This is a genomic window from Caballeronia sp. GAWG2-1 (assembly GCF_023631405.1).
Lineage (GTDB): Bacteria > Pseudomonadota > Gammaproteobacteria > Burkholderiales > Burkholderiaceae > Caballeronia.
Genome location: NZ_JALQDD010000029.1, coordinates 112957 through 168966, shown reverse-complemented (window position 1 = coordinate 168966; position 56010 = coordinate 112957). Strand labels below are relative to the sequence as shown.

Genomic DNA, 56010 nt, shown 5'->3' with positions numbered 1-56010 from the left:
GTCGCGCATGCCACCGAAGTCCTCGCGCGTCGCGACGGACACATCGGGCGTCGGCCAGGTGCGGCTCGTCACGAGCAGCTTGCCGTCGGCGCCGAACACAGAAACGGCAGCGACTTGCTGATAGTTGTTGCTCATCATCTTGAGACGGTCGTGGATGAGACGACTGTCGCGGCGGATCGGTTCGTCGTCGAGTCCATCGAGCAGATCGACGATACGTTCGTTCAGCGTGACGTTGAGATCGAAGACCTTGAGCGCGTGCTCTTCGGCGACGCGTGCATTGCGGGCGACGGTTTCGGCGGCGAGCGCCTCGCGGTCGTGATAGTCGGTGTATGCGGTGACTGCCACGTAAATGCAGGGCAGCAGAATGGCGGCGACGAGCAACGCATAAAGCGTCAGGCGCTGTGCGGCGAAGTTGCGCTCGGGAACCACGGGGAATGGCGGTTCATCCTGCCTCTGTTCGGCGGCAGGATCGGCGTCGGACTCCTCACGTTGCAGCGTCATATTTGGCAGCGAAGTGGAAAACTTTACGCGCGCGCGTGTCGTTCGAAGCGTTGAACGCTTCGTTCACAGTGTTCCAAAGCACTTGAACGGATAGGGCTGTGGAGTAACCGGTTCGGGCAAGCACGAAGAATGCCGATTTGGGTTTAGAACGTGCGTGCGCGCAGGACTAGCGACATTACCAGAGAGGAGGGTATGCAGGTAAATACGATGCCGCCGCATGCAAGCGCTCGCGTCACACGTGCAAGTAACGCCGCTGAAAGCCACGCCGCTGAAAGCCACGCCGGTCAAGGCGCAGGCTCGATCGCCAAAGAATTGTTATACTCTTTGCCGCTTCCGGCGTACTTGCCACCGGCCCGCCGGCACTCATCGACTCGATCCACTCAGCGCCAAGCCGTTCCGCGCGCACCCGGAATCGTCGAGGCTGGCGTCATCCAACAATTCGCCCTCGGGGCGCGATAGCGAAAGAACTCGCGGAGTCCGTCTTGGCCGTTTCCCACACCATCGCTGACGAATCTGCTCCCGATGCCGCGAAGGCGTCATCCGGCAGCTCGTTTTATCTCGCGATGCGCATCCTGCCCGCCGACCAGCGGGACGCGATGTATCAGATCTACGCTTTTTGCCGCGCGGTCGACGATATCGCCGACGAAGGCAACTTGCCGCGCCGCGAACGCGCAATCGCGCTCGACCGCTGGCGCGAAGACATCGACGCGTGCTATGCCGGCGCGCCGCGAAAAACGCTCGAACCGCTCACGCGTCACATCCAGGCTTTCCAGCTTTCCCGCGACGACTTCCACGCTGTCATCGACGGCATGGCCATGGACGCCGCATGCGACATCGTCGCGCCCGACGAAGCCACGCTCGACCTCTATTGCGACCGCGTGGCAAGCGCGGTGGGCCGGCTATCGGTGAGAATCTTCGGGATGCATGAGGACGCCGGGCGACGGCTTGCACACCATCTTGGCCGCGCGCTGCAGCTGACGAACATCCTGCGCGATATCGACGAAGACGCGGGCATCGGCCGCGTCTACCTGCCGCGCGAACTGCTCGCGCGCGAAGGCATCTCGACGAGCGACGCGGCGAGTATCGTCGCCGATGCGCGCCTGCCGCGCGTGTGCGCCGTCATCGCCGAGCGCGCCAAAGGGCATTACGCGCAGTCGGACACGATCATGGCCGCTTCGCCGCGCCACGAAGTGCGCGCGCCGCGCATCATGTCGGCGGCGTATCACGCCGTGCTCGACGCCAATCTGAAACGCGGCTTCGACCTGCCGCGCGCGCGCGGGCGCACGCCGCGTGCGCGGCTGCTGTGGATCGTCGCGCGCCATCTTCTCTGATGTCACGGCTGGTACACGTCGTCGGCGCGGGCCTAGCGGGCCTTGCCGCAGCAGTTCAGGCGCAACGGCGCGGCGCGCGCGTCGTGCTTCACGAGGCGGCGGCGCATGCGGGCGGACGCTGCCGTTCCTATTTCGACGTGAGACTCGGCGCGACCATCGACAACGGCAATCATCTGCTGCTGTCCGGCAACCATGCGGCGTTGGGCTTTTTGCGTGCGATCGGTTCCGCCGATACGCTCATCGGCCCGAGCCAGCCCGACTACCCTTTCTTCGATTTTGCCAATGGCGCGGCGTGGACCATTCGCATGTCACCGGGACGCCTGCCGCGCTGGATTTTCGACGCCAACGCCCGCACGCCAGACACGCAGCCCGCCGACTACTTCGCGCTGCTGCCGCTCTTCTTTGCGAAGCCGGGCCGCACCGTCGGGGAATCGATGCGCGCCAAGGGCCCCGTGTGGGACGCGCTCGTGCGCCCGCTCTTGCACGCCATGCTCAACACCGAGCCCGCCGAAGCCAGCGCGGCGCTTGCCGCCAATCTGTTGCGCGAGACGGTCGCGGCGGGCGGACAGGCATGCCGGCCGCTCATCGCGCGTAACGGGCTTGCGCATGCTTTCGTCGAACCCGCGCTGCGGCTTTTGCAGTACGGCGGCGCGGACATCCGGCTGGGCGCGCGCGCGGCAGGTATCGCCTTTTCGGGCACGGATTCGCAGGAACGGGTAAGCTCCATCGCTTTCGAAGATCGCGCCGAGCCGGTCGTGCTCGCACCGGGCGATGGTCTCGTGCTTGCCACGCCGTCCGAAACCGCGCGCCGCCTCGTGCCGGATCTCGTCGCGCCGGACGAGTTTCGCGCCATCGTCACCGTGCATTTCGCGGTCGATGCGCCGTCCGATCTCGGGCCGATCACCTGTCTCGTCAACGGCACGGCTAATTGGCTATTCGCCAACGACGGCAGACTGAGCGCGACAATCGCTGCTGCGGATCACTTGCTCGCGACGCCGCACGACGAACTCGCGCACACGGTCTGGCAGGAAGTGGCGCGTGCGGTGCGGATGTCCGCCGTGCCCATGCCGCCCTGGCAGGTCGTGGCCGACCCGCACGCAACATTTGCCGCCGTGCCGTCGCAGGAAGGTTTGCGGGCCGCGACGCGCACGCGCTGGAACAACTTCACGCTCGCGGGCGACTGGACGGCGACCGGTCTGCCCGCGACGATCGAGGGCGCGATCCGCTCCGGCCAGAAGGCGGCGGACGTGCTGATGAACCCATCGATGGAACGCTGATGAACGATTTATCCCTGTCGGCCGTGGGCGCGCCGGTATCGAAAGCCGCGCTGGACCATGCCGTCACCGAAGCCACCGATGCGCTACTCGCGGCGCAACATCCCGAAGGCTACTGGCTGTACGAACTCGAAGCCGACGCAACCATCCCGGCTGAATACGTGCTGCTCGTCCACTATCTCGGCGAGGAAGCGAGTCCGACGCTCGAAGCGAAGATCGGCCGCTATCTGCGCCGTATCCAGCGCGCGGACGGCGGCTGGCCGCTCTTCACCGACGGCGCGATGGACGTCAGCGCCACCGTCAAGGCGTATTTCGCGCTGAAGATGATCGGCGATTCGCCCGACGCGGAGCATATGCAGCGCGCCCGGAGCGCGATTCTCGCCGCGGGCGGCGCGGAAAAGGTCAACGTGTTCACGCGCATTTTGCTGGCGCTTTTCGGCGTCGTGTCGTGGCGCGCGGTGCCGATGATGCCCGTCGAAATAATGCGTCTGCCGATGTGGTTCCCGTTCCATCTGTCGAAGGTCTCGTATTGGGCGCGCACGGTCATCGTGCCGCTGCTCGTGTTGAATGCGAAGCGGCCGGTGGCGAAGAATCCGCGTGGCGTGCGTATCGACGAGCTGTTCTTGGATGCGCCGGTCAATACCGGCATGCCGAGCCGCGCACCGCATCAGAGCCGCGGCTGGTTCGGCTTTTTCCGCGTGGTCGATACCGTTTTGCGCGCAACCGACAACGCGTTCCCGAAAGCGGGCCGTCAGCGCGCAATCGAGGAAGCCGTGCGTTTCGTCGATGAACGCCTGAACGGCGAAGACGGCCTGGGCGCCATTTTCCCGGCGATGGCCAATTCCGTGATGATGTACGACGTGCTCGGGTATCCGCCGGAGCATCCGCATCGCGCGATCGCACGCAAGTCGCTCGACAAGTTGCTCGTCATCGAAGAAGCCGAGGACGGCGAGGCGTACTGCCAACCGTGTTTATCGCCCGTCTGGGATACGTCGCTCGTGGCGCATGCGCTGCTCGAAACCGGCATGCCGAAGGCGCGCGCGGCGGTCGGGCGCGGTCTCGAATGGCTCTTGCCGCTGCAGATTCTCGACACGCGCGGCGACTGGGTTTCACGCCGGCCGAACGTGCGGCCCGGCGGCTGGGCGTTCCAGTTCGCCAACCCGCATTACCCCGATGTCGACGACACCGCCGTCGTCGCCATGGCCATGGAACGCGCCGACCGCGAAAACGGCTCGGCCATCTACGCCGAAGCGATCTCGCGCGGACGCGAATGGGTCGTCGGCATGCAAAGCAGCGACGGCGGCTGGGGCGCGTTCGAACCGGAAAACACGCAGTTCTATCTGAATAACATCCCGTTTTCGGACCACGGCGCGTTGCTCGATCCACCTACCGTCGATGTCTCCGCGCGCTGCCTTTCCATGCTCGCGCAACTCGGCGAAACGCCCGCCAACAGCGAACCGGCGCGGCGCGCGTACGACTACATCATGAGGGACCAGGAGCGCGACGGAAGCTGGTACGGCCGCTGGGGCATGAACTACATCTACGGCACCTGGTCGGCGTTGTGCGCGCTGAACGCGGCCGGCGCGGCGCCTACCGACTCGCGCGTTAAGCGCGGCGCGGAATGGCTCATTCGCATTCAGAACGCGGACGGCGGCTGGGGCGAGGGCGGCGAAAGCTACAAGCTCGACTATCGCGGATACGAACAGGCGCCGAGTACGGCATCGCAAACGGCGTGGGCCGTGCTCGGGCTGATGGCCGCGGGCCAGATCGAGCACCCGGCGGTGGCGCGCGGTATCGACTATCTCGTTCGCACGCAGCAAAGCCACGGTTTGTGGGACGAGACGCGCTTCACCGCGACGGGTTTTCCGCGCGTGTTTTATCTGCGCTACCACGGCTATCGCAAGTTCTTTCCGCTGTGGGCGCTCGCGCGATATCGCAACATGACGCGTGAAGGCCTGACGCGCGTGACGGCGGCCGTGTGAACGCGCCCGACGCGCGCTCGCTCCACGCATTGCGCCACGCGGCGGGCGGCTTGCCTGTCATTGCCGTGACCGGCATGGCGTTCGAGGCGAAGATCGTGCGCGGACGCGGCGTGGAAGTCGTGTCCGCGGCGCGCTCGGACTGGCTGGAGCGCGCGTTGTCGGACGCCATTTCGCGCGGCTGCACGGGTGTCATCAGCTTCGGAACAGCGGGCGGACTCGCGCCCGATCTGGAGCCGGGCGCGCTCATCGTGGCCAGCAGCGTGTGCGGACCTTTCGGCGAATTGCGTACCGACGACGCCTGGTCCGCGCGTATCGTCGATGCCTTCGCGGGCACGCCGCTACAGCGCCTCACGCGGCGCGGCGTCATGGCCGGCGTCGCCGCGCCGGTCAAGAGCGAAGCGGAGAAACGCTCGTTGCATTCGTCGACGGGCGCGCTCGCGGTGGATATGGAATCGCATATCGCCGGGGCGATTGCCCTCGCGCGCGGTCTGCCGTTCGCCGTGTGCCGCGCGATTGTCGATCCGGCATGGCGCACGCTGCCGCCCGCGGCCACGGCTGGTTTGCGCGATGACGGCACCACGGCCATCGGTCCGATACTGCGAGAACTCGCGCGTCAGCCCGCGCAACTTGGCGCCATGCTGCGTCTCGCCGCCGATGCCCGCGCCGCGCGAACATCGCTCGTACAAGCGCGTCACGCGCTTGAAACCGCGCATGCACTAACGTTCGATTGACCGCGTAACGTGCCGCTTGCTTTCTGCGGGTTAACCCGCATCTGCGTATAATCCGGGAAAACCCTAACAAAACTGCGTGCGGTCAGTCACGCGCGCGGGGTCAGCAGAAAAGGAAGCGCAAATGAATTTTCACACTCGCAAATGGGTCAAGCCCGAAGACCTGAATCCGAACGGCACCTTGTTCGGCGGCAGCCTGCTGCGCTGGATCGACGAGGAAGCTGCGATCTATGCCATCTCGCAACTGGGCAATCAGCGCGTCGTGACCAAGTTCATGTCGGAGATCAATTTTCTGGCGTCGGCGCGGCAGGGCGACATCATCGAACTGGGAATCACCGCGACGCATTTCGGCCGCACCTCGATCACGCTGCGCGCCGAAGTGCGCAACAAGATCACGCGCAAGAGCATTCTCACGGTCGAGAAAATGGTGTTCGTGAACCTCGACGCGCAAGGCGACCCGGCGCCGCATGGCCGCACGGCGATTCGCTATGCGGACGAGTTGTTCGAAGCCTATCGACGCGACCAGCGCGTGGTGGAAGCGCCGAAGGCATCGAGCGATGACTACATGCAGGAAGCCGCGGAAGAAACGCACTGAGGCAATTGAAACGGGCGCTGCAAAGCGCCCGTTTCATTTTGAAGCTGAGAAAAGCCTTGGCAACACAGGCTTACTTTGCGCCCGGATCTTCGTACTGCGGCACGTCTTGATCCTTGCTCGAACTCGACGGCGTGGTTTCCGCCGGCGCTGGCGACTTGCCGCCCATTCCGCCCGCTGGCGCGGCGGCCGCGCCCGGATCGGCGTAATTCGGCAGACCTTGCGCCGCGCTGCCGCCGCCCGTCGCGCCAGGAACGCCCGGCGCGCTCGCGGCATCGGGAGCGGATGCGCCTTCATCGCCATAATCGGGCAACGTCGCCGTCCCGCCGCCCGTCAACAAGTACTGCCGGCGCTGCGTGTAGGCATCGCGCACGAAGGCGTATTTGTCGAGCGCGGCCTGCGAGAGAAGATCCGTCGCGCCGATCAGATCGGCCCGCGCGCTCACGAAATTGATGCCGTACAGCGGCCAGCGGATTTCGTTATCCGCGTAGCTGATCGGGTTCACGCGCCAGTCGACGAGCCACGTCGTCGAGTCCCGGAACGAGCTCGGGCCGAGCAGCGGAATCACGAGATACGGGCCGGACGGCACGCCGTAGTGTCCGAGTGTCAAACCGAAGTCCTGATGATGCTTGGGCAAACCGGCCGGCGATGCAATGTCGATCAAACCGCCAAGACCGAACACCGAGTTGATGGCGATCCGCATCAAATCCTGCGTGGCGTCCGTGATCTTCAGTTGCAGCAGGTTGTTGGCGAAGTTGCTGAAGTCGCCGATATTTGAAAAGAAGTTGCTGACAGCCGTGCGGAACGGGCTCGGCGTGTAGTCCACGTAGAACTGCGCGACCGGCTTCGCGACGTAGGTATCGAGCGTGTCGTTGAATTTGAAGATCGTGCGGTTCATCGGTTCGAGCGGATCGCGCGGATTGCGGTCCGGTCCGGTCGCGCATCCCGCGACCAAAAGCGCGCTCGCAATCACCACACTCGTGGCCAGCTTGCGATGCGCACCAGCGGCTAAAGCCGTTCTCATTCTTCGATTCCTCTTAGGTTGTCGTGCCGCTGGCTCGCGCGCAGCTTCGCCCGATCGGCTGCGCGTACACGGCGGGGCTTGCCCATCAATACCGGCTGAAATACCACGGCGCCGATCAGCGTGCACAAAAGCGACAGCGCGAGCAGCCGCCCCATGCTGGATGTGCCGGGGTGATGCGAAAACCACAGACTGCCGAACGCGGTTGCGGTCGTTGCCGCGCTGAACATCACGGCATGCGTGAGACTCGATTGCAGCAAGCGCGTCTGGCCGGAGCGCCACGCCATCACGAAATAGATCTTGAACGCCACGCCGACGCCCAGCATGAGCGGCAACGCGATGATGTTCGCAAAGTTGAGCGGCATCCTGAAGACGACGCACAGTTCCAGCGTGACGATCGCGGAGACGAGCAACGGTACCAAAGTTCGTAAAACATCGCCCAAACGGCGCAAGGCGATCCACAACAACACGGTGATAGCGATCAGCGAGTAGATCGCCGCCTGCTGGAACGCCTTGATGATCGTCTCGGCCGAATGGCGCACGGAGATCGGACCGCCTATGGCGTTCGGCTCGGCGTGGCGCACGGCATCGGCGAAACGGGCGAGCAGGGTGTCGTCGTTCGGATCGGCGCCCGGCGGCACTTTCGGCGAGACATCGACGAGCGCCTGACCACTCGGCGTAACCCACGTCTCGACCATTTGCGGCGGCAAGGTGGCGCGCGTGATCTCGACCGGCTGCAACAGCGCGCGCAACTGTCCGAGCGCGAGGCGCAATGGCTCGGCCATCGCGTGGTCGGCGCGATCGCGCGTGGCGGCATCGGCGGCGGCGAGCTTCTTGAGCGTGGCGGAGAGATGCTGCGCTTCGGCCGCGCCCGCGCCGGGGTGATCGTCGGCCGCGAGCGACAGCGCACCCGCGACACGCTTGAGCGTGGCGACGCGCACTTCATCCGTCACGGGCGATGCCACCGGCTGGTTCAGCGCCGGCAGCAACTGATCGGCGGCAGCCTTGATGAGCGCGAGCTTTGCCGGCTGATCGGCCGGAATCAGCGACGACAACGTGGTCGCGCGATCCACTTCCGGCAGCTTCTGGAGCTTCGCCGCGATGCGATCCGCTTCCGCTAGCGATGGCGCGAGCACCGCGACATCGTTGACCGCGCCCTCGGGTGAATCCTTGAGCGAGGCGAGCGTCGCCATCGACTCCGTATGCGGATCTTTCAGATGCAGCGGGTTGAAGTCGAAGTGCAGATGGAACAGGAGCGGCAACGCGCCGACCACGACGACGAGCGTGCCGATCAGCACCGGCTTGCGATGCCGGTCGAGAAATTCATCGACGGGGGCGAGCACCGGAAAGCCCGGCGCGCTTGCTTCGCCCGGCGGCGCAAACACCTTGATGAGCGCGGGCAGCAAGGTCATGTTGGTGATATACGCGACGAACATGCCGACGCCCGCGATCAACCCGAGTTCCGACACGCCGCGATACGCGGTCGGCAGAAAGGAGAAGAAGCTCGCGGCAGTCGCGGTGGCGGCGAGCGTCAGCGGCACGGCCACATGCCGCGCGGTTTCGGCGAGCGCCACGTCGAGCCGCTTGTGCTTGTGCCGTTCCTCGCGGTATTTCACGCCGAACTGAATGCCGAAGTCCACGCCCAGACCCACGAACAGCACCATGAACGCGACCGAGATCATGTTGAGCGCGTGGACCATCATGAGGCCGAGCGCGGCCGTGATCGCGAGCCCGACGAAGAGCGTGATGAACACCGCGAGAATCATGCGCTTGGAGCGCAACGCAACCCACAGAATGACCAGTACGACCAGGAACGTGAGGATGCCGTTGAGCTCGGCGCCATCGGCCACGGAGGCGAATTCTTCGTCGGCGAGGGGTTGCGCGCCGGTCAGATGCAGCGTCGCGCCGTACTTCTTGTCGAGGTTCAGCCTGGCCGCCACGGCGCGAATTTCGTCCGATGAACCCGCCGCCGCCTTGAGCGCGTTGAAATCGAGTTCCGGCAACACGGTGACGAACGCGCGCGCCGGTCCGGTGCTCTTTGCGGAATCCGCCACGTCGCGCCAAGAGAAGGCAACCGGCTGATTGGCCAGCACGCCGTCGAGCACGGTCGCGCTCTTGCCGAGCAAGCTGGCCATCTGGCCGAGATTGATCTGGCCTGTCAGCAGCGGCACATTGAGCGTGGTATTCAGCGTCTGCGCGAGGCCGGTGAGTGTCGGGTCGTGCGCGAGCGTGTTGATGAGCGGACGCGCCTGCACGAGCTGCTTCGTGACTTCATCGACCTTGGCGGCGGGTAAGTACAAAAGGCCGTTGTGCTCGAAGAAATCGCCGCCTGAAGGTTGCGACACCGACTTGAAGCGCGCCGGCTCCTGCTTGAGCGCGGCGGCGAGTGCGTTCGCGGCGGCATCGGCGAATTCGGGGGCCGCGGCTTCGACGACGATCAGTAGCGTGGCGCCGCGCTGCGGAAACGCGGCGTCGATTGCCTTGCTGCGCGCGGCCCACTCCGGCTCGTTCTCGATGAGTTGGCTGACATCGGTGCTGATCTTGAAGTGATGGACGACATAAATCGTGCTCAGCACGCCGAGCAGCAGCGAAATGGCGATAATCCACGCCGGACGGCGTATGGCGATGGTGACGAAGCGAGTAATGTTGGACGTCAGCATGAAGACGCTACCTGGTGTGTCCTGTTATTTTTGCGGGCCGCGTGCTGCCGGCGAGATGATGCGCGCCGGCGTCCGGCGATGCCGCGCAGTATACCGGTCGATGCCGGGCACGAACGCGCCATGCGTCTTGAACTGTCGATGCCCCCGCGTGTCGATATACTGGCTCGACGCGTGCCGGCTGCATCGGCGTTACCGGGTATTGCGCCGTCCCCATACCAATTCCAACCTCAGAACTCATTCAGAGAACGGGTGCCATGAAACGCTATCTGTCCATTTGCTTCGCATTTCTCCTTGCCCTCGGCCTGTCCGGCGAGGCTTTCGCGCAAACTAGCCCCGACGCCGTCGTCAAGGCCGCTGTCGAAGGCACCGTCGACGCGATGAAGGCCGACCCGCAAGCGCGCGGCGGCGACATGGCGAAGATCACACAACTCGTGCAAACGCGCTTTTTGCCCGCCACCGACTTCCAGCGCACGACGCGCATAGCGGTGGGCAAGGCATGGGCCAGCGCCACGCCCGAGCAGCAGAAACAGCTTTACGACCAGTTCCAGACGTTGCTTGTGCGGACCTACGCGGCTTCGTTGTCGCAATTACGCGATCAGGACGTCAAGTTTAGCTTCGAGTCGCCCAAGGCCGATGCGAACGCGCGCGACGTCGTGGTCGAATCGCACGTCGTTTCGACTGGCGGCGACAATCCGGTGCGTTACAGATTGGGTAAGACGGCGCAAGGCTGGAAAATCTACGACATCGACATGATGGGCGCGTGGCTCATCCAGGTCTATCAGCAACAATTCGCGGGGCAACTCCAGAAAGACGGTGTCGATGGGCTGATCAAGTATCTGTCGGAGCACAATTCGCGCTCGGCGGGGTGACATGGAGGCGCAATGGCGCCTGCGACGCCATTTGCACCAGCCAGATTCATGTAACAAGAAACGCGACGGTGATGAGCCGTCGCGTTTTTTTTGTTTATGACGCGCCTGTCCTGTTTTCCTATACCATTTGGCCGAGTCTAAAATGACTATCGTTACGTGACCAGGGGCATTGTCATGGCTGTCAAGCGAGTTTCGAAATCCGAGTTCAAGGCGAAAGCGTTGGAGTACTTTCGTCTCGTGGAATCGACAGGAGAACATATGATCGTGACAGACCATGGCAAGCCCGTGCTCGAAGTGCGGCGCTACGACAACTCATCCCTCACGCCGCTGGAGGAATTGCGCGGAAGCGTGTTGCGCTATGACGACCCCATGGAGCCCGTTGGCGAGGACGACTGGGAGGCGCTGGAATGATCGTGCTGGACACGCACACGTTGCTTTGGTGGGTGAGCGGAGCGGCGCTCGGCAAGCTAGCTCGGGCAGCGATCGAGCAAGAATTGGAGGAAGGCGGGGAGATTGTGATCTCGACCATGACCGCATGGGAAATCGCGATGTTGGTGAAGCGAGGCCGGGTTGTCCTCTCCGCGGACGTTGGCGACTGGCTCGACAAAGTGAGTCGAATAGAAGGCGTGCGCTTCGTCCCCGTGGACCGAAACATCGCAGTCAAATCCGCCGATTTGCCGGGCGAGTTCCACAAAGATCCGGCAGACCGCATGATCGTGGCGACGGCGCGTTCGCTTTCTGCACCTCTGGTCACGAAGGACCGGAGAATTCGCGACTATCAACACGTCAAGACCATTTGGTAACCCGAAAACAAGAAGGGCGGACAACCAGAGTCATCCGCCCTTCCATCAACCACCCTCGGCCATTAATGCGCCGCGGCGGGTGCCTTCGATCCCTTGCCCTTCGACATCCGCCCGATCTCTTCCAGCTTGATCTCGACGTGCTTCGAGAACACGTACTCGGCCGGACGCTGCTTGTCGATTGGCAGATCCTTCGCGTACGCGCCTTCCGTACGCGGGCCGCGCATCGACACACCGAGCGCCTTAAGCGGATGCGCCACGGTATCCATCACGGCGGTGGCTTCGAAGCCGCTATGCACCATGCAGTCCGCGCACTTCTCGTAGTTGCCCGTGCCGTACTTTTCCCACTCGGTGGTTTCCATCAGTTCCTTGAAGGTCTTCGCGTAACCTTCACCGAGCAGATAGCACGGACGCTGCCAGCCAAACACCGTGCGCGCCGGGTTGCCCCACGGCGTGCACTGATACGTCTGGTTGCCCGCGAGGAAGTCCAGGAACATGGCCGACTGGCTGAAGGACCAACTCTTGCCGTTGTTGCCGCGCTTGAAAATCTCGCGGAACAACGTCTTGGTCTTGTCGCGGTTCAGGAAGTGCTGCTGATCCGGCGCGCGTTCATAAGCATAGCCGGGCGACACCGTGATGCCGTCCACGCCCATCGGACCGAGCGTATCGAAGAACTTGGCGACGCGATCGGGATCGGCGTCGTTGAACAGCGTGCAATTGATGTTCACGCGGAAACCGCGCCGCTTCGCTTCCTTGATCGCCTTCACGGCCTTGTCGTAGACGCCGTCTTGCGATACCGAGTGATCGTGCGCCTGCTGGTCGCCATCGAGGTGAACGGACCAGACGAAGTACGGGCTCGGCTCGTAATCGTCCATCTTCTTTTCCATCAACAGCGCGTTCGTGCAGAGATACACGAACTTCTTGCGCGCGATGATGCCCTTCACGACCTGCGGCATCTCCTTGTGCAAGAGCGGCTCGCCGCCCGCGATGGAAACGACCGGCGCGTTGCACTCGTCGACCGCGCCCAGGCACTCTTCCAGCGACAGACGCTGGTTGAGAATGGGATCCGGATAGTCGATCTTGCCGCAGCCGTTACACGCCAGATTGCAGCGGAACAGCGGTTCGAGCATCAGTGCAAGCGGGTAGCGCTTGTTGCGCGAAAAATGCTGGCGAAAGATATAGGCGCCAACGCGGACTTTCTGAAGCAGCGGAATAGACAATTGCTTGCTCTCCTTATTCTTCGCGGGTGGCCGTCGCTGCCGTGGTCGCCAGGGCGGCGAGCGGTTGCAACAGCTTCGCGGGGAGTTTGAATTCGACCTTTTCCTCGCGGCCTTCCATCGTCGTGACTTCAACGTGGCCGAACGCGCGCAGGGCATCGATCACATGTTTGACCATTTCCTCGGGCGCCGAAGCACCCGCGGTGATGCCGACAGTCTGCGCCTTTGCAAACCATTCGGCCTTGACTTCCGAACCATCGGCGACGAGATAACTCGGCACGCCGGTTTCCGCGCCGATCTCGCGCAGCCGGTTCGAATTGGAACTGTTCGTGGCACCTACTACGAGCAAGACATCGACCTGAGTGCTCAACTCGCGCACGGCGGCCTGGCGATTCTGCGTGGCATAACAAATGTCGCGCGTGTCCGGACCCACGATATCGGTGAAACGGCGCTGCAAGGCGTCGATGATGCCGCGCGTGTCGTCCACCGAAAGCGTGGTCTGCGTGACATAGGCGACCGGGGCATTGACAGGCAAAGCTAGCGTTTCCACTTCCGCCTCGCTTTGCACCAGCACGACCTTGCCCGGAATCTGCCCGATGGTGCCTTCCACTTCCGGATGCCCCGCGTGGCCGATCAGAATGAGTGTACGGCCTTGCGAGACATACTGCCGGCCCTGCACGTGAACTTTGGTGACGAGCGGGCAAGTGGCGTCCAGCACGTCGAGCCCGCGTGACAGCGCGTCTTTCTCCACCTTCTTCGCGACGCCGTGCGCGCTGAAAATGGCGACCGCGCCGTGTGGCACCTCGTCGAGCTCCTCGACGAAACGTGCGCCCTTGCCGCGCAGATTGTCTACAACATGACGGTTGTGAACGATCTCGTGACGCACATACACCGGTGCGCCATGCCGTTCCAGCGCCCGATCGACGATTTCGATCGCGCGAACCACGCCCGCACAAAAGCCGCGGGGTTGAGCAAGGATGATACGCATATTCGAACGAACTCCGACTGGCGCGGGTTTCGGATCAGGCGGCGCGATGCTCGCGCGTTCCATGGGACCACATTATCGTGCCGGCCATGCCGCAAACGGGCGGCTTGGCAAGCCCGGAATGCAGACCGGAAAAAACGACGTGCCGGGTTCGGTCTGCATGCCGAAGATGACCGCGTATTCTAACTCGTTCCCTTTATGGGTGCTTGTCGCATACGTTCCGGCTGAGCCTTGCGGCACGCGGCAATACGGCGACCGGCATATCCCATTAAACTGTCGGGTGCTCCGGGCGGGGCGCTCGCTCGCCACGGTGCGATTGCGTCGTTTGCGCCTTGTTTGCGTGCCTCGCGCGTTATTCCTTCGTGTATTTTTGGCGCAACGCCCCGGCCCGCTGCAATCCCTGATCCGACCTGATTCAACGCAAGCGCACTCGGTCGTCCGAGCTGCCGCCCTCGACTTTCATCTCATGCTACTGATCGCCTGGCTGTCATTTCTGATCTGGATCGTGTTGCTGTTCGCCCGTGGCGGCTTCTGGCGCGCCCAGCCCGCACCCGCGCTTTCCGCGACGACCGTGCACGCGGTCGGCAAAGCCGAAATTGCCCGTCGCGGCGCGTGGCCGGCGCTCGTGGCCGTGGTGCCCGCGCGTAACGAGGCCGACGTGATCGGCCGCGCGGTCGGCTCGCTGCTCAGGCAAGACTACGCGGGCGCGTTCCACGTGATCGTCGTGGACGATCACAGCACCGACGGCACCGCCGCCGCCGCACTCGCCGCCGCCCGCGATCTCGGGCTCGATGACCGCCTGACCGTGCTCACCGCGCAACCGTTGCCGCCTGGCTGGTCGGGCAAGGTATGGGCGCAGTCGCAGGGCATCGGTGCCATCGATTCGCTCGGTCTGCCCGCCGAATTCCTTCTGCTTACCGATGCCGACATCTACCATCCGGCCGATGCCGCCACGCAACTCGTCGCGCGCACGATTTTAGAAGACCGCGATCTCGTCTCGCTGATGGTGCGACTGCGCTGCGACTCGCCGTGGGAGAAGGCGCTGATTCCAGCGTTCGTGTTCTTCTTCGCGAAGCTGTATCCGTTCGCGTGGGTCAACGACGTGCGGAAAACGACCTCGGGTGCGGCCGGCGGCTGCATGCTGGTGCGCCGTTCGGCGCTGGTGGAGGCGGGCGGTATCGAGTCGATCCGGCAGGAACTCATCGACGATTGCAGTCTTGCCGCGCGCATCAAGCATCGCGCGGGGCGCAACGGCGCGCGGCCCATTCGGCTCGATCTGGCCGAATCGAGCGAGTCGCTGCGTCCGTACGATCACTGGCGCGAAATCTGGAACATGATCGCGCGCACCGCGTTCACGCAGTTGCGCTACTCGCCGCTTCTGCTCGCGGGTACGGTGCTGGGCATGGTGGTGATCTATCTCGCGCCGCCGTTGTTGGCGCTCACGATGGGCGCGCGTGCCTGGCCCGCCTGCGCGGCGTGGGCGCTCATGTGCATTGCGTATGGGCCGATGCTGCGCTACTACCGGCGTTCGCTGCTGTGGGCGCCGTTCCTGCCGCTGGTGGCGCTGTTCTACGTGAGCGCGACGATCGGCTCGGCCGTGCGTTACTGGAGCGGCAAGGGCGGTCAGTGGAAGGCGCGCGTGCAGGCGCCGACGCAGGAAGGCTCCTGACCGACTTGAACGCGCGTTACTTCTTCGTCAGAAGGGCATACATCTCGACGACGGCGTGCGGCGAAAACGTGAACGGCACCCAGCCGTGTCCGCCGTGACGCATGATGAGCAGTCGATCCCCGTTTGCGTGCTTCTGCACGGCCATCAGCGGGTTTTTCGTTGCCGCGAAACGCCAGCCGGGCGCGATGCCGCCAGGCTGATCCGGCGTCATCGATGCACGCACGTTCGCCAATTCCTCGATCAGCTCCGACACGCCTTCGGGACTCAGCAGCACCGATTGGCCGGCGATCGTCATTTCGATTGCATCGCGGTCGGGGCGCGAGACGGTCAGCGTAGGCTTTTCCGCGGGTCTTGCGGCTTGCTCGCGCTCGGCTTCCGCGCCGAGCGGCGCAGGTTCCGCAGCGGGCGCGACGGGCTCCGCGCTCGTCACGCGCATGGGCAGCGGAGCGGGTTGGTCGTCTGGAGAAGTAGCGGACTGGAGGAGCGTGTCGAGGCTCGACTCCAGCGCGCCGAGCTGGTCATGTAGATTCATGCGAAGGTATCTGTGTCTTTCGATGCTGGCAGCGAGACCGTGATTTTACCTTCTCCGTCAGGAGCCACCGGGCACACGTTGTAACGAAATGCTTGGAAACGGCTGCCGATGAAGCGCTTCGCCGTTCCCCGCCGCAAAGAAAAAGGCGTCTTCCGGATTGCACCGGAAGACGCCTTTCGAGACGGCGCCGACTACTTTACTTCGCGCGTGCCTGTGCTTCGGTCAGTGCTGCGTTGAGCGTCTTGCTCGGACGCATCACCGTTTCGAGCTTGGCCGGGTCCGGCTGATAGTACCCGCCGATATCCGCCGCATTGCCCTGCACGGCGTTGAGTTCGTCGATGATCTTCTGCTCGTTGTCGCCTAGTTGCTTCGCGAGCGGCGCGAACAGTTCGGCGAGTGCGCGGTCTTCCGACTGGTTCGCGAGTTCCTGCGCCCAGTACATGGCCAGATAGAACTGGCTGCCGCGATTGTCAAGCTGACCGGTCTTCGGCGACGGGCTCTTGTTGTTGTCGAGCAGCTTGCCGGTGGCGGCATCCAGCGCCTTCGCGACGAGTTTCGCGCGCGCGTTGTCGTTCTTGATGCCGAGTTCTTCCAGCGATACCGCCAGCGCCAGAAACTCGCCGAGCGAATCCCAGCGCAAATGGTTTTCTTCGACCAGTTGCTTGACATGCTTCGGCGCCGAGCCGCCCGCGCCGGTTTCGTACAGGCCGCCGCCCGCCATCAGCGGAACGATGGAGAGCATCTTCGCGCTGGTGCCGAGTTCCATGATCGGGAACAGGTCGGTCAGGTAGTCGCGCAGGATGTTGCCCGTCACCGAGATCGTGTCCATGCCGCGGATCACGCGTTCGAGCGTGTAACGCATGGCGCGCACCTGCGACATGATCTGGATGTCGAGGCCCGTGGTGTCATGGTCCTTGAGATACGTCTCGACCTTCTTGATGAGCTCGTTTTCGTGCGGACGGTACGGGTCGAGCCAGAACACGGCCGGTGTGCCCGAGTTCTTCACGCGCGTGACGGCGAGCTTGACCCAGTCGCGGATGGGCGCGTCTTTCACGAGACACATGCGCCAGATGTCGCCTTGCTCGACTTCCTGCGTGAGCGAATCGAGCACTTCGTTGGTCGCGTTATCGACGATACGCGCCGTGCCGGCTTCGCTGATCTCGAAAGTCTTGTCGTGCGAGCCGTATTCTTCGGCCTTCTGCGCCATCAGGCCGACGTTCGGCACCGTGCCCATGGTGCGCGGATCGAACGCGCCATTGGTCTTGCAGAAGTTGATGATTTCCTGATAGATGCGCGCGAACGTGCTTTCCGGGATCAGACACTTGGTGTCTTGCGGACGGCCGTCGGCGCCCCACATCTTGCCGCCCGCGCGGATCATGGCGGGCATGGACGCGTCGACGATCACGTCGTTCGGTGCGTGCAGGTTCGAGATGCCTTTAGCGGAATCGACCATGGCGAGCGCCGGGCGATGTTCATGACAGGCGTGCAGGTCGCGGATGACTTCATCGCGCTGCGATTCCGGCAGCGTGTCGATTTTCGAGTAGAGATCGACCAAGCCGTTGTTCACGTTGACGCCGAGTTCCTCGAAGAGCTTCGCGTGCTTGGCGAACGCGTCTTTATAGAACACCTTGACCGCATGACCGAACACGATGGGGTGCGAAACCTTCATCATGGTCGCCTTCACGTGCAGCGAAAGCATGACGCCCGTCTTGTGCGCGTCTTCCATCTGGTCTTCGTAGAACGCCACGAGCGCGTTCTTGCTCATGAACATGCTGTCGACGATCTCGCCTTCCTGCAGCTTGACCTTCGGCTTCAACACGATGGTTTCGCCGCGCTTCGTGACGAGTTCCATGCGCACTTCACGAGCCTGGTCGTTGGTGATGGACTTTTCGCCGTGATAGAAGTCGCCATGCTTCATGTGCGCGACGTGCGTACGCGACGCCATGCTCCATTCGCCCATGCTGTGCGGATGCTTCTTCGCAAAGTTCTTGACCGCGAGCGGCGCGCGGCGGTCCGAGTTGCCTTCGCGCAGCACCGGGTTCACGGCCGAGCCGAGGCACTTGGAGTAGCGCTGACGAATGGCCTTCTCTTCGTCGTTCTTCGGCTCTTCGGGATAGTCGGGCAGCTTGTAGCCCTTCGACTGCAATTCCTTGATCGCGCTGATCAGCTGATGCAGCGACGCGCTGATGTTCGGCAGCTTGATGATGTTGGTGTCTTCGAACTGCGTGAGCTTGCCGAGTTCGGCGAGGTTGTCCGGCACGCGCTGTTCTTCGCTCAGGAACTCGGGAAACTCGCCGAGGATACGCGCGGCGACCGAGATGTCGCTCGTTTCGACATTGACGCCGGCCGGCGCGATGAAAGTGCGGACGATCGGCAGAAAGGCGCTGGTTGCGAGCAGCGGAGCTTCGTCGGTCAGGGTGTAGATGATAGTGGGTTGCTGATTACTCATCGCTTGTCTCGACTTCGCAGAACAGGTTGGAAAAAAGCGCCGGCTGCATTCACCCTTCCGGCCGTGAATCCGCTATTTTGCATGATTTTGAGGGGCGCGCGTGTGAAAGCTGGTCGCCGCGCGAGCGTAAAACAAAGTATTTTTATTTCAAATCAATAACTTGTAAATTTTTAGGTCTTATAGAAGAGTTGAGCCAGTCTCGCAATGCGGAACGTTGCGCCGTCAACTGCCCAGATAGCCGTTCGTACGGAACCAGTCGAGCGCGTCTTTGAGCCCTTCGCGATACGGCCGCGCGCTGTAGCCTAGTTCCCGATCCGCCTTTGCCGATGTGAAATACATCTTGTTCTTCGACATGCGCAGCGCGTCCACCGTCACGAACGGCTCCTTGCCGCTGAACTTGGCGAACATCTCCGCGCCCACGGCGAGCGGATAAAGCGGCCCGCGCGGCAGCTTGATGGTCGGTGGCTTCCTCCCGACGAATCCGGCGATGTCCGCGAGCATCTGCTGCAATGGCAGATTCTCGCCCCCCAAAATATAACGTTCACCGATCTTGCCGCGTTCGAGCGCAAGAAAGTGGCCGTTGGCGACATCATCGACATGGACGAGATTCAGGCCCGTATCGACGAAAGCGGGAATCTTCCCTGTCGCCGCTTCGACGATGATGCGCCCGGTAGGCGTCGGCCGCACGTCGCGCGGACCGATGGGCGTCGAAGGATTCACGATCACCGCCGGTAACGCGTCATTCGCGACCATGCGCTCGACGGCGCGCTCCGCCATCACCTTGCTGCGCTTGTACGCGCCAATGGTGCTCGCCGTGTCCGACGGCTTCGTCTCATCCGAGATTGCGCCCGAACTCGTGACCTTGAGCGTCGCCACGCTGCTCGTGTAGACGATGCGCTCCACGCCTTCGGCCAGCGCCGCGCGCATTGTCGCCTCGGTGCCCTGCAGGTTCGCGCGCTCGATTTCGCCCGGGTCCGGCGCCCAGATCCGGTAGTCGGCGGCCACATGGAACAGATAGCGCACGCCCTTCATTGCGGCGCGCATTGAGGCTTCGTCGCGCATGTCTCCGACGACGATCTCGGCATCGAGCGCTTCGACGTTCTTGCGCGGACTCGTGGCGCGGACCAGCACGCGCACCTTGAAACCGCGCTCGATCGCGAACCGCGCAACCGCCGAACCCACGAAACCGGAGGCTCCCGTGACAAGCACGCGTGAGCCGGAAAATTCAGTCATTCTTACCTCGCCCTTACATTTGCGCGGCGGTTTTTTCGTAACAAGTGCCGCGCGACAATGGATGCGTCAAGAACCCCCAAAGCCAGATATGACAAGGGCTTGCGGGTCGTGCTATGGTCCGGACCTGCCTGCTTTGTAGGCGCTTTTGCAAAACATGAACATCCTGGTCAACGATGCCCCAAGACACTCGAAGCCACGCCTCGTGGATTTACCTTGCCATTGCGATCGCGCTTGCCGTCGTGTTCGCCATCGACTTGCTCACGCCCACGCGTCTCGCGATCTGGGTGTTTTACGTGCTGCCGGTCGTGCTGTGCATGTGGCTCGACAAGCCGCCTGCGCCGATTATCGTCGCGGGTGCGTCTTCGGTGCTGATGATCGGCGGCTACGTCTTCTCCAACGCTGAACCCACCGCAAACCACGAAGTCCTGCAACTCAATCGCGCGATGGGCATTTTCGTGTTGCTCGTGGTGTCGGCGGTGGCGCACCTGTATATCAAATCGCGGCTCGCGGTACAACGGACCACGTGGCTGCAGCAGGGCATCATGCAGATGAGCCTGCAATTGCGCGGCGAACAGTCTCCGGCTTCGATCGGCGTCAGCATGCTTCGTTCGCTCGTTCCGTATGTCAACGCAAAAGTCGGCGTGGTTTATACGTTCGAAGCCGATACGCTCACGCGCATCGCCGGCTGGGCGCTTCCCGACGAAGACAGCGCGCCGCGCCGCATTGCGCGCGGCGTCGGGCTTGCGGGTCAGGCGGTCGAGGACAAGCGCATCCTGCAAATGCGCGATGCGTCCGCGCACTATCTGAAAGCCGGCTCCGCGCTGGGCACGGTTGCGGCGTCGAGCGTAGTGGTCGCGCCCGTCATGGCCGATGGCGAAGTGATGGGCGTGGTCGAGCTCGGCTTTGTCGGCGACGAAGGACGCTTCAACGACAGCCGCGAGCTGCTCGAAATGGCATCGGAAGCGATGGGCATGGCGTTGCGCTCGGCGCGGTATCGCGTGAGGCTCGTCGAACTGCTCGAAGAGACACAGCGTCAGAGCGAGGAATTGCAGGTGCAGCAGGAAGAACTGCGCGTCTCGAACGAAGAACTCGAAGAACGCGGCCGCGCCTTGCAGGACTCGCAGGCGCGGCTAGAACAGCAGCAGGCCGAACTCGAACAGACCAATGTGCAGCTCGAAGAGCATTCGCAAAACCTAGAACGGCAGAAGGCCGAACTGCTTCAGGCGCAGCAGGAACTGACCGCGAACGCGTTGCAGATGGAGCGCGCGAGCCAGTACAAGTCGGAGTTCCTGGCGAACATGTCGCATGAATTGCGCACGCCGCTCAATAGTTCGCTGATCCTCGCCAAGCTCCTGCAGGACAACAAGCAAGGCAATCTCTCCGACGAGCAGGTGCGCTACGCGGCGACCATCCACTCGTCGAACAGCGATCTGCTTTCGCTCATCAACGACATTCTCGATCTCTCGAAAGTCGAAGCGGGCCAGATGGATGTGCAGTTCGCGCCCGCTTCCGTCGATTCGATTCTGCAAGCGCTCAAGCAATCCTTCGCGCCGGTCGCGGCCAGCAAGGGGCTCGAGTTCTTCACCGTGCATGGCGAGAACGTGCCGGAGTATTTCGTCACCGACAACCAGCGGCTCTTGCAGGTGCTGCGCAATCTGCTGTCCAACGCGTTCAAGTTCACCGAGCGCGGCAGCGTGACGATCGCGGTGGAACGCGCGAACGAACAGGCACTGCGGTTCGAGGTTCGCGACACGGGCATCGGCATTGCGCGCGACAAGCAAGACCTGATCTTCCAGGCGTTCCAGCAGGCGGACGGCACCACGAGCCGTCGATACGGCGGCAGCGGACTCGGCCTTTCGATCTCGCGCGAATTCTCGCGTTTGCTCGGCGGCTCGGTCGGCGTATCGAGCGAAGTCGGCAAAGGCAGCGTGTTCTCGGTGACGCTGCCGATCGCCACGCGCGAAGGCACCGTCACCGCGAAGCTCGACACCATCGGACATATGCGCGAGCCCGAGCCCGCCGCCGTGCGCGATCCTGCCTTGGTGCCGGTCGCGCCTTCGCCGGCTCCGCAAGAACGCCCGGCGCCGCAACCTCCGCAGGCGTCGATGCCCGAGCCAAAAGGTATCGCCGACGACCGCGCGGACCGCAAGCGGCCGGGGCGCGTGATCCTCGTCATCGAGGACGATCAGCCTTTCGCGCATATCCTCTACGATCTCGCGCACGAACTCGATTTCGATTGCGTGCATGCGGCAAGCGCCACGCAAGGCGTGGAACTGGCGCGTTCGCTGCAACCCAACGGCATCCTGCTCGACATCGGCTTGCCGGACCAGTCGGGCCTCACCGTGCTCGAATGGCTGAAACACGATCCGCTCACGCGTCATATCCCGATCCACATCGTCTCCGCGACGGATCACGCCGATGTCGCGCTGCATCTCGGCGCAATCGGCTACACGCTCAAACCGAGCGCACGCGACGATCTCGCGCAGGCCATCCTCAAGCTCGAAGCGCGCTCGTCGCAAGGCATGCGGCGCGTGCTCGTGGTCGAGGACGATCCGGCCTTACGTCAGAGCATTCATGCGTTGCTCGCGAGCGAAACCGTGGGAATCGTGGAAGCGGGCTCCATCGCCGAAGCACTCGACGAGATGAAAAGCGCCGCGTTCGATTGCGTCGTGATGGACCTGGCGCTGCCCGACGGTTCCGGCTATGAACTGCTCGAACGCGTTTCGACGAGCAGCGGACACGGCTCGCCGCCAGTGATCGTCTACACGGGCCGCATGCTCTCGCAAGAGGAAGAGCAGCGCCTGCGCCGTTATTCGAAATCGATCATCATCAAGGGTGCGAAGTCGCCGGAGCGTCTGCTCGATGAAGTGACGCTCTTCTTGCATAGCGTGGAAAGCGCGTTGCCGCCCGAGCAGCAACGCATGCTGCGCGCGGCGCGTCAGCGCGACGACGTGTTCGAAGGCCGCACGATCCTGCTCGCCGAAGACGACGTGCGCAATATCTTCGCGCTGTCGCGCGTGATCGAGCCGCTCGGCGCCACGCTGGAGATCGCGCGCAACGGCCGCGAGGCGCTCGAAGCGCTCGCGCGTCCCAACGAGATCGACCTCGTTCTGATGGACGTGATGATGCCCGAGATGGACGGCCTCACCGCCATGACCGAGATTCGCAAGCAGCATGAGCACGCGCGCCTGCCGATCATCGCGCTGACGGCGAAGGCCATGCAGAGCGATCGCCAGAAATGTCTCGAGGCGGGTGCGGACGACTACATATCCAAACCCATCGATGTCGATAAGCTCGTATCGCTGTGCCGCGTCTGGTTGCGGCAGCGTTGACGTGAGATGTCAGATCAGACGGCCCACTTGATGAACGAAAGCATGCACGACGAAGAAGCCACGTTCGATATCGAACTGAAGCTGATTCTGGAGGCCATCTACCTCAAGTATCAGCACGACTTCCGGCACTATTCGGTGAGTTCGCTGCGGCGCAGGCTCGGCCAGGCAGTGCGCGATCTCGAATGCGCGACGCTCTCGCAATTGCAGGAGCGCATTCTGCGCGACCCGTCGCTCTTCGGCAGGCTATTCCAGTACCTCACCGTGCAGGTGAGCGAGATGTTCCGCGACCCGCAGTATTTTCGTGCGATTCGCGAGACGATCGTGCCGATTCTGCAGACTTATCCTTCGATCAAGGTATGGGTCGCGGGATGCAGCAGCGGCGAGGAACTGTGGTCGCTCGCGGTGCTGTTCGCCGAGGAACGGCTCGCCGAGCGCACCGTGTTCTACGCGACCGACATCAACGCGGAAGCCTTGCGTATCGCGGAAAACGGCATCTATTCGCTGGATCGCATGGCGGGGTTCAGCCAGAACTACCTCGCGGCGGGTGGCAAGCGTTCGCTCTCCGACTACTATCACGCGGCCTATGGCGCGGCGAAATTCTCGCAGACGCTCAAGTCGCGTGTGGTGTTCGCGGATCACAGCCTCGCCACGGACAGCGTGTTTCTAGAAGCGCATCTCGTCTCGTGCCGCAACGTGCTGATCTATTTCGACCGCGCGTTGCAGGACCGCGCGCTCGGCCTTTTCAGCGATTCGCTCGTGCGGCGCGGCTTTCTCGGACTCGGCAGCAAGGAGAGCCTGCGTTTTTCGAAACATGCGGACCAGTTCGCCGACTTCAATCCGCGCGAGCGGCTTTATCAGAAGGTATAGCGATGAGCACACAGATGCAGCGCCCGCTCGTCTTCGACGCTGTCGTGATCGGCGCGTCGGCGGGCGGCGTCGAGGCGCTGAATCTGCTGTTGCCGGCGCTGCCGAAAGCGTTCGCGCCGTCGGTTCTCGTCGTGGTGCATGTGCGGCAGGGTCAGCCGAGCCTGTTGCCCGACCTGTTCGCGCAACGCTGTGCAATCGCTGTGCGCGAACCCTTCGACAAGGACGAGATCGCGCCGGGCACGGTGTATTTCGCGCCGCCGGGGTATCACATGCTGGTCGAGGCGGAAGATGGCGCGGCGCCTTCCATCGCGCTGTCGGTCGATCCGCCCGTGCGCTTTTCGCGGCCATCGGTGGATGTGTTGTTCGAATCGGCGGCGCACGCGTATCGCGAGCGGCTGCTCGGCATCGTGCTGTCGGGCGCCAACGACGATGGCGCGCGCGGCGCGCTGGCGATTCGCGATGCGGGCGGCGCGTGTTGGGCGCAGGACCCGCGCACGGCTTCCTCGTCCGCGATGCCGCTTGCGGCTATCGAAAACGGCGCGGTCCGAGAGGTCCTGACGCTGGAGCAAATGGTGACGCGTCTTTCCACGCGCATCGGGTACTTATCAGAGAATAAGTTAGGCAATGAGGCAGGCAATGAAGCTGGAAGCGACGCAGGAAGCAAAACAGGCAATGCAGGCAAGGGGAGCCGCTAAATGACGCAACCCATTTATGTGCTGATCGTCGATGACATCCGCAACAACATCACCGCACTCGAGGCGTCGCTGGCCCGGCCGGATCTCTCGGTGCTGAAGGCGGAATCGGGACCGGCCGCGCTCGAACTGCTGCTCAAGCACGACGTCGCGCTCGCCATTCTCGATGTCAACATGCCCGGCATGGACGGCTTCGAACTTGCCGAACTCATGCGCGGCAGTCCGCGTACGGCGCATGTGCCGATCATCTTTCTGACCGCGACCGCGCAGGACGGCAACCGCACGTTTCGCGGCTACGAAGCGGGCGCGGTGGACTTTCTCTACAAGCCGTTCGATTCGCGCATCCTTAATTCGAAGGTAGATGTCTTCATTCAGATGGAGCGTCAAAAGCAGCAACTCGCGACGCAACTCGCAACCGTGCAGCAACTGCTCGATGCAAACGAGATGCTGATGGCCGTGCTCGGTCACGACCTGCGCACGCCGCTGTCGGCCGTGATCGCTTCGGCGGAATATCTCGCGCGCTTCGTGCCGGACGAGAATGTCGCGAATATCGGCAACCGCATCAAGTCGAGCGGCATGCGCATGGTTCGCATGGTCGATCAGTTGCTGAACCTCGCGCGTCTGCGCGGCGGCCGCGTGACCTTGCAGCCGCGTTCCGTGGAACTCGCGACGCTCGCGAAGAATATCGTCGAGGAATACGAGGCGCGTGTCGGCAAGGGGCGCATCTTCGTGCTGCGCCACGGCGATACGCTTTTGCAAGGCGACGGCGATCTGCTTTCGCAAGTGTTTTCGAATCTCATCGGCAACGCGTTGCAGCACGGGCTCGAAGGCTCGGCCATTCAAGTGCGTCTCGAAGGCGGCAAGGACGACGTGACCATCGTCGTGCAGAACGCGGGCGAGATTCCGCCTGAAGTGGTGCCGACCATCTTTGCGCCGTATCGCTCGGGGCGGCGTCAGAGCGAGTCCAGCGGCCTCGGGCTCGGCCTCTACATCACGCGCGAAATCACCGAAATGCATGGCGGCGACGTGACGGTGCAATCGTCCGCGCAGGCGGGCACGGTGTTCGAAGTGCATCTGCCGCGCACGCCGCGTCCGCGTCCTGGCGAACGCACGGATTCCGCGCAGCCGTTCCGTCTCAGCTGAAGCGCGAAATCGAGCTGATCCTGAAGCGTTTCGATACGCCGTCTACAATGCGGCCTATCAACGCTTACGAGGGGAATGCGCGATGCCTGGCCCGGATCTGGATACGAGAATCGAAACCTATTACGTGCACGTGAAAGGTGTCGTGCAGGGCGTGGGCTTTCGACATCACACCGTGAGGCGCGCGCATGCGCTCGGCGTGCGCGGCTGGGTCGCGAATCTCGAAGACGGCTCGGTGGAGGCGATCGTACAAGGCGCGGCCAATCAAGTCGACTTGATGCTCGAATGGCTGCGACGCGGGCCGCCGCATGCCCGCGTCACCGAGTTCTTCAGCGAAGAACGCTACGTCGAAAAGCGCTACGAGCGCTTCGAGCAGCACTGAATCAACGCGCCACCAACAAACTCTCCGCGAACTGCCATTCCTCGTCGCGCCACTGATGCGAGCATTCGAAGCCCGCGTCGGCGGCCATTGGCGCGACTTCATCGGCGGCGTACTTGTGGCTGCTTTCCGTCCAGATCGTCTCGCCTTCGCGGAACTCGACACGCAGATCCGCACTTGGCACATGCGCCGTCAGCGCACGCTTGGCTCGCAGATGCATTTCGATACTGCGTGCTTCGGAATTGAAGCGCGCGACGTGCTCGAAGGCATCGAGCGGAAAATCGCCACCCAGTTCGCGGTTGATGCGCGCCAGCAAGTTCAGGTTGAATGCAGCCGTCACGCCGATGGGATCGTCGTACGCGGCAATCAACGTCGGCAGCGGTTTGAGAAGGTCGGTGCCGAGCAAAAGGGCATCGCCGGGAGCGAGCATGCTGCGTATCGACTGTAGAAACTTGGTTGCCGCGAGCCGCGAAAAATTACCGATGGTGCTGCCGAGAAACAGCACGAGCAGCCTTTCGCCTTCCTTCCGTTTGGCGCTGACTTCCGACAAGCCGGCCAGATAATCGCGCTCATAACCGACGATCGAAATGCGCTCGATATCGCCCAGTTCCCGGCGGCACAACTGCAAAGCGGTGCGCGATATTTCAATCGGGTAATAGGCGGTGGGCTGCTTTTTACAAAGCGCCTCCAGAATGCGGCGCGTCTTGCGGCCGCTGCCGCTGCCGAGTTCGGCGACCTTCACGTTGCCCGGCATTGCCGCGACGATATCGGCGGCATGTTCCGTGAGCACGCGCTCTTCGGCGCGCGTCACGCCGTATTCGGGCAGGGCAGTGATGACTTCGAAAAGGGCCGAGCCCACTTCGTCATACAGATACATCGACGGCAATTCTTTTTGCGGCTCTTTCGACAACCCGGCGCGGACGGCCTCGGCAAAGGCACTGTCGACGCGGGTGGATAGGGCGGGTTGAATCATGACGTCTCCATCTATGCGGCGTTTTATTCGCGTGCCGTCCTTCGTTGCAACGGCGCGGCGCTTGGATGCTGCTGATGCAATGACGTGAGCGGCTTCGCTCGAATCAGGCAGGTGAAACCGTTGGGTTAGATATGAAGAGTCGCCCATCGGCATGACGGGTTGAAGACAACGTCGTGCTCGGTGAAGTTCATCCGGCGCGAAAAGCGAACTAGCGAAGCAAAAAACGCGCACGACCCAAGGCGAAGTTTGAAGCACGCTCTGAATAGCGTCGATGCACAGCGTTTAGAATGCGCAGTTCCCGCTTCGCTCGAGCTTTCACTCATTGATGAATCAGCACGTTCTCGGGCGCGGCATCGCGCTTTCCGTTGTCGCATCGGCGCTCTTCGCGCTCATGTCGGGCTACACCAAATGGCTCGCGCCGCTCGATGGCCTCGACATCTTCGCCTGGCGCATCGTGTGGACCATGCCCGGCGCGCTGCTGCTCGTCGCCTTGCGTAATCGCTGGCCGCAATTGTGCGCGCTCATTGGAAAGCTTGCTCGAACCCCGAGTCTGCTTTTGGCGTTCGCCACGGTCGCCGCCTTGCTTGGCCTGCAATTATGGATTTTTCTTTGGGCGCCGTTGCATGGACGCGCGCTCGAAGTGTCGCTTGGCTACTTTTTGTTGCCCCTCGGGATGGTCCTGCTGGGTCGCTTTTACTATCACGAAGCGCTCGATCGTCTGCAATGGGCGGGCGTCATTGCGGCGGCGCTTGGCGTGGCGCATGAGCTCGTCATGTCGCATGCGTTCGCTTGGCCGACGCTCGTCGTCGTGCTCGGCTATCCACCGTATTTCATCTTGCGGCGACGCCTGAACGCGGACCCGCTCGTTTCCTTCGCGATAGAGATGATGTTGCTCGCGCCGGTCGCAATCGTCATGTTGTTCGCACGGAATTCGTTTTCTATGGCTGCAAGCGACGCGCGCTTGTGGATGCTGTTGCTTCCCGGACTCGGCGCGTTGAGCACGGTTGCGCTCGCGTCTTATCTGCGCGCGAGCCGTTATTTGCCGCTCGCGCTCTTCGGCATTCTGGGCTATGTCGAACCGGTCTTGCTGGTCGGCGTGGCAGTGCTCGTACTCGGCGAGCCGTTCTCAGCGACGCAACTCGGAACCTATGTGCCCATCTGGATTGCCGTGGCGCTGACCGCCGTGCACAGCGCGCGGCTGCTACGGCGTGAACGCATGTCGGCGGCGAGTTTGCCGGTCAGCGAACATCACGCGAGTATCGAGCATGAGATTGGCGCGGAACACAGCGAGCGCGTGGAGCCGATGCAATAAAAAAGGCGAGCCCGTGAGCTCGCCTTGCCTGAACGCATCGATGCAACCGATGCGCGATGCGCCTACGCGCAGCCTCCCTGACTGCCTGCTGCGTCTACTGTTTGCATCGGCGGCCGTTTTTTGCGTCGCTGGATTTCGCGACTTGTTACTTGTCGGCCTTCGTTTTGGCTCCCCACCGGCACCTTCGCTGCGCCCCGTTAAACCTTGATGCGCTGTTTTTTTCGTCGCGATGCAGATGAAACGCCGCGCTTCAGTGGCGCGTTGACGTCCGTCTGGTGACAAAGGGTAACGAGTCGCGAGCAAATGAAACGGCGCGTTAAAACGCCGAGCGTCGTGGAAAGTCTTTACCGATTCAACATGCCAAGTGTTACGGCCAAACACATATGTCGGCATTTATAGCAGCGCCGTGGAAATACTTCGACATCCGAACGAATGCCTGCCGCAGGACCAACTTGTAAGCGTTGAAATGTACGGTTACCAACTGCATCAGTTATTTCTTCATCGCCTGCTTAAGATGACTCTACGAACCCGGCTCACGGGAATTGGAGAGTCTCATGAAACGCGCAGCACTTGTCTTGTTGATGATCGGAAGTCTGTCGGTGGCAGGACAGGCGTCGGCCCACGGGCGCGGCGGCGGCTACGGCGGCCACGGTGGTGGCGGCAATGGCGGCGCGATTGTCGGCGCGTTGATCGGCGGCGCTGTGCTGGGTGCCATCGTAAGCTCGGTGGCGAATGCGCAGCCTGTCTACGCACAGCCGGCTTATGCGCAACCGGCCTATGCGCAGCCCGTGTATGCACAACCTGCGGTTCCTCCTGGCTATTGCTACGACGGCTATCGCCGCGCCTACGTGCCCTGCGCGCCCGCTGGCTACGGATATTGATTGCCCGACCATCGCCGCCACGCGGCACGACGTTTGCGCTAACAAGTCCACGTGCGTTGCAGCGTCTCTGCGGCCTGGACGGACGATGGATGGACACGTGAAACGCAAACTTTTGGAGACTTGCTATGAGCGCGACTAAGAAGCTGGTGATCTCGGCACTGGTGTTGGGTCTTTCGGGCGGTGTCTACGCGCAAGCCGGAGGCGGAGGCGGCGCAGGTGGTGGTGCGGGCGGCGGCGGTGGCGGCGGCGCGGGGATGGGGTCGGCAGGTGCGGGCGGCAATGGCGCCGCGGGCGCTGGCGCTGGCATGGGCGCGTCGGGCAAGGGTGGTGGCGTCGGCATGAGCGGCGCGACAGGCACGGGTGTCGGCGGCTCGTCGGATGGCACGAGCGGAACCGGCACAGGCGCGAAGAGTGGCATGAACAACGGGGTCAACAACAACATGAACCCGGGAACCATGCAGCGCAGCACGCCGGACAGTACCGGCAACGCTAACGGTGCACAAAAGAGCTACTGATGTCGTGGTACGTGTACGCTAGCGCGCATGCAGGTGCGATCGCCGGGGCAGGTTGCGGCATCCGCTATGCAGCGGCGCGCGAACAACGAAAGATTGAATCGGGAATAACGTTTTACTGCTCGGTCGCGGACGCTGCACTTGCCGCCGCTGCCGGCTCGAATGTCTTGACGCGCAAACTGACCTTTTCGGCATAAGCGCGTGAACCGCCGTAGCTTTTCAGCGCGGCGTCGATATCGCCCTGTGCGGACTTCAGATAGCCGTGCAGGATAGCCGAACCCACTTCGATATTGGTTTCCGGCTCTGTCAAATCCACATCGCGAACCAACTTCTTGTGAGCGGAAGGCACGACCTGCATGAGACCGGTTGCGTCGTTCGGGCCGTGGGCCGTTTCCTTGAAGCGCGATTCTATGGAAATGATCGCAAGCAACAATGCCGGCGGAAGCGAGTATTTCGATGAAGACGCCATTACCGCCGATGCGATGGTCTGCGCCTTCTCGCGTGCGACGCCGAACTTGCGAACGATCAATTCCGAAATCTTGTGACTGACTTGCTTTGTTTTTACGTCGTTGCCCGAGGGCGCCTGCGTGTCGTTTTGGCCGCCGGGCTGCACGGCTTCTTGCGCGCTTGCAGCTTGTGCGAGGCTGATCAGTAGAAGGATTGAGAGAATATTTCGACGCATCGGACTGGGTAATCTTGAGGAAAGCGCATTATAGCTTCATAAAAAAGTCTTGCGGATCATGGGCTTGTCTTAAATATGATGAATATTTTTGCAATTCGGTATTGCTTACTCGGTAAATCAGGTGCGCTCTGCGCGCTTCGCCGTGGGCGCTGAGATGCCAGCGCCGGCTTCATCGGAGAGACGTGCGAACATTGGAAGAGACATCAGGACGACTGCCGCCGTCGCCAAAAAGGCGCTCGCTAGTTGCCAGCGTTCGGTCTGAACGCTGCCAGAAATCAGCATCGTGGCTTGAATCGTCCCGGCCGCGACGGTTACACCAAGCGCCTTCATCAACTGCTGCGCGGTGCCCTGAAACGAAGTCGCGGCGGCGAGGCGCGGCTTCGGAACATCGGCGAAAGCGAGCGCGCCCATCGTCGCGAAACTGAGCGAGCGGCCTAATCCGCCGACGAGGAGCAGCACGAAGATGGCGGCTGCGGGCCAAGCCTGCGACATCGTCGAGCACACGACCAGAACCAGCGCAAAGATCACGCTGCCTGCGCACAGAACCGCGCGCACGGAGAATCGCCGGAGTGCGAGCGCGGTCATCGGACGCATGCAAAAAGAGCCGAGCGCGCTTGCAAAAGTCAGCAGTCCGCTAGCGGACGCGCTGTAACCGAAGCCGGTCTGCAAGGTGAGCGGCACGAGAAAAGGCAGCGCACCGGCGCCCGCGCGGAAGAGGCTGCCCGCGACCGTGGCCGCGTGAAATGTCGGAATGGCAAGCAGCGAGAAGTCGATGGCAGGATTCTCCACGCGCCGGCAGTGAACGACGGTTGCCCAGAACAGTAGGAGGCCGACCGCGACGCATGCCCAGGGCAGCCCTTCGGGCATCACGCCGCGTCCCGCGCTTTCGATTCCGATCATGAACAGACTCAGCGATGTCCCTGAAAGCAGCATGCCGCGCAAATCCGGTGGCGTGCGGCTTTCAGGCGGCGAGGGCGGCAAGAGCTTCCACGTGAGGACGAGACCGATCGCGCCCACCGGGACGTTGACCCAGAAGATGCTGCGCCAGGAGAGCGCATCGGTGAGAAAGCCGCCGAGCGGCGGCCCAAGCAAGGGGCCGACAAGCGCGGGCATGGTGAGCCACGTGGTCGCTTGCAGCAGCTCTTCGCGCTTCACGCCGCGAAAGAGGATCAGGCGGCCGACGGGCACCATCATCGCGCCACCCAGACCTTGCACGATGCGCGCGCCGATGAGTTGCGGAAGATTCGCCGCCGCCGCGCAAGCGATCGACGCGAGCGTGAACGTGGCGATTGCCCACATGAAAACGCGCCGCGCGCCGAAGCGGTCGGCCACCCAGCCGCTCGCCGGAATGAAGACCGTGAGCGCAACTAGATAAGCGGTAATGGCGCTGCTCAGATGGACGGGATCGATATGCAGGTCGCGCGCCATCGTGGGAATGGCGGTCGCGACGATGGTGCCGTCCATGTTCTGCATGAAGAGCGCCGAGGCCACGACGGCAGCGGTGATGCGAAAGTTGCCGTCGTTCACGATGCAGTGTGTGCTCGCACGCTGCATGGGCGCTGCAAGGCATTTCGAGTGGATGACGAGTGCATGCCCGCCAGTCTACGCGAAGCCCGCGGAGGCGCGCGGGTCGCCTCTCAATTCCGCAGTGCGATGTCTTCGGCGTATTCCAGATAGTGAGCAAGCGGCGGCGTGCCGCGTGCGGCGTCCTTCGCTTCGTCATCCCAGCGGCGCAACGCCAAGGCATCTTCGGCGAACGGGCGCGCCAGAAAATCGCGCGCTTCGTCGGCATCGAATACGCCGCCTTGCAGCTGCAAACTGCGCACCGAATCGGGCGAAAGAAGCGCGTGATATGAGGCATCGACCGCGCAGAGGCAGCGCTTGGCATCCACGTGAAGGCGGATCGGTTCGAGCACGGCATCCGCGAACAGCGGGCGTAAGAACGGCAGCGCGTAATACTGGTGGAGATCGTCGATACCGCGTGTAGTCGGCGTATCGCCCTGCAAATTCAACAGATGCCCGAGGTCGTGCAGCAATGCCGCGACGATCAACTCGCGTTGCGCGCCCGCCTGCTCCGCGAGATACGCTGTCTGCAGCGCGTGTTCGAGTTGCGTGACGGGCTCGCCGCTATAGGCAAGCGCCCCGTAGGTGTCGAAGAGATGCCGGATGTCGTTGAGGGAGAGCGCCATCTTCCTGTGCAGTGCGAGGAGAAACGGTGATTGTCGCGAGTCTTCATGACGTGCCGATGGCATCGCGCACCTGCATAAAACCACTGTTTTTAGCGTGTTACGATGCCCTTCGACCCGTCAATCATTCAATGCAGATGGCAACGTTATACGAAACGCTTGGAGTAGGCGAGCACGCAACCGAGGAAGAGATCAAGCGCGCTTATCGCAAGGCCGCGATGCGCTCGCATCCGGATCGCAACGCGGGTAACGAAGACGCCGCACGCGCGACGTTTCAAGAGATCAAGGAAGCCTACGCCATACTTTCCGATCCCGCGCAACGCGAAGTCTACGATCGCATTTTCGCGGAGGAGGTCGCGCGTCTGCATAAGGCGCAAACGGAGCGCGAAGCGAAGGAGCGTGAAGTACGCGAGGCGCTCTATGCGGAATATGTATCGCTCGCCATGCGGTTCGCATCACAAGGGCATAACCGCGATGTCGTCTTCGGCGCGCTGCTTGGACAGCAATGCGAGGAAGTGCAAGCGCGGCAAATCGCGGATAGCGCGATAGCGCTGCATGATTCGCGACAGACGGCTGACGCCGAGCCAGCCGAAGAACCCGTCGTTGAAAAGAAACTGGCGGGTCCCACGATCAATCCGCTTGGTTCCATGTGGTTCCAGTTTCTCAACAACCTGAAGCTTTAAATCGATGCCGTGCTACGCGGCCAGTCTTTCGCCACGCATGTTACGGTGACGCGGCGCGGGCGGATACACACACCAGTGGCCGTCGTCGTGACGGAAGAAAAACAGCGCGCGCGATGCAGCGCCCTGCAGCGTTTCCACACAAACGAAGCGGCGCCGGTCTGTGCGCGTGCGGCTGAATTGCCTGACATGGACCGGCGTGCTTCCGGGCGCCAGCCATTTTTCGACCTGATAGCGAAGGGATTGCTCTTTCGTGCATTTCATTCCGAGTCTCCAACACGCGGCATTCATGTTCGGGCTAACGGCCAGATGCGCTCAAGGCTTTACGCCCCGCCACTGAAATAACTATGCCGCAATGCATCACGTACCTGACAAAGCACTTTAACTCTACGCCTGAAAACCAGGCGCCTGCTCCAAGTTTGCGAAATAGCAACACGCTCACTTTGAACTGGCGGAGTACGGCTTCGAGTCGATTGAATGGTCATTCAACGCGATGGACGGGTATGTACGCGAACGGTCATATCAATGATCCGATGCGTGCGCTATCCGTCATTTGTGTAAGAGCCAGTTCCGTGCCGCGGCGCGGCATTTTTTTAGAGCGGCCGTGCGAAACTCAGTTCGTGGCCGTCGGGATCGGTCAGATGGAAGTAGCGCTCGTTCCAGGGCGCATCGCGCGGCGCGAAGTGCGGTTTCGTTCCGCAGGCAAGCGCACGGCGATAAAAAGCATCCACGTCGGAGACATGAATGATGAAGCGGCCCCACCATTGAACGGGACCATGTGTTTCGGTCGTGATGTTGAGAAAGGACGCACCTAGCGCAAAAGAAGTGAATGCCTCGTTCGCGCCGCCATGCACGATACGAAAACCGAGCGCTTCGTAAAAGGCGACGGCACGGGGCATATCGTGCGTGGCGAGCGTAACGGCGCTGAGACTTTCAATGCGCGGGTCGTCTTGATTCGAATCGGTCATGTCATCCAGTGTGATGATGATGCGACACGAGCGGCAGCACGTTCAAATCCGGATGCGTACCATCGACGATACTTCGGCCGACATGCCGCGCGTCGTCGGCTGCGTCGTCGGGAGTCTTGAACGCGTCGTCGCCATCGGAATGAAAATGCACGGCGTCGCCAGGCGTATCCGCATGCGCGCCGGGTCTGCATACATAGGCAATATAAAGGTAGCTGTTAGACGCGGATTCAGGCGCTGCCTTGATTTGCGGCAGTGCATGAATCTCGAAGCCTTCGTATTCGAAAACGTGACACTTCGGCGTGGGGTCGTCGGGCATGATCGCCTCCTTTCCATCTTCGCGCGGGCTATTCAACGTTACTCCTGTTGGCGCGATGAATCCATGTTTAAGCGCGTTGAAACGAACGATACGCTTGCTCCGCAGCGCGTTGGACGTTATGTTGAGCCACGGGCCTTTCGCCCGACGAGACTTCAACCATGACCGTCATCCGTCGCGTAGTGCGTGCGCTGTTTCTCGTGGTTATCGCAAGCTTAGGCTTTGCTACAGGCAACGCCGGTGCGCAGAACGAGAAGCCGTCGCTTGCACTCATCGACTGCACGCTTATCGACGATAACGCCGCGTATAACGATGCCGACATCAACCGCATCCAGAGCCAGCGCCTCGCGATGATCGGCACCGCGCTGCGCGACGACATGCGTGAGCGTGGCCTGTTCCGCATTGCCGATAACGCGCCCGCCAAGGACCTCATCGCGTCGCTTCAAGGGGCGCAAGACATGAGCGCCTGCAACGGCTGCGAACTGCGCGTAGCGCGCCAACTTGGCGTGGAGCGCGTGGGCATTTGCTGGGTGCAGAAGATCAGTAATCTGATCCTCAACATGAACCTTCGTGTGGAAGATGCCAAGAGCGGCGCCACGCTCTTTCAACGTTCCGTCGATATACGCGGCAACACGGATCTCTCGTGGCAGCGTGGCGCCAAGGCGCTCGTCGTCCTGCTCGCCGACGATCCTTCGATGAAGCCCTGACGCGGCGATTGAACCCACGGAAACGAATTCGGGAGTTTCTCCCGCCTTCCGGCGTTGCCAGAGCGGCGCATGTTGGGCTAAGTTCCATTCGGGCACGCCCGTTCGACGCGGTCGCGGTGCCTGTCAAAACAAATTCGATTCGAACACGAATCAAAGCCGGAGACGACCATGCAAGCCAGATACAGGGCGGCGCGCTTTGCCTGCGCGTCGGTACTCGCGCCGACGCTCGCGCTTGCCGCAAGCTCCACGCACGCGGCCACGCCCACCGCCTACGTGACGACCGAGTCCGCCGGTGTCGGCGTCATCGATCTGGGCGATCTCTCGCTCAAGCAAACTTTCGATGTGGGCAAAGACGGTCCGCGCGGCCTGAGTCTCAACAAGGAAGGAACACGCCTTTACGTCGCGAACAAGGAGACAGCGGACCTTTCGGAGATCGATACATCGACGGGTAAGGTCGTGCGGCGCGTGAAGATCGGCAAGAATCCGGAGTTCGTGCGCGTGCGTGGCGGCTTCGCTTACGTGACCTACGAGCCGGGCGAATCCGGCGGTCCTCCGAAGCCCGGTCAACCCGAAAAGGACGATGACGATCCCAATGCGCCGCCCGCCGAGATCGCCATCGTCGATCTCAAGACGCTTAAGGTTCTGCGCTCAGTCAAGAGCGGGCACGAAACGGAAGGCGTGGAATTCTCGGCCGATGGCAAGTCCATTCTCGTGACCAATGAAGGTGACGACACGGTGTCGGTGTATCGCGTGGGCAGCGGCAAGTTCGTGCGCACGGTCACGTTGCCGAAAGGTTCGCGCCCACGCGGCATCAAGGTATCGCCGGATGGCAAGCAGTATGTCGTGACGCTCGAGAACACAAACAAATTCACCGTGCTCGATGCGGCCGATCTCAAGATCGTCAAGACCGTCGACACGAAGACGGGCCCGTATGGCGTATCGTTCGATCCTTCGGGCAAGCGTCTTCTCGTTGCCGCTTCGCGCGACAAGACCTTGCAAGTCTTCGATGGCAAAAGCTTCGAGCACTTAAGCGATGTACCGATTGGTCAACGTTGCTGGCACTTCAGCTTCACGCCCGATGGCTCGAAGATTCTCTTTGCATGTGGACGGTCCAACGCCGTGTATGTGCTCGATGCATCGAACTATCAGACGGTCAAGCAGATCGGTGGTCTACCGCTCGCATGGGGCATCGTGACGTATCCGCCGAGCGCGGGATCGATCGAAGGGCGTTGAGCTTGATGCATGAAACGTGATGGCCGCCATGCGCGGCCATTTCGGTTTGTGCCTTGCATCGTTTCGTAAAGGAATCCGCGCCGCTCAAGAGAGCGCTGGTAGTATCGGGACAGGCTCGACGGCGAGGTGCACCATGTTCACATTGGCCGAGGCTTTCCAGGAGCTCCTGGATTCGCCCTCACGTAAGCGTCTGTTGATCGCAGCTCAAGGCGGCACTGCCAATTGTCATTGGCTACCCGCATACGTCGGCAAGCATGGCGAGTTTCGTTGCGACCCGCGCGCTGCTAACATCGAAATAGACGACGATGCCGCCGAAGCAATCCGCCTCTTCTCCGCTGGTTCGCTTTCTTCATGCGCGCTCGTCGTGCATCTGGGTGAGCTTGGCGTCGGCGCACTCGTCATGGGTCCCGAATCGCCAAGCGACGCCATGCGCATGCTCGAACAACTCAAGGCCAACGCGCTTGGCCGCTTTGTCGAAAACTATCTGGCGGAATTGCAGCAGCGCAGGCCAGCTAAGGTTTATCCCTTCAAGCCGCGTTGAAACATAATTCGGATGGCTGATAAAACCATCTTTGACAATTCGAAGCAGGAAGGCGCGGATAATGTCGAGCCGAACCCGACCGCGGAAAAGCCGCTGCGCTCAACATGCCAAAGATATCCGTCGTCATCCCGACTTACAACGCAGAGCGCTTCATCGTCGAAACGCTGCAATCGTTGCTGAATCAGGACGCCGATTTCGAAGTCCTGATTCTCGATGACGCGAGCCATGACGACACGCTTGCACGCGTGCGCAGCCTGAACGACGCGCGCATTCGCATCTTTTCCCTCGAGCATAATCAGGGGCGCGCGAGCAACGCAAACCGTGGCTTCAATCTATGCCGTGGCGAATACATTGCGCGCATCGATCACGATGACATTTCCGAGCCGGGCAGACTTCGCAAGCAAGCGGAATATCTCGATGCGCATCCGCATGTCACCGTGCTCGGCACGCAAATCCGCCACTTCGGTGAAGATTCCACCGTCAGCAATTTTCCGCTCGAAGACGGCGAGATAAAGGCGCGTTTCATGATCGGCGCGGCTTACCTCGCCAATCCGAGCGTGATGTTCCGGCGCGCGTTCATCCAGCGCTTCGAGATTCGCTACGATCCGAATCTGCACATTGTGGATGATCTCGGCTTCTGGTTCGACTGCATGCTGCATGGCGCGCGCTTCGCTAACCTTGCAGAGCCTTTGACGGCATACCGGATTCATCGAGAGATGACGTCGTTGAATCTCGATGTCGTAAAGCTCTACGAAGCCAAGAAGCGCCTTTTCATGCGTATCTTTCCCACGTTCTTTCCGCGTCTCACCGGACATGACGTGCAACGCCTGTGTACGTTGCACGATTGGCCACTCAAGCCGGAAGCCGAACTCGATACATTGATCGACGCGTATCGCGCGGGCGGCGTCGCCCTTTCGCAGATCGACACGCGCTATGGTGTAAGCGCACTCGAACTCGAGTATCGAATGGTCGATATGCTCGATCGCAAATGGCGGGCGTCAGCACAGACCTATCCTCGTAGCGAAGAGGACAAGTTCCGCTGTCACCGCGCGATTGCGGAAGCAATGAGTCAACTCAAGCATGCTTGAGCGGCATACTCACTTCCACGCATAGCGCATCCCCACCCACACGCCACGCGGCGCGCCAACACCCAGAAATTGCTCGTTGGTGGTATCCGCGCCGTTGAACGTGTGATTCGGTCCGTTGAAGAAGTTCTCGCCAAGAATGGCGAAGTTCGCGTAGCGCTTGTTCAACAGATTCTTTACGGTCGCATAGACCTGCAACTGCTTGGTCACGTTGTAGGTCGTATCGAGATCGATCAGAAAGTAGCCGGCAATGCTGCCATTCGTGTCCTGATTGTTCTCGTCGCCGCGCGCGAAGATGCTGCTGCGATACGTGAGGTTGCTGCCGATATTCCATTGCGGCAGCGCGTTGTAGTCGAGTCGCACCTTGACCGTATTCGCCGGAATGCCCGGAATGCGATCGCCGGAGTGAACGGTGATATTGCCGGCGTCATCCGCGCTCGAATTGCTGGCGCTGCTCTCGGTCCATGTCGAACGATAAGTCGCGTTCACGTAGCTATAGCTCGCGGCCATGCCGACCGGTCCCCATTGCGTGCGGCCCGCGAGTTCGAAGCCTTGCCTGCGCGTCTTGCCCACGTTCTGAAAGTAGCCGAGCGTGCTTGCCGCGCCCTGGCTACTGACGAACTGGATATCGTCGGAAAGGGTCGTGCTGTAGGCCGCCGCGCTCCATGTCGTCGCGTTGCCAAGGCGTCCACGCGCGCCCACTTCGAAGGTGCGCGAAATCACCGGCTTGAGGTCGGGGTCGGCGATGAAATCGTTCGGCAGCGAGCACGGTGCGGCCGGGTCGGCGCAAGCGAGTTCGATAGCCGTCGGCGAACGCATGCCTTCGTTATACGTGGCGTAGGCGGTGAAGGAGCGCGTCGGATTCCAGTTGAAACCGATAGCCGGATTGAAGCGCGAGAACGTGTGATTGCCATCGAGTAATGGCTGCACGCCGCTCTCGTCACCGATCACCGCCTTCGACCAGTTATAGCGCCCGGCGAGCGTCATGGACCATTGCTGCGTGAAAGAGAAGGTGTTCTCGAAGTAGATGCCCCAGTTCTGATTGCGCGTCTTGGCGTCCGTCTGCGGAACGAACGGACCCATGCCGATGGTCGCGCGGCTATCCGTGAACTCGGCATCCTGCGACGATTGCGAAAAATGCGAGTTGGCGAAGTCGCCCGCCGCACCGATCACCAACTGGTTGTCCTTGCCGAAGAGCTTGTTGAGCAAGGTGAGTTGCAGGCTTGCGCCGTAGCTGTCCGTGACGATCACCGACTGGTCGTTGGTGGCCTGCGTGAGATCGATATCGTCGTCATCGTCGCCCTCCACGGTGCCGAAGTCGTCGTTGACGTTGCTGCTCACGTTCTTGTTGCGATAGTGACGGTAGTACAGATTGCCGCTCAACTGGATGTTCGGCGTGATGTAACGATCCGCCGACAGCGTGATATAGCCGACCTGATTCTCGTTGGTATCTGGGAACGTATAGGCTTGCTTGAAGTTGTTGAGGAACGAGCGCGGGATCGTCTGCGAGCCGTTTAGCGTGTTGTCCGCACCGCCCATCGAAAGGGAGATGGTCGTATCGGCGTCGGTGTAGCGCAGCTTGCCGAAGGCCTGGCGCAAGCGGCTCGAATTCTGCGCCGCCCAGCCGTTATCGTTCGTGATGTTGGCCGTGAAGTAGTAGTCGAGATGATCGCCGATCAACCCGCCTTGTTCGAACTGCGCCACCTTGCGGCCGAACGAACCGAAGCTCACATCCACCGCGCCGCCAGGGTTGTCCCGGCCGTTCTTCGTCGTCACCGCGATTGCGCCACCCAGCGTGTTCAAGCCGAACGTCGGGTTCGAGCCGGGAATGATCTGCATCGTGCTGATGGCGGCCTGCGGAATCAGGTCCCAGTTCACGACATCGCCGAACGGCTCGTTGATGCGTACGCCATCCAGAAACACCGAAAGGCCCTGTGGCGTGCCGAGCAGCGGCGAAGCCGTGAAGCCGCGATAGAGAATGTCCGTCTGCGATGGGTTGCCTTGCGCGTCGTTGATATCGACGCTGCCGACGTTCTTCTGCAAATAATCAGTGATGTTCTGGGAATGCTGCGCGTCGATCTGGCTGCCCTTGATGGTCTGCACGTTCGCGGGCACCTTTTCGAGCGGCGTGCCGACGCCGATGAGCGGTGTCGTGCCCACCACGACTACCGTGGGCAAGTCGGTATTCGGCGGCGGACTCGCTTCGACGACCGGTGCCACAACGGCGGGAGGCACCTCTGGAGCGCTTGCCGCCTGCGCCCATGCGCCGACGGTGATGCTGGCGAACGCACCGCCGAACACGAGCCGCAATCCGGCTCGGGGTTTGAACCGATGCGCTGACTTGCGCTCGCGCGGCATGCTTCTCATCGTCGTCTCCTCTTGTTATTGCAATGTCGGCTTGAGGTAAGTTCCTTTCATTGAAAGCGTCGCATAAGAACACGCGCGCGCACCGGGAGCTTTTCCCGATTCAGCAGGGAAGCGTTCCCAATCGCACAAACGGTGTCGGGCCCGAGGATGAAGCCGTGCGTAGAATGCATTCCGTGATACCAAACGAATCTCTTCCCTCGCTCTCCGAACGCCCGCCCGCGCGTTCCATGCGCTCGACCGTATGGAGCGATCTCGCCTGCGTCGTTCTTATCACGGTGCTGGCCGGCATGCTGTTCGCGGCCTTCGACTTCAACGAGTTCACCTACCGATGGACGCGCAGCGCCGAGCGTTTCCAGCTCGATGAATTGCCCGCCACGCTCGTCGTGCTCGCAATCGGCTTCGCGTGGTTCGCGTGGCGGCGCTACCGTCAGGCGCAGCGTGAAGTTCGGCGGCGCCGGGCGCTGGAGGAAGAGGCGGAGCATCTGCTCGCGGAAAACCGCAAGCTCGCGAGTCAGGCCATTGCCGCGCAGGAAACCGAGCGCCGGCATCTCGCGCGCGAACTGCATGACGAACTGGGGCAGTACCTCAACGCCATTTCGCTCGATGCAGGGCGTATCCGCGATTTATCGCTCGAACGCGAGCCTGAAGTGCATCGTCTTTCGCTTGCGCTCATGCAAAGCGCGACGCATGTGTACCGCGAAATCGGCGGAATGATCCGCAAGCTGCGTCCGATCGGTCTCGATGAATTCGGCTTGCCGACCGCACTCGAACATTGCGTGGACGGCTGGCGCGAGCGCTTGCCCGATGCGGTGTTTACGCTAGCCGTCGATGGCGACTTCGACAATCTCAACGATGCGCTCAACATCACGCTCTACCGTCTCGTGCAGGAAGGCCTGACCAACGTGTCGAAATTCGCGCGCGATTCACGCGTCGAGATTTATCTGGCGCGTGCGCCGGCAGGCGAGATCGTGGTGACGATGACCGACAATGGACCGGGCGTCGATCTCGCGAAGCCGCGCATGGGGTTGGGTCTCATCGGCATGCGCGAACGCGTGGAAGCGCTCGGCGGCGAATTTCATATCGCCAGTCAACCCGGTGCGGGCTTCCTGTTTTGCGCGCGCGTTCCGGCTCAGGCGGGACTGCCGTTGCCTAACGAACTGAACGAAGGAGCGAACGGCGCGTCGGTGAAATCGGCGAAATGAAGGCCTAGCCGGTTTGCTATTTGCGCGAGTTGCACGCCGTTATCGGCGCCGAATTTCTGCCGTATCACGGATTGATGGTTCGCCACTGTCTTCTGACTCAAGCCGAGTTTTTCCGCGATACTCGGCAATGTATAGCCTTGGACCAAGAGCCGCAGCACCTCGAATTCGCGTGCCGAAAGCTGACGTCCGGGCGGTCCTTCCTGAATGGTTGCGCGCAACGCCAGCGCCTGTGATATGTCAGGGCTTAGGTAACACACGCGCCGCGCGACGGAGCGTACCGCTTCGACCAGGACATCGGGTGCGCTCGCTTTCGTGACGTAGCCACGCGCGCCCGCATCGAGCGCGCGGCGCACGAAGATGGCTTCCTCGTGCACGCTGAAGATCAGGACATGCGCATGCGGCTCGCGCGCGAGCATGCGGCGCATGGCTTCTATTCCACTCGCGCCGGGCAGCGCAAGGTCCATCACCACGACATCCGGCTGCAAGGCGCAGAACTTCTGATACGCCTCCGCCGCGTTGCCCGCCTCGCCCGCGACGCTCACGTCGGGACTCAATTCGAGCAAGCGCTTGTAGCCTTCGCGCACTACGGCATGATCGTCCACCAGCAGCACGGCGATGTCGGCAGTCATGGTTGTCTCTCTCCGTTCTTGTTCGAATTGTTCTCACGCGATTCGGCGGCAATGCGCCGCGAATTCGCATCGTTGCGAAACATGATCGGTTTTTCTTCCGGCTCCTGACGCATCGTGGCGGCCCGCACCACTTCGATCACGCGCTCGTGATGCGGGGACTTGTCGCAGACCGGGTCCGCGTTTGCGGGATCTTGCGTCAGCAGATACGCCTGACAGCGGCAGCCGCCGAGATCGATCGCTTTCTCGTCGCAACTGCGGCAGGGTTCTTTCATCCAGCCGAAGCCGCGAAATCGATTGAACGCATCGCTCTCGTACCAGATGTCCTTGAGCGGCGTCTCCGTGACGTTGGGGAACGTAAGGCCAGGCAACGAGCGCGCCGTATGACAAGGCAAGGCGGCGCCATCGGGCGCAATGCCGAGAAACACCGAGCCCCAGCCGTTCATGCAGCGCTTCGGACGACGCTCGTAGTAATCGGGCACGACGAAGTAGATCTTGCACCGGTCGCCAATCTCTTTGCGATAACGCTCGACCACCGCTTCGGCTTCCTGCAGTTGCTCGGCCGTCGGCATGAGCTGCGCGCGGTTCGCGTGCGCCCAGCCGTAATACTGCGTGTTCGCGAGTTCGAGATACTCCGCGCCCATGTCGAGCGCCATGTCGATAATGCGTCCGATATGCGGCAGGTTATAGCGATGCAGCACGCAATTGAGCACCATCGGAAAGTCATGCGCCTTGATCATGCCGGCCACGCGCTTCTTGAGATCGAACGTCTTCGTGCTGGAAAGGAAGTCGTTGAGTTCCTGCGACGAGTCCTGAAACGAGAGTTGAATGTGATCGAGCCCCGCGTCCTTGAGCGCGGTGAGACGCTTGTCGGTGAGACCGATGCCCGACGTGATGAGGTTCGTATAAAAGCCAAGCTTGCGCGCTTCGCCGACCAGTGTTTCGAGGTCGTCGCGCAAGAGCGGCTCGCCGCCGGAAAAGCCCAGTTGCGCCGCACCCAGCGCACGCGCCTGACGCAACACGTCAAGCCATTGATCGGTGTTGAGTTCGCGCGTGTGATCCGCGTAGTTCACCGGGTTGTAGCAGAAGACGCAATGCAACGGGCATCGATACGTCAGTTCCGCAAGCAACCACAACGGCGGCGGAATGACCGCTGCTCCGGGGTCCGGCTTGGCAATCGGTTCGGACAAGTCAGTCATGCTTCACTCCAGCACTTACGCAAGCCAGCCGCGCGCACGCGCTCCGGCAATGAAAGCCCGCACGTCGTCACCGAGATTGCTCGCGCCGAACGCTTCTTCGAGATCGGCGACGAGCTTCGGGATATCGCGCGTGCCGTCGCAGCGCAAAAGAATCTGCGCCGCGCTCTGATTGAGCTTCACCATGCCTTCCGGATAAAGCAGCACATGCGCGTCCTGCGCCGGTTCCCATTGCAGACGAAACAGGCGCTTGAGTTGCGGGCGCAACGCGTCGTCCGGCGCTTCGACCGCTTCCGTGATTCGTTGAGGAGGATTGGCGTCGCTCATTGCGGGAAGGCCTTTTCGATCGAATCGAGCATGGTCCAGAGGATGTCGAGCTTGAACTGCAGGATGTCGAGCGCGCGTTGTTGCTGCTCGCGCGTGTTGAAATGCGCGAGCGTGACTTCGAGCCCGTGTTCGACATCGCGCTGCGCAAGCGACACGCGTGAACGAAAATACGCAAGCCCGTCCGGCTCGATCCACTTGTAGTGCTCGGGCCACGTCGCAAGCCGGTCCTTGTGAATCTGCGGCGCGAACATCTCCGTGAGCGACGAACACACCGACTCTTGCCACGGCGCACGACGCGCGAAATTCACGTAGGCATCGACGGCGAAGCGCACACCCGGCGTCACGAACTTGAGCGACCAGAGATCGTCGCGCGAGAGGCCGACGGCATCGCCCAGACGCGCCCACGCCTCGATGCCGCCAGGCTGATCTTCGTAACCGTCGTGATCCAGAATGCGCAGCACCCAGCGGCGGCGCGTCGTGCGATCGGGACAATTCGCCATGACGGCCGCATCTTTCAGCGGGATGTTGATCTGATAGTAGAAGCGGTTCGCCACCCAGCCGCGAATCTGTTCCGGCGAACAGCCGCCGCTATTCATTTTCACGTTGAAGGGATGGTGGATGTGATACGCCGTGCCTTTCGCGCGCAGTTGCTCTTCGAACTGTTCGCGCGTCCAGGCGGGGCCGGCTTCCTTCAACGCGGTGAAGATCGGGCCGGTCGTGGGATTGAGCATCGGCGTGGCGGGAAAATCGGACATCCAGTTTCTCCGGAATTCAAAGCTCGAACGTCATGCCGTCATGCGCGACTTCTATGCCGTGCTCGGACAGTATGCGCCGCTCGGGTCCATCCTCGATGAGGATCGGATTGGTGTTGTTGATGTGAATGAGCACTTTGCGCACCTTGCGCGTGTTTTCGCGGTCGATCGAATCCAGCACCTCGATCATGCCGCCCGCGCCGCTTTGCGCGAGGTGGCCCATGTCCGCGCCAGTTTTCTTCGTGAGGCCGAGGCGGATCATCTCGTCGTCGGTCCAGACGGTGCCATCGACGAGCAACAGGTCGGCTTCGCGCATGGCATCGAGCACATGCGGTTCGAGTGTCCCTAAACCCGGCGCATAGAAAGCACGCTTGCCCGTGGCCGTATTCGTGAACATGAGGCCGATGTTGTCGCCACGCTCGGGCGCCTCCCGATGCGGCGAATAAGGCGGCGCCTTGCTCGACAGCGGCAGCGCATCGACGACAATACGCGGCAGTTCGGGCATCGTGAGCGAAGTGCCATCGAGCGCGATACGCCGCTGCTCCACGCCGCAGTAATGCGAAAGAATCGACGTAATGGGAAAGCCGGTGGAAAGGTCTTGCCACACTGCGTCGGTCGTATAGAGCGGCAGCGGTGCGCCGCGCTCGCGCAACATCAAGAGTCCGGTGACGTGATCGATCTGCGCGTCCATGGTGATGACAGCGGCGATTCCGGTGTCACGCACGCGCCGCGCGGGCTGCAGTTCGGGATTTGCCGCGATCTGCGCGAGAATATCCGGCGATGCGTTCACGAGCAGCCAGTCTTCGCCGTTGTCGCTGACCGCAATCGACGACTGCGTGCGTGCTCGGGCAGCAATGGTCCCGCGCCGCACGCCGTCGCAATTGCGGCAATTACAGTTCCATTGCGGAAATCCGCCACCCGCCGATGAACCCAGCACGCGGATCTTCATAACGCCTCGCTCAAAGCCAGTGCCGTCATGGCCACATCCTTCTCAAGAGACCATCGCGGTCGATCAACTGATGCTTCAACGCACCAAGAAAATGCAAGACGACCAGCGCGGCCATGATCCACGCCAGATAGCCGTGGATGCCGAAGAACAGGCCGCGCAACGCCTTGTCGTCCCAGCCCCATTGTGGCAGAAGCACACCCCAGAAGCGCGTGCCGAACTTGTTGAACGACGAACCGAGGTATCCGGTGAGCGGCATTGCCACCATGCCAACGTATAAAAGAGCCTGCGTGATGCTCGCGGCGGCGCGTTGCCACGTCTGCATCGGCGGTAGAGGCGGCCGGCCGTAGACCAGTCGCACTACGATTCGAAGCAGCACCAGCAGGAAAACGGTCAGGCCCAGCGACTTGTGGAAGTTGATGAGCGACGACTTGAAGGCCAGCCCGCGCGGCAGGCCGACCATATAGAAGCCGATGCACAGCATCGCGATGATGGCGATGGCGATCAGCCAGTGCAGCGCGATCAGCGGACGGGCGAAATGCTCGTCCGACGCCTCCACGCCGGGGCGTATGGCAGCGGGCGTTTTCGCTGCGCTCATGTCGTCTCTCCGTTGGAAGGGGTTCGGTCTCTTGGTAACGGGTCCACCGGGTCCATTCTTATCGTCTGCTCAACGCTTGGCGATCAGCAATTCCCCGCGTCCGTCGACAGCGAGATCGCCCGCGTAGCGTCGAGGCAACGCGCGCGAGTCGAGTGTCGCAAAAGGCGCCACCTCGCGGGCCAGCATGCGCGTGAAGAGCGCCCAGAAGACATCGAAGCCGTGACCGCCTTCGGTGAACGTCGGCGCAACGCGCGGCTCGTGAAATAGCACGAGCGTGCCGCGCCGCATGCCGTAGGCTGCATGCGCGCCGGTCTTGCCTGCAATGCATACGCTGCCCGCTACCATGCGCGACGCCGCGAAGTCGCCTGCATTGCCGGCGACGAGCACGGTGCCTCGTCGCATACGGTCTGCAAGACGCGCGCCCGCGTTGCCGTGAATCACGAGCGTGCCGCCGCTCATGCCGTCCATGTCGCCGGCTAAAGCGCCTGCCGCGAAATCGCCTGTATTGCCGCGCACTTCGAGGCGACCGCCTTGCATCTCGCATGCAGTGAATGCGCCCGCGTTGCCATGAACGTGCAACGCACCGCCTGTCATGCCCATGCCCGCGTGATCGCCGGCATCGCCATGCACTTCGATCGTGCCTTCGGCGAGCTTCGCGCCGATGCGATCGAGCCAGCGCGCATCGCCTTCGACGAGCAGGGACGGCGTGTTTGCATCGGCTCTAGCGATGTCGAACAGTTCGCCAAGCGCGCAACGTTCACCCGCGCCCTGCAATTCCAGATGCGTCAATTCATCGGTGGATAAGGAAGCAAGCGCCGACGGTAGTAATGTCGATGCATCCACGCGAAAGCCCGGTGCACCTTTTACGCGCAATGTAATGGCGTTCATGCGCGGCTCCCGTCGATGCCCGCCGCCAATTCATGCAGCTTGAAGTGATACGGTCCGAGCTTGCCGCCATAGTTGCCTGCTGAAATGCGCAGCACGCCGCCCGCGCGGCCGATCGATGTTGCGGCTGCCATGCCCGCCGTCATCGCGGCGCCCACGTCCGCATCGGTCAATCCGTCGATGACTATCTCCAGCACGCAAGCCACGTCGCTCGTCAACTCGCTCTTCCTCGACAAGCCGACGAGCGTCGGGCAAAACGCATCGTTGGTCGATGCCGACGCGCCCGCGTACTTCGAGCCGATCTTCGAACCCGAACGCACCACGCCGCCCGGAAACGGCGTGATGATGTTGGGCAAGCGATGCATCGCCGCGACCGCTGCCTCGGCCGCGGCAAGCGCGCTATTCAGGTCGCGCGCGAGCAACAGCAGATTGCCGCCGCCGACAGCCTTCACCGTCGCCGTGAATTCCTCGCAAACGAATTCGCCATCCATGACGGGCACGCGCCAGTAACGCGTGCCGTCGAGCATCTTCGAGATCTGATAGCCGTCGCCGAAAAAGCGCAAGCCTGCGCCGAGTGGTGCGTTGTCGGAGAGCGGCGCGCGGCTCGTCGCGGGATCGATGCCGCCATAAACTGCCGTCGTAGGACAGGTGAGCACGCACTGACCGACGCGCCGTGCAATCTGCTTGGCGAGCTCCTTCGACGAAATCGCGAACATCAACACCGCGACGCCGGGCCTGCCGTCGGGCGTTTCATCGCCGTTCATGTCACGTTCGATGCCCGCCTCGCAGCCGCAATCGATCACGGAGGTCGCAAAGCCGGTCAACGAATTCGCCGCGTGGCGCGCCCACGTCGGCGTGTGCGCGGTGATGACAAGACGCGTCGCCTTCATCGGAAAGGCTTCGGCGAAGGTGTCGTCTATCTGTGTGTCGTTGATGCGAAGCGCGGTCATTCATCGACCCCCGCTTGCGTCGAAGCACGCGACCGGCAAGAGCCGTCCGCCATTGCAGCACGCGCAGATTTCGTCGTCGCCGATGGCTAGCTTCTCGAACTTGCTCGCGAGATTCGCTTCGGCGAATTTGCGCACGCGCTTTTCGATAGCGCGGTCGTATTCGGGCTGCACGTAATGAATGCCGCCCGTGGGCGTGGCGAGCAATGTGCCGTCACGCGCGATCAGTTCGCCGTCCTTGAACACGAAGGCGGGTGACGTGAACATGCGTTCGCGGTCCGCGTCTTCGCGATACACCGCGATATCCGCCGCCGCGCCTTCGCCGAGATGTCCGCGGTCCGTGAGCCCGAGCAGACGCGCGGGGCCGGCGCGCGTGATGATCGCGATATCGTAGAGCGAGAACTCGCGCTCGATGTTTCCAAGCGCGCTGGCGGTTTTGGCATCGGCGTGAAGCTTGGCGAGTTGTTCGTCGCGAAACGACTTGTCCATCAACAAGCGAATCAGATGCGGATAGCTCGTAAAAGGCGCGCCATTCGGATGATCGGTGGTCATCGACACTTGCCACGGATCGTCGACGAGCAAGAAGATTTCGAGGCCGATGATCCATTGCAGCGCATTCACGAAGCTCTCTTCGCGATAACGAAACGGCACGACGCCGCAGCCCGCATCGCATTCGATATCGCCCAGCACCCACTTGCGCGGATGCGCGAGCGGCGCGTTCTTGAACTGCATCATCGTGTCGCCGGACGCGGTGACGGTCTGGCCGAACATGATCTGCCCGACGTCGATGGTCACGTTGGACCGTGCGTTGACCGCTTCGGCAATCGCGCGCGCGCCCGATGAAAACTTGCGCGGACCTTCCGTGCCGTAGCTATGAAACTGGATATGCGTGAGATGGATTGGCAGGCCTTCGGCGGCATCCATCGTCTTGATGGTCGATTCGAGATTGCCTGGCACGCCGAGGTTGCTCGCATGCACATGCAAGGGATGCGGCACGCGCAACGCGGTCAGCGCGCGCGTGAGCGTGCGCAGCACATCGCGTGGCGTGATGCCGTAATGCACGTGCTTTTCATCGACATCGAGCGAGCGCTGATTGAACTTGAACGCCGAGATGCCGCCCGGATTCACCACCTTCACGCCGAGCGCCTTGCTCGCGTTGACGGTCCAGCCCACGTAATCGCGCAGACGTTCGAACTCTTCCCGCGCGGCGAGCATCCGCAGGAACAGTTCGTCGTTGCCCATCATCACGTAAGCGCCGTGATCGATGATCGGTGTATCGCCCATTTCCAGATGCGCGTGGCGCGCGTTGGAGGCGATCATCGCGGGTTCGAACGCGGCCGTGTAGCCCATTTCCGCATAACGGTAGCCGGTGGCGAGCGTGCCGGGCGTGCATGTGCCGCATGAAGGCAGGCGCAGATAACGGCCTTCGTCGTCGTTGCGTCGCGTTGCGAGCGGATCGTTGCGATGATCCTCGGGCAACAGCAGCCGCGACAGATTCGTCTTGCCGCCGCCGATATGCGAATGCAGATCGATGCCGCCCGCCATCACCACCATGCCGCCCGCGTCGAAGTCGCGTTCGGGCGCGATGGATTCGCCCGCTGCATCCGCGACGATGCGGCCATCGCGGATATAGATGTCGCGCTTGTGCCCATCGACTTTGTTGACGGGGTCGAAGACCACGCCGCCGCGCAGACGCGTGAGGCTCATGACGGCCTCCCGGCTTGCGTCAGTTCGCGTACGATTGCCGCAACGGTGGGATAAGCGGCATCGCGCGCGGCAACAAGCGGCGCGATCACGGAACCGTCCACGCGAAACAAGTGCCCGCCACTGTCGATGCCCGGCGTGGCCACGGGGATGAACACGGTAGGCGCGCGACGCGTGCCGACAACCGTCGCACGATGGCCAAGGACGATGGCAGGCACATCATCGTCAAGCGATGCAGGTAGCGCTTCGGGCGCGAAGCTCGACACCCATAACAGCGCATCGATCTCGCCGCGGCTCGCAAGCGTCTCGGTGCGATAGCGCCATGAATCGTGATCGAGCGGCAAGCCGTAGGCCACGCGCGTGCGCAGCGGAAAACCCGAGAGCCATGTGACGGCCTGATTCACCGTGAGTGCGCCATCGTCGCCGCCAAGCGCAAGCGCGCCGGCACGCGTCGTCTTGTTGAGCGCCTTGACGATACGGCTCAACGCTTCGATGGCCAACGCCGCGTGCGGGCCCGGCAGCGCCGCCGGCTCATGGATGATGGCCGTATATTTCGCGGCCAGAATGCGTTCGGTAAGCGCGGCGAGTTCGCTGGCGGCGCCCGTGTCGTCGTTCAGTGCTGCGGGCTTTCGGCCTTCCACCAGCGCGGACCATATGGCGAGCATGTCGAACGGTTCGGCGTTTTCCAGTCGCGCTTCGACACGCGCGCCCGCTGCGGGATCGACGCCGCACCCGACGAACACGATATCCACGCCGCGATCTTTGGCCGCAATGCGCTCGTAGAAACGCGGATAGCGCCGCGCCGGTTCGCACGCGACAACCACGATGAGGTCGGCACGCGAACGCACTTCCGAGAGCGTCGTGAAGAACGCGCCACGGTCCTGCAACGCGAGGTTCGCGGCGGCGAGGGTATCGCCGTGCAGGTGATCGAGTATCGCGCCGCTCTGGGCGGCGAGTTCATAGAGCGCGCGTGCGCCGGCTACGTCGGTTGCCAGTCCGCCAAACAGCGGCCGTTTCGCCACGGACAGGATTTGCGCGGCACGCTGGAGCGCCGACGCGAGATCGGTGGCTTGCCCGTCTACCGTCGGCGGGCAGGGCACGCCGGGCGCGTCGAGCGCTGCAAGGGACGAGGCAAGCCGAGGGCAATCGGTGTTTGTCGCCGCGAGTTGTTGATCGCCGGTGAGCTTCAGCGAGATGTCGTCGCATAGCAATGGGCAGAACGGGCAGGTCCAGTTCCGTTGCCCTCTGTCCTCGGGCGACGACTGCGAAGCCGCGTTCGATGTTGTGGGAGATGCGTGCATGGGGCTGCAAAAGAGCAAGGTCCATGCCGATTTCACGCGGTGCTCCATGCGTGGTCGACAGGTCGCGCTGCCGATACTGCATTACCCACATCTGCAACGGCATTGTTCCGCAATGAAACACACTGTCACCCATGCGCGCCCGGTTGCAACAGTGGCATCCCGCACGCTTACAAAGCTCTGGCGTCGTGTTTGATGAGACATAACGGCGCGTGCCGCGCTTGGCATGGATATTGAGTCAACCTTCCGACGAACGGTGCTGGCCAAATAGCAAGGCCGCATCATGAAGCGCCGAAGCAACGAGCCAGCCCGCGGCGCCGCTGTGCTCGGCAACCACGAGATCATCACGATGACGAATGCCGCCCGCGCCAATGAGTTCGCGCGAACCCGCGAGCGCCTTTACTGCGGCGAACGTGGTCAAGTCCGGTCCCGCGAGCGCGCCGACCTGATCGAGCGTCATGACGATGACGCGCGACGGCCACCAGTCGCTGCCCGAAGGCGTCGACCCGAGCGCGCGGCCTGCGTGATAGTCGAGCGAGAGGATCGGGTCATGGTTTGCGGCAAGGGCTTCTTCGAGGGCGTTCGGATCGAGCAGGCTTTCGGTGCCGAACACAGGGACGACACGAGAACGGGAGGACGAGCGCCTGAATGAAGCGATGCGCTCGAACAAGGCCTGCATCGGCATGAAGCCGGTGTAGCCTGCATCGAGCCAGATGGAAACGCCGTCGCCCAAAGCATCGCAAATGGCGGCTAGCACAGGCGCGTGGTCGCCGCGCTCGAGGATCGCGCCGAGGTCCGCAATGTAGAGCGTGCGTGAGCCGGTCGCGTGGATCAGCGCGGTGGCGACATCGACGGGTGCGCTCGTCGTGCACAACGAGGACCGGATGGGCCGATAGCCTGAGCGTTCGCCGCGCACCGCGCGCACCGCGTGGCCGTCGAGCAGATCGAGAACGGGTATCACCTGCATGGATGGCTTTCCTTTGACCAAGATCTTTGTGTTCGAGTATCTCACTGGCGGCGGCATCGATCCCGATGTCGCGGGCGCGGGCAGTCTTGCGGACCTGAGTGCGCTGATCGTCGAGGGCCGCGTGATGCGCGACGCCATCGCAGCCGATCTGCGCGCGTTGCCGGGCATCGACGTGACCATCGCGAGTTCGCGCTTCGAGCATGTCGATGCCGCCTACGCGCACTGCAAGGCCGAGCCGGGCGAATCCGTCACGCGCTTCGTCGCCCGCATGGCGCGCGCCAACGACTACGCGTGCATCATCGCGCCGGAATGCGATGGTTTGCTGCTGCGTCTTTTCGATGCCGTGGGCGCCGCGCGCTGGCTTGGCTGCGCGAAGGAAACGATTCGCGCGGCATCGAGCAAAAGCGCGACGGCCGCTTGTCTCGCGGCGCGCGGCATCGCGGTCACGCCCGCACTCGATCCCGACGATGCATCGGCTGACGACGCATGCCGCTGGGTCGTCAAGCCAGATGACGGCGCAGGCGGCCTCGATACCTACGTCTACGGCGAACTCAACGCCGCCCGCGCCGAATACCAAGCGCGCGCGGAAGCGGGCCGCAATCCCGTGCTTCAGGCGTGGGTCGATGGTGAACCGCTCAGCGTCTCGCTGATTTGCGACGACGAAGGCGCGCGCGTGGTCTCGATCAACCGCCAGAACATCGGGCTTTCGCATGCGGCCGGTAAGCACATCGTCCAGTTCGATGGCGTCGATGTAAACCGTATCGATCGGCATGGGCCGCAAGGGCGCGCGCTCGAACGGCTCGCGCTACGTGCGGCGGAAGCGTTTCCGGGGCTGCGTGGCTTCGCGGGCATCGACGTTGTCTGGAACCCGGCGCGCGGGCCCGTGGTCATCGAAGTGAACCCGCGCTTGACGGTTGCTTACGCAGGTTTGAGCCACGCGCTCTCGCGCAATCTCGCGACAGAACTACTCGCGGCGCATCACGTCGCGGGCTTTGCGGATGAACGCGATTCGGGTCCGTTGCGTGTCTGTCAGGGAGCGTCCTGATGACGCATCGGCAAGCGCCGGTTTTCGGCTGGGACGTGGGTGGCGCGCACGTCAAGGTGTCGATGACGACCCGCGAGAACGGACTCGCCGATGTCGCGCAATGGGCGTGTCCATTGTGGCAGGGCATGACGCATCTCGAACGCGCCATCGATCACGTGTTCGAACGCTGGCCCGATGCCGCGCATGCTTCGGCGCGTCACGCGGTCACGATGACAGGCGAAATGGTCGATCTCTTCAGCGACCGCGCCGAGGGCGTGCGCACGCTCACGCGCACCCTTGCGCAGCGGCTCGGCCCGCGCACGCTGTTCTACGCGGGCGAAGCAGGCTGGCTCGCGCGCTCTGCCTGCGCGGATGGCTGGCGCAAGGTGGCATCGGCGAACTGGCTTGCGACCGCGCAATGGGTCGCGTCGTGCGTGCCGAATGCGGTGCTCGTCGATATCGGCAGCACGACCACGGACATCATTCCCATCGTGGCGGGACGCGTGGTTGCGCGCGGCTCGAACGACGCCGAGCGGCTCGTGAGCGGCGAGCTCGTTTATCAGGGTGTCGTGCGCACGCCCTTGTGCGGCGTTGCGCAACGTATCGCATTTCGTGGCGAGACCACCGGCGTGATGAACGAATGGTTCGCGACTTCCGCCGATGTGTATCGCCTGACCGGCGAACTGTGGCCGGAACACGATCAGCATGCAAGCGCCGACAACGGTCCGAAGACCGAGGCCGCGAGCCGCACGCGCATTGCGCGGATGATCGGCCGCGATGCAGCCGACGCGAGCGATGCCGAATGGCGCCGCTTCGCGCACGCGTGGCGCCACGAACAGTTGCGCACGCTCGAAACGAACCTTGCGCGCGTGAGTGCGCAGCATGAAGCGCTGGCTCGTGCACCGATCGTCGGAGCGGGCTGTGGGCGCTTTCTCGCCACGGCACTGGCGCGTCAGGAGGCGCGCGGTTATATCGATTTTGCGCGGCTGGCTGGTGTGGATGACAACGACACCGAGCGTGCCGAATGGGTTTCGACGTGCGCGCCGAGCGTGGCCGTGGGCTTGCTCGCGGCATCGGCGACGGAGCGTGCGACGGCGGGCAGCGTCATGGCATCGACGTGATGGACAGGCGACAAAGAAGAGCGGCGACGAACCGGGTGCGTGGCCCGGCGGCGGCATGAAAGCGGTCAATCTCGAACGAGGATAACGGCCATGTGGGTGGTGAAGATCGGGGGTAGCCTGAGTCACGACCCTGCGCTGCGCGAGTGGCTGACGCAGCTATGGGAAGTGGGTGGCGGGCGGGTCGTGATCGTTCCGGGCGGCGGCGATTTTGCCGATGCCGTGCGGCAGTATCAAAGCGAATGGCATTTCGATGACCTGGCGGCGCACAACATGTGTCTGCTCGCCATGGCGCAGTACGCCATTCTCATGCAAGGCGTGGCGCCCGAACTCGTGCTGGCGTCGAACGAGGAACGCATCCGGCGCGCATTGCGCGATGGCCGCGTGGCGGTGTGGGTGCCAACCGATCTCATGCGCTCCACGCCCGACTCGATGACCAACTGGGACACGACTTCCGACAGTCTCGCCGCATGGCTTTCCGCGAGACTCAATGCGGAGCGGCTGATGATCGTGAAGTCATGCGATGTCGAAGCGAACGCGCCCTTGGAGACGCTCGCAAACGAAGGCATCGTGGACAAGCGCTTTCCGGCCTATGTGCGCGATGCCAACTACGTCGTGGAGATTTTCAGCAAGGGCGATGTGAACGTCATGCGCGACAGGCTCTTGAATCTCGCTGTCTGATGCCTCGAATGCCCGGCGCTTTTATTCCAGGCGCCGGGAATGCATGCGTCAAAGCGTGAGCGCGCGTTCGCCGTGCAGCGCATTGACCCATCGCGTCACGCGCAGCGGATCGAGTCGTCCCGCGCGGCCGGCGTTCTCATCGCATAACGCGCCGCGAAAGCCCGCGATATCGGGCCTCAACGAACGGATGCGTTCGAGATCGTTCCATCCGAGCGAACCCGCGAGCGCGGTCATGCCGCCGCGTCTGCGCATGATGGCCATGCACTCCGCGAGCACGGTGACATCGACACAATCGAACAGCGTGCGTCCGTCCTTGTGAGCGGTATCGAAGACGATACCCACGAAGCCGAGTTGCACGGCAAGCGCCGCAAGCGAACGGTCCACGCCTTCGTCGGAGAGCAGCACGGGCACCACGGCCGCTGGCAAGCCCGCCAGATGACGCAAACATTCGACCGCACCGGGCCCGGCGTTCACGCCGACCTTCACGTAATCGACGCCCGCCGCGGCGACGTCGAGCACACGCGTGGTGATCTCATCGAGTGCGTCGTTGGGCAAGTCGCCGATAGTGGCGCTAATCGGCCGCACCGCGTAACGCGCGCGCAACGCGCCAACGATGCGCGCGATTTCATCGACATTCACACCGCCCAGCGCGCCCGCGCCCGGTTCCTTCAAATCGATCAGTTCCGCGCCTGCCTGCGCGGCATCGAATGCTTCATCGGCCGAGCGGACGCTCGCGAGCAATGCGGTCATGGTCAGACTCCAAGGGGGTGCTTCAGAGAGTAATCAGGAACCAAGGGCCGACGTGCTGAGCGCCCTGGCGCGATATTCATCGATAGCCTGCAAGAGCCAGTTCCATGCCGTGCGTTCCGCATCGCCCGCGGTCTTGTCGATGGCAATGCGCAGATAAGCGATCTCGCTATCCACCTTCTCCGGCGGCAACATGAAAAGCCGGCTCACGAGCACCGCGCCTTCGACGACTGCCGCTTGAGCGCGATTGAAACCCGCGAACGGCGCATGCGTTTCGCGATAGACGCATTCCATGCGCA

At 62.5% G+C, this 56010-nt stretch carries 55 protein-coding genes (2 of these 55 cut by a window edge); 26 read left to right on the top strand and 29 right to left on the bottom strand.

The annotated features are described in order from the left end of the window. Positions 1 to 501, bottom strand: the beginning of a protein-coding gene (locus NCR98_RS19945) for a hybrid sensor histidine kinase/response regulator family protein (RefSeq protein ID WP_250527052.1). It extends 1743 nt beyond the left edge of the window; only the first 501 of its 2244 coding nucleotides appear in the window; it begins with the start codon at positions 499 to 501; the stop codon falls past the left edge of the window. Positions 502 to 983: 482 nt separating this feature from the next. On the opposite strand from NCR98_RS19945, the gene hpnD reads away from it, so the two are divergent. From hpnD to NCR98_RS19920, 5 genes are all read left to right on the top strand, one after another. Next, positions 984 to 1832 (top strand): presqualene diphosphate synthase HpnD, encoded by an 849-nt coding sequence (gene hpnD, locus NCR98_RS19940; protein WP_250527051.1) that lies wholly within the window; start codon positions 984 to 986, stop codon positions 1830 to 1832. Continuing rightward, complete coding sequence (gene hpnE, locus NCR98_RS19935) at positions 1832 to 3109, top strand: hydroxysqualene dehydroxylase HpnE (RefSeq protein WP_250527050.1); 1278 nt, start codon at positions 1832 to 1834, stop codon at positions 3107 to 3109. Before hpnD ends, hpnE begins: the two co-directional genes overlap by 1 nt. Continuing rightward, positions 3109 to 5088 carry a squalene--hopene cyclase gene (shc, locus tag NCR98_RS19930; RefSeq protein ID WP_250527049.1) on the top strand — a complete coding sequence of 660 codons (1980 nt, stop codon included), beginning with the start codon at positions 3109 to 3111 and terminating at the stop codon, positions 5086 to 5088. Before hpnE ends, shc begins: the two co-directional genes overlap by 1 nt. Then, a complete protein-coding gene (locus NCR98_RS19925; RefSeq protein WP_502799777.1) occupies positions 5085 to 5819 on the top strand; it encodes a phosphorylase in 735 nt (244 codons plus the stop codon). The genes shc and NCR98_RS19925 overlap by 4 nt, the downstream gene beginning before the upstream one ends. A gap of 121 nt (positions 5820 to 5940) precedes the next feature. After that, complete coding sequence (locus NCR98_RS19920; RefSeq protein WP_250510440.1) at positions 5941 to 6411, top strand: acyl-CoA thioesterase; 471 nt, start codon at positions 5941 to 5943, stop codon at positions 6409 to 6411. 70 nt (positions 6412 to 6481) lie between these two features. Here NCR98_RS19920 and NCR98_RS19915 read toward each other — a convergent pair whose 3' ends face one another. Beyond that, the gene (locus tag NCR98_RS19915; protein WP_244828864.1) at positions 6482 to 7432 is read right to left on the bottom strand and encodes an MlaA family lipoprotein; all 951 of its coding nucleotides are present in this window, start codon (positions 7430 to 7432) and stop codon (positions 6482 to 6484) included. Continuing rightward, the gene (gene hpnN / locus NCR98_RS19910) at positions 7429 to 10089 is read right to left on the bottom strand and encodes a hopanoid transporter HpnN (RefSeq protein ID WP_250527048.1); all 2661 of its coding nucleotides are present in this window, start codon (positions 10087 to 10089) and stop codon (positions 7429 to 7431) included. Before hpnN ends, NCR98_RS19915 begins: the two co-directional genes overlap by 4 nt. Before the next feature lie 254 nt (positions 10090 to 10343). Between hpnN and NCR98_RS19905 the strand changes: the two genes are divergently transcribed. From NCR98_RS19905 to NCR98_RS19895, 3 genes are all read left to right on the top strand, one after another. Then, a complete protein-coding gene (locus NCR98_RS19905; RefSeq protein WP_244828862.1) occupies positions 10344 to 10958 on the top strand; it encodes an MlaC/ttg2D family ABC transporter substrate-binding protein in 615 nt (204 codons plus the stop codon). A 174-nt stretch (positions 10959 to 11132) separates the two neighbouring features. Continuing rightward, a complete protein-coding gene (locus tag NCR98_RS19900; protein WP_250467577.1) occupies positions 11133 to 11369 on the top strand; it encodes a type II toxin-antitoxin system Phd/YefM family antitoxin in 237 nt (78 codons plus the stop codon). After that, positions 11366 to 11761 carry a type II toxin-antitoxin system VapC family toxin gene (locus NCR98_RS19895; protein ID WP_250467576.1) on the top strand — a complete coding sequence of 132 codons (396 nt, stop codon included), beginning with the start codon at positions 11366 to 11368 and terminating at the stop codon, positions 11759 to 11761. The genes NCR98_RS19900 and NCR98_RS19895 overlap by 4 nt, the downstream gene beginning before the upstream one ends. 62 nt (positions 11762 to 11823) lie before the next feature. On the opposite strand, the gene hpnH is transcribed toward NCR98_RS19895, so the two are convergent. Further along, positions 11824 to 12978 (bottom strand): adenosyl-hopene transferase HpnH, encoded by a 1155-nt coding sequence (hpnH, locus tag NCR98_RS19890; RefSeq protein WP_250527047.1) that lies wholly within the window; start codon positions 12976 to 12978, stop codon positions 11824 to 11826. Positions 12979 to 12991: 13 nt separating this feature from the next. Then, the gene (gene ispH / locus NCR98_RS19885; protein WP_250510437.1) at positions 12992 to 13963 is read right to left on the bottom strand and encodes a 4-hydroxy-3-methylbut-2-enyl diphosphate reductase; all 972 of its coding nucleotides are present in this window, start codon (positions 13961 to 13963) and stop codon (positions 12992 to 12994) included. A 463-nt stretch (positions 13964 to 14426) separates the two neighbouring features. On the opposite strand from ispH, the gene NCR98_RS19880 reads away from it, so the two are divergent. Then, positions 14427 to 15629, top strand: coding sequence for a glycosyltransferase (locus tag NCR98_RS19880; RefSeq protein WP_250467574.1), 1203 nt, complete (start codon positions 14427 to 14429; stop codon positions 15627 to 15629). 16 nt (positions 15630 to 15645) lie between these two features. On the opposite strand, the gene NCR98_RS19875 is transcribed toward NCR98_RS19880, so the two are convergent. The 3 genes from NCR98_RS19875 to hpnA form a co-directional block, all read right to left on the bottom strand. Further along, positions 15646 to 16161: a hypothetical protein gene (locus NCR98_RS19875; RefSeq protein ID WP_250467573.1), complete on the bottom strand. Its 516-nt coding sequence runs from the start codon at positions 16159 to 16161 to the stop codon at positions 15646 to 15648. Positions 16162 to 16357: 196 nt separating this feature from the next. Next, entirely contained in the window at positions 16358 to 18610 is a 2253-nt protein-coding gene (locus NCR98_RS19870; RefSeq protein WP_250467572.1) for an NADP-dependent isocitrate dehydrogenase, read from the bottom strand. Positions 18611 to 18832: 222 nt separating this feature from the next. After that, positions 18833 to 19843 (bottom strand): hopanoid-associated sugar epimerase, encoded by a 1011-nt coding sequence (gene hpnA, locus NCR98_RS19865; protein WP_250527046.1) that lies wholly within the window; start codon positions 19841 to 19843, stop codon positions 18833 to 18835. Positions 19844 to 20016: 173 nt separating this feature from the next. On the opposite strand from hpnA, the gene NCR98_RS19860 reads away from it, so the two are divergent. The 5 genes from NCR98_RS19860 to NCR98_RS19840 all read left to right on the top strand — a co-directional run bounded on the left by NCR98_RS19860 (position 20017) and on the right by NCR98_RS19840 (position 26256). Then, entirely contained in the window at positions 20017 to 23175 is a 3159-nt protein-coding gene (locus tag NCR98_RS19860; protein ID WP_250492945.1) for a response regulator, read from the top strand. Positions 23176 to 23205: 30 nt separating this feature from the next. Next, entirely contained in the window at positions 23206 to 24042 is an 837-nt protein-coding gene (locus NCR98_RS19855; RefSeq protein WP_250527045.1) for a CheR family methyltransferase, read from the top strand. Between the two features lie 2 nt (positions 24043 to 24044). After that, positions 24045 to 24737, top strand: a complete 693-nt coding sequence (locus NCR98_RS19850) for a chemotaxis protein CheB (protein ID WP_244828853.1) — start codon at positions 24045 to 24047, stop codon at positions 24735 to 24737. Then, complete coding sequence (locus NCR98_RS19845; protein WP_250467569.1) at positions 24738 to 25877, top strand: hybrid sensor histidine kinase/response regulator; 1140 nt, start codon at positions 24738 to 24740, stop codon at positions 25875 to 25877. Between the two features lie 82 nt (positions 25878 to 25959). Next, complete coding sequence (locus NCR98_RS19840; RefSeq protein ID WP_244828851.1) at positions 25960 to 26256, top strand: acylphosphatase; 297 nt, start codon at positions 25960 to 25962, stop codon at positions 26254 to 26256. A gap of 1 nt (position 26257) precedes the next feature. On the opposite strand, the gene egtD is transcribed toward NCR98_RS19840, so the two are convergent. After that, positions 26258 to 27226 carry an L-histidine N(alpha)-methyltransferase gene (egtD, locus tag NCR98_RS19835; protein WP_244828850.1) on the bottom strand — a complete coding sequence of 323 codons (969 nt, stop codon included), beginning with the start codon at positions 27224 to 27226 and terminating at the stop codon, positions 26258 to 26260. 325 nt (positions 27227 to 27551) lie between these two features. Here egtD and rarD point away from each other — a divergent pair, with 325 nt between their 5' ends. The 3 genes from rarD to NCR98_RS19820 all read left to right on the top strand — a co-directional run bounded on the left by rarD (position 27552) and on the right by NCR98_RS19820 (position 29934). Continuing rightward, the gene (gene rarD / locus NCR98_RS19830; protein WP_250527044.1) at positions 27552 to 28538 is read left to right on the top strand and encodes an EamA family transporter RarD; all 987 of its coding nucleotides are present in this window, start codon (positions 27552 to 27554) and stop codon (positions 28536 to 28538) included. A gap of 554 nt (positions 28539 to 29092) precedes the next feature. Further along, positions 29093 to 29419, top strand: a complete 327-nt coding sequence (locus NCR98_RS19825) for a hypothetical protein (RefSeq protein WP_250467566.1) — start codon at positions 29093 to 29095, stop codon at positions 29417 to 29419. Between the two features lie 125 nt (positions 29420 to 29544). Beyond that, the gene (locus tag NCR98_RS19820; protein WP_250527043.1) at positions 29545 to 29934 is read left to right on the top strand and encodes a hypothetical protein; all 390 of its coding nucleotides are present in this window, start codon (positions 29545 to 29547) and stop codon (positions 29932 to 29934) included. 112 nt (positions 29935 to 30046) lie between these two features. Here NCR98_RS19820 and NCR98_RS19815 read toward each other — a convergent pair whose 3' ends face one another. The 3 genes from NCR98_RS19815 to NCR98_RS19805 form a co-directional block, all read right to left on the bottom strand. Further along, the gene (locus NCR98_RS19815; RefSeq protein WP_250527042.1) at positions 30047 to 30613 is read right to left on the bottom strand and encodes a lytic transglycosylase domain-containing protein; all 567 of its coding nucleotides are present in this window, start codon (positions 30611 to 30613) and stop codon (positions 30047 to 30049) included. Between the two features lie 117 nt (positions 30614 to 30730). Then, entirely contained in the window at positions 30731 to 32167 is a 1437-nt protein-coding gene (locus NCR98_RS19810) for a DHA2 family efflux MFS transporter permease subunit (protein ID WP_284503885.1), read from the bottom strand. 83 nt (positions 32168 to 32250) lie between these two features. After that, positions 32251 to 32802, bottom strand: a complete 552-nt coding sequence (locus NCR98_RS19805; protein WP_250467563.1) for a phosphonate degradation HD-domain oxygenase — start codon at positions 32800 to 32802, stop codon at positions 32251 to 32253. 134 nt (positions 32803 to 32936) lie between these two features. Here NCR98_RS19805 and NCR98_RS19800 point away from each other — a divergent pair, with 134 nt between their 5' ends. Then, entirely contained in the window at positions 32937 to 33482 is a 546-nt protein-coding gene (locus tag NCR98_RS19800) for a DnaJ domain-containing protein (RefSeq protein WP_244828845.1), read from the top strand. Between the two features lie 12 nt (positions 33483 to 33494). Here NCR98_RS19800 and NCR98_RS19795 read toward each other — a convergent pair whose 3' ends face one another. The 3 genes from NCR98_RS19795 to NCR98_RS19785 all read right to left on the bottom strand — a co-directional run bounded on the left by NCR98_RS19795 (position 33495) and on the right by NCR98_RS19785 (position 34763). Further along, a complete protein-coding gene (locus tag NCR98_RS19795) occupies positions 33495 to 33743 on the bottom strand; it encodes a hypothetical protein (RefSeq protein WP_250527041.1) in 249 nt (82 codons plus the stop codon). 329 nt (positions 33744 to 34072) lie between these two features. Continuing rightward, positions 34073 to 34447 carry a VOC family protein gene (locus tag NCR98_RS19790; protein ID WP_250510430.1) on the bottom strand — a complete coding sequence of 125 codons (375 nt, stop codon included), beginning with the start codon at positions 34445 to 34447 and terminating at the stop codon, positions 34073 to 34075. A 1-nt stretch (position 34448) separates the two neighbouring features. Then, positions 34449 to 34763: a hypothetical protein gene (locus NCR98_RS19785; RefSeq protein ID WP_250467559.1), complete on the bottom strand. Its 315-nt coding sequence runs from the start codon at positions 34761 to 34763 to the stop codon at positions 34449 to 34451. 158 nt (positions 34764 to 34921) lie between these two features. On the opposite strand from NCR98_RS19785, the gene NCR98_RS19780 reads away from it, so the two are divergent. From NCR98_RS19780 to NCR98_RS19765, 4 genes are all read left to right on the top strand, one after another. Then, on the top strand, positions 34922 to 35467 hold the full coding sequence (locus tag NCR98_RS19780) for a DUF3280 domain-containing protein (protein WP_244828841.1): 546 nt from the start codon (positions 34922 to 34924) through the stop codon (positions 35465 to 35467). A 168-nt stretch (positions 35468 to 35635) separates the two neighbouring features. Beyond that, complete coding sequence (locus tag NCR98_RS19775; RefSeq protein WP_250527040.1) at positions 35636 to 36700, top strand: beta-propeller fold lactonase family protein; 1065 nt, start codon at positions 35636 to 35638, stop codon at positions 36698 to 36700. Positions 36701 to 36833: 133 nt separating this feature from the next. Continuing rightward, a complete protein-coding gene (locus NCR98_RS19770) occupies positions 36834 to 37241 on the top strand; it encodes a hypothetical protein (RefSeq protein WP_244828839.1) in 408 nt (135 codons plus the stop codon). Between the two features lie 104 nt (positions 37242 to 37345). Continuing rightward, entirely contained in the window at positions 37346 to 38329 is a 984-nt protein-coding gene (locus tag NCR98_RS19765; protein ID WP_250527039.1) for a glycosyltransferase family 2 protein, read from the top strand. A 9-nt stretch (positions 38330 to 38338) separates the two neighbouring features. On the opposite strand, the gene NCR98_RS19760 is transcribed toward NCR98_RS19765, so the two are convergent. Beyond that, positions 38339 to 40693 carry a TonB-dependent receptor gene (locus NCR98_RS19760; protein ID WP_250527038.1) on the bottom strand — a complete coding sequence of 785 codons (2355 nt, stop codon included), beginning with the start codon at positions 40691 to 40693 and terminating at the stop codon, positions 38339 to 38341. Positions 40694 to 40857: 164 nt separating this feature from the next. Between NCR98_RS19760 and NCR98_RS19755 the strand changes: the two genes are divergently transcribed. Continuing rightward, on the top strand, positions 40858 to 41895 hold the full coding sequence (locus NCR98_RS19755; protein ID WP_502799774.1) for a sensor histidine kinase: 1038 nt from the start codon (positions 40858 to 40860) through the stop codon (positions 41893 to 41895). Here the strand turns inward: NCR98_RS19755 and NCR98_RS19750 are convergent. The 11 genes from NCR98_RS19750 to NCR98_RS19700 all read right to left on the bottom strand — a co-directional run bounded on the left by NCR98_RS19750 (position 41823) and on the right by NCR98_RS19700 (position 52141). Continuing rightward, positions 41823 to 42524: a response regulator gene (locus tag NCR98_RS19750; RefSeq protein WP_250467555.1), complete on the bottom strand. Its 702-nt coding sequence runs from the start codon at positions 42522 to 42524 to the stop codon at positions 41823 to 41825. The genes NCR98_RS19755 and NCR98_RS19750 overlap by 73 nt on opposite strands. Beyond that, positions 42521 to 43720 carry a pyrroloquinoline quinone biosynthesis protein PqqE gene (gene pqqE / locus NCR98_RS19745; protein WP_250527036.1) on the bottom strand — a complete coding sequence of 400 codons (1200 nt, stop codon included), beginning with the start codon at positions 43718 to 43720 and terminating at the stop codon, positions 42521 to 42523. Before pqqE ends, NCR98_RS19750 begins: the two co-directional genes overlap by 4 nt. Positions 43721 to 43735: 15 nt before the next feature. Beyond that, positions 43736 to 44044 (bottom strand): pyrroloquinoline quinone biosynthesis peptide chaperone PqqD, encoded by a 309-nt coding sequence (pqqD, locus tag NCR98_RS19740; protein WP_250467553.1) that lies wholly within the window; start codon positions 44042 to 44044, stop codon positions 43736 to 43738. After that, positions 44041 to 44775, bottom strand: a complete 735-nt coding sequence (gene pqqC / locus NCR98_RS19735; RefSeq protein ID WP_250527091.1) for a pyrroloquinoline-quinone synthase PqqC — start codon at positions 44773 to 44775, stop codon at positions 44041 to 44043. The genes pqqD and pqqC overlap by 4 nt, the downstream gene beginning before the upstream one ends. 40 nt (positions 44776 to 44815) lie before the next feature. Further along, the gene (gene pqqB, locus NCR98_RS19730) at positions 44816 to 45745 is read right to left on the bottom strand and encodes a pyrroloquinoline quinone biosynthesis protein PqqB (protein ID WP_250527035.1); all 930 of its coding nucleotides are present in this window, start codon (positions 45743 to 45745) and stop codon (positions 44816 to 44818) included. Between the two features lie 25 nt (positions 45746 to 45770). Continuing rightward, positions 45771 to 46340: a cytochrome b gene (locus NCR98_RS19725; protein ID WP_250527034.1), complete on the bottom strand. Its 570-nt coding sequence runs from the start codon at positions 46338 to 46340 to the stop codon at positions 45771 to 45773. A 69-nt stretch (positions 46341 to 46409) separates the two neighbouring features. After that, a complete protein-coding gene (locus NCR98_RS19720; RefSeq protein WP_250527033.1) occupies positions 46410 to 47228 on the bottom strand; it encodes a formylmethanofuran dehydrogenase subunit C in 819 nt (272 codons plus the stop codon). Then, positions 47225 to 48175: a formylmethanofuran--tetrahydromethanopterin N-formyltransferase gene (gene fhcD, locus NCR98_RS19715; RefSeq protein WP_250527032.1), complete on the bottom strand. Its 951-nt coding sequence runs from the start codon at positions 48173 to 48175 to the stop codon at positions 47225 to 47227. Before fhcD ends, NCR98_RS19720 begins: the two co-directional genes overlap by 4 nt. Beyond that, positions 48176 to 49879, bottom strand: coding sequence for a formylmethanofuran dehydrogenase subunit A (locus tag NCR98_RS19710; protein ID WP_250527031.1), 1704 nt, complete (start codon positions 49877 to 49879; stop codon positions 48176 to 48178). Further along, positions 49876 to 51177, bottom strand: coding sequence for a molybdopterin-binding domain-containing protein (locus NCR98_RS19705; RefSeq protein ID WP_250527090.1), 1302 nt, complete (start codon positions 51175 to 51177; stop codon positions 49876 to 49878). Before NCR98_RS19705 ends, NCR98_RS19710 begins: the two co-directional genes overlap by 4 nt. A gap of 235 nt (positions 51178 to 51412) precedes the next feature. After that, entirely contained in the window at positions 51413 to 52141 is a 729-nt protein-coding gene (locus NCR98_RS19700) for a HisA/HisF-related TIM barrel protein (protein WP_250527030.1), read from the bottom strand. A gap of 13 nt (positions 52142 to 52154) precedes the next feature. Between NCR98_RS19700 and NCR98_RS19695 the strand changes: the two genes are divergently transcribed. The 3 genes from NCR98_RS19695 to NCR98_RS19685 all read left to right on the top strand — a co-directional run bounded on the left by NCR98_RS19695 (position 52155) and on the right by NCR98_RS19685 (position 54964). Continuing rightward, positions 52155 to 53186, top strand: a complete 1032-nt coding sequence (locus NCR98_RS19695; protein WP_250527029.1) for an ATP-grasp domain-containing protein — start codon at positions 52155 to 52157, stop codon at positions 53184 to 53186. Next, positions 53186 to 54286 (top strand): hydantoinase/oxoprolinase family protein, encoded by a 1101-nt coding sequence (locus tag NCR98_RS19690; protein WP_250527028.1) that lies wholly within the window; start codon positions 53186 to 53188, stop codon positions 54284 to 54286. Before NCR98_RS19695 ends, NCR98_RS19690 begins: the two co-directional genes overlap by 1 nt. Before the next feature lie 90 nt (positions 54287 to 54376). Further along, positions 54377 to 54964, top strand: coding sequence for an amino acid kinase family protein (locus NCR98_RS19685; RefSeq protein ID WP_244828824.1), 588 nt, complete (start codon positions 54377 to 54379; stop codon positions 54962 to 54964). A 48-nt stretch (positions 54965 to 55012) separates the two neighbouring features. Here NCR98_RS19685 and NCR98_RS19680 read toward each other — a convergent pair whose 3' ends face one another. Further along, positions 55013 to 55714 (bottom strand): (5-formylfuran-3-yl)methyl phosphate synthase, encoded by a 702-nt coding sequence (locus tag NCR98_RS19680; protein WP_244828823.1) that lies wholly within the window; start codon positions 55712 to 55714, stop codon positions 55013 to 55015. Positions 55715 to 55747: 33 nt separating this feature from the next. Continuing rightward, positions 55748 to 56010, bottom strand: the end of a protein-coding gene (locus NCR98_RS19675; protein WP_244829730.1) for a DUF447 domain-containing protein. Its footprint extends 322 nt past the window's final position; the window shows 263 of its 585 coding nt (coding positions 323-585); its start codon lies off the right edge, out of view; its stop codon occupies positions 55748 to 55750.

Excerpts from the sequence above, each read along its gene's own strand:
- hpnE (WP_250527050.1), top strand. The coding sequence starts at position 1,832 with ATGTCACGGCTGGTACACGTCGTCGGCGCGGGCCTAGCGGGCCTTGCC.
- shc (WP_250527049.1), top strand. The coding sequence starts at position 3,109 with ATGAACGATTTATCCCTGTCGGCCGTGGGCGCGCCGGTATCGAAAGCC.
- NCR98_RS19920 (WP_250510440.1), top strand. The coding sequence starts at position 5,941 with ATGAATTTTCACACTCGCAAATGGGTCAAGCCCGAAGACCTGAATCCG.
- NCR98_RS19915 (WP_244828864.1), bottom strand. The coding sequence starts at position 7,432 with ATGAGAACGGCTTTAGCCGCTGGTGCGCATCGCAAGCTGGCCACGAGT.
- hpnN (WP_250527048.1), bottom strand. The coding sequence starts at position 10,089 with ATGCTGACGTCCAACATTACTCGCTTCGTCACCATCGCCATACGCCGT.
- NCR98_RS19905 (WP_244828862.1), top strand. The coding sequence starts at position 10,344 with ATGAAACGCTATCTGTCCATTTGCTTCGCATTTCTCCTTGCCCTCGGC.
- NCR98_RS19900 (WP_250467577.1), top strand. The coding sequence starts at position 11,133 with ATGGCTGTCAAGCGAGTTTCGAAATCCGAGTTCAAGGCGAAAGCGTTG.
- NCR98_RS19895 (WP_250467576.1), top strand. The coding sequence starts at position 11,366 with ATGATCGTGCTGGACACGCACACGTTGCTTTGGTGGGTGAGCGGAGCG.
- ispH (WP_250510437.1), bottom strand. The coding sequence starts at position 13,963 with ATGCGTATCATCCTTGCTCAACCCCGCGGCTTTTGTGCGGGCGTGGTT.
- NCR98_RS19880 (WP_250467574.1), top strand. The coding sequence starts at position 14,427 with ATGCTACTGATCGCCTGGCTGTCATTTCTGATCTGGATCGTGTTGCTG.
- NCR98_RS19875 (WP_250467573.1), bottom strand. The coding sequence starts at position 16,161 with ATGAATCTACATGACCAGCTCGGCGCGCTGGAGTCGAGCCTCGACACG.
- NCR98_RS19870 (WP_250467572.1), bottom strand. The coding sequence starts at position 18,610 with ATGAGTAATCAGCAACCCACTATCATCTACACCCTGACCGACGAAGCT.
- hpnA (WP_250527046.1), bottom strand. The coding sequence starts at position 19,843 with ATGACTGAATTTTCCGGCTCACGCGTGCTTGTCACGGGAGCCTCCGGT.
- NCR98_RS19860 (WP_250492945.1), top strand. The coding sequence starts at position 20,017 with ATGCCCCAAGACACTCGAAGCCACGCCTCGTGGATTTACCTTGCCATT.
- NCR98_RS19855 (WP_250527045.1), top strand. The coding sequence starts at position 23,206 with ATGAACGAAAGCATGCACGACGAAGAAGCCACGTTCGATATCGAACTG.
- NCR98_RS19850 (WP_244828853.1), top strand. The coding sequence starts at position 24,045 with ATGAGCACACAGATGCAGCGCCCGCTCGTCTTCGACGCTGTCGTGATC.
- NCR98_RS19845 (WP_250467569.1), top strand. The coding sequence starts at position 24,738 with ATGACGCAACCCATTTATGTGCTGATCGTCGATGACATCCGCAACAAC.
- NCR98_RS19840 (WP_244828851.1), top strand. The coding sequence starts at position 25,960 with ATGCCTGGCCCGGATCTGGATACGAGAATCGAAACCTATTACGTGCAC.
- egtD (WP_244828850.1), bottom strand. The coding sequence starts at position 27,226 with ATGATTCAACCCGCCCTATCCACCCGCGTCGACAGTGCCTTTGCCGAG.
- rarD (WP_250527044.1), top strand. The coding sequence starts at position 27,552 with ATGAATCAGCACGTTCTCGGGCGCGGCATCGCGCTTTCCGTTGTCGCA.
- NCR98_RS19825 (WP_250467566.1), top strand. The coding sequence starts at position 29,093 with ATGAAACGCGCAGCACTTGTCTTGTTGATGATCGGAAGTCTGTCGGTG.
- NCR98_RS19820 (WP_250527043.1), top strand. The coding sequence starts at position 29,545 with ATGAGCGCGACTAAGAAGCTGGTGATCTCGGCACTGGTGTTGGGTCTT.
- NCR98_RS19815 (WP_250527042.1), bottom strand. The coding sequence starts at position 30,613 with ATGCGTCGAAATATTCTCTCAATCCTTCTACTGATCAGCCTCGCACAA.
- NCR98_RS19810 (WP_284503885.1), bottom strand. The coding sequence starts at position 32,167 with ATGCAGCGTGCGAGCACACACTGCATCGTGAACGACGGCAACTTTCGC.
- NCR98_RS19805 (WP_250467563.1), bottom strand. The coding sequence starts at position 32,802 with ATGGCGCTCTCCCTCAACGACATCCGGCATCTCTTCGACACCTACGGG.
- NCR98_RS19800 (WP_244828845.1), top strand. The coding sequence starts at position 32,937 with ATGGCAACGTTATACGAAACGCTTGGAGTAGGCGAGCACGCAACCGAG.
- NCR98_RS19795 (WP_250527041.1), bottom strand. The coding sequence starts at position 33,743 with ATGAAATGCACGAAAGAGCAATCCCTTCGCTATCAGGTCGAAAAATGG.
- NCR98_RS19790 (WP_250510430.1), bottom strand. The coding sequence starts at position 34,447 with ATGACCGATTCGAATCAAGACGACCCGCGCATTGAAAGTCTCAGCGCC.
- NCR98_RS19785 (WP_250467559.1), bottom strand. The coding sequence starts at position 34,763 with ATGCCCGACGACCCCACGCCGAAGTGTCACGTTTTCGAATACGAAGGC.
- NCR98_RS19780 (WP_244828841.1), top strand. The coding sequence starts at position 34,922 with ATGACCGTCATCCGTCGCGTAGTGCGTGCGCTGTTTCTCGTGGTTATC.
- NCR98_RS19775 (WP_250527040.1), top strand. The coding sequence starts at position 35,636 with ATGCAAGCCAGATACAGGGCGGCGCGCTTTGCCTGCGCGTCGGTACTC.
- NCR98_RS19770 (WP_244828839.1), top strand. The coding sequence starts at position 36,834 with ATGTTCACATTGGCCGAGGCTTTCCAGGAGCTCCTGGATTCGCCCTCA.
- NCR98_RS19765 (WP_250527039.1), top strand. The coding sequence starts at position 37,346 with ATGCCAAAGATATCCGTCGTCATCCCGACTTACAACGCAGAGCGCTTC.
- NCR98_RS19760 (WP_250527038.1), bottom strand. The coding sequence starts at position 40,693 with ATGAGAAGCATGCCGCGCGAGCGCAAGTCAGCGCATCGGTTCAAACCC.
- NCR98_RS19755 (WP_502799774.1), top strand. The coding sequence starts at position 40,858 with ATGCATTCCGTGATACCAAACGAATCTCTTCCCTCGCTCTCCGAACGC.
- NCR98_RS19750 (WP_250467555.1), bottom strand. The coding sequence starts at position 42,524 with ATGACTGCCGACATCGCCGTGCTGCTGGTGGACGATCATGCCGTAGTG.
- pqqE (WP_250527036.1), bottom strand. The coding sequence starts at position 43,720 with ATGACTGACTTGTCCGAACCGATTGCCAAGCCGGACCCCGGAGCAGCG.
- pqqD (WP_250467553.1), bottom strand. The coding sequence starts at position 44,044 with ATGAGCGACGCCAATCCTCCTCAACGAATCACGGAAGCGGTCGAAGCG.
- pqqC (WP_250527091.1), bottom strand. The coding sequence starts at position 44,775 with ATGCTCAATCCCACGACCGGCCCGATCTTCACCGCGTTGAAGGAAGCC.
- pqqB (WP_250527035.1), bottom strand. The coding sequence starts at position 45,745 with ATGAAGATCCGCGTGCTGGGTTCATCGGCGGGTGGCGGATTTCCGCAA.
- NCR98_RS19725 (WP_250527034.1), bottom strand. The coding sequence starts at position 46,340 with ATGAGCGCAGCGAAAACGCCCGCTGCCATACGCCCCGGCGTGGAGGCG.
- NCR98_RS19720 (WP_250527033.1), bottom strand. The coding sequence starts at position 47,228 with ATGAACGCCATTACATTGCGCGTAAAAGGTGCACCGGGCTTTCGCGTG.
- fhcD (WP_250527032.1), bottom strand. The coding sequence starts at position 48,175 with ATGACCGCGCTTCGCATCAACGACACACAGATAGACGACACCTTCGCC.
- NCR98_RS19710 (WP_250527031.1), bottom strand. The coding sequence starts at position 49,879 with ATGAGCCTCACGCGTCTGCGCGGCGGCGTGGTCTTCGACCCCGTCAAC.
- NCR98_RS19705 (WP_250527090.1), bottom strand. The coding sequence starts at position 51,177 with ATGCACGCATCTCCCACAACATCGAACGCGGCTTCGCAGTCGTCGCCC.
- NCR98_RS19700 (WP_250527030.1), bottom strand. The coding sequence starts at position 52,141 with ATGCAGGTGATACCCGTTCTCGATCTGCTCGACGGCCACGCGGTGCGC.
- NCR98_RS19690 (WP_250527028.1), top strand. The coding sequence starts at position 53,186 with ATGACGCATCGGCAAGCGCCGGTTTTCGGCTGGGACGTGGGTGGCGCG.
- NCR98_RS19685 (WP_244828824.1), top strand. The coding sequence starts at position 54,377 with ATGTGGGTGGTGAAGATCGGGGGTAGCCTGAGTCACGACCCTGCGCTG.
- NCR98_RS19680 (WP_244828823.1), bottom strand. The coding sequence starts at position 55,714 with ATGACCGCATTGCTCGCGAGCGTCCGCTCGGCCGATGAAGCATTCGAT.